At 63.2% G+C, this 55742-nt stretch carries 57 protein-coding genes (2 of these 57 only partly in view); 26 read left to right on the forward strand and 31 right to left on the reverse strand.

The features are described from left to right. The 4 genes in view from NKI72_RS02910 to NKI72_RS02925 are tightly spaced (each overlapping or abutting the next) and all read right to left on the reverse strand, a layout consistent with a single transcriptional unit that may run on beyond the window. Window positions 1-535 carry the 5' end (the start) of a glycosyltransferase family 4 protein gene (locus NKI72_RS02910; RefSeq protein ID WP_352502185.1) on the reverse strand. 566 nt of this gene lie to the left of the window's left edge, so only the first 535 of its 1101 coding nucleotides appear in the window; the start codon lies at window positions 533-535; its stop codon lies beyond the left edge, outside the window. After that, on the reverse strand, window positions 520-1812 hold the full coding sequence (locus tag NKI72_RS02915; RefSeq protein WP_352502186.1) for a TIGR04295 family B12-binding domain-containing radical SAM protein: 1293 nt from the start codon (window positions 1810-1812) through the stop codon (window positions 520-522). The genes NKI72_RS02910 and NKI72_RS02915 overlap by 16 nt, the downstream gene beginning before the upstream one ends. Next, window positions 1809-2888: an NAD-dependent epimerase/dehydratase family protein gene (locus NKI72_RS02920; protein ID WP_352502187.1), complete on the reverse strand. Its 1080-nt coding sequence runs from the start codon at window positions 2886-2888 to the stop codon at window positions 1809-1811. The genes NKI72_RS02915 and NKI72_RS02920 overlap by 4 nt, the downstream gene beginning before the upstream one ends. Then, window positions 2885-3991, reverse strand: a complete 1107-nt coding sequence (locus tag NKI72_RS02925) for an NAD-dependent epimerase/dehydratase family protein (protein ID WP_352502188.1) — start codon at window positions 3989-3991, stop codon at window positions 2885-2887. Before NKI72_RS02925 ends, NKI72_RS02920 begins: the two co-directional genes overlap by 4 nt. A 272-nt stretch (window positions 3992-4263) precedes the next feature. Here NKI72_RS02925 and NKI72_RS02930 point away from each other — a divergent pair, with 272 nt between their 5' ends. Then, window positions 4264-4533, forward strand: a complete 270-nt coding sequence (locus NKI72_RS02930; RefSeq protein ID WP_352472886.1) for a hypothetical protein — start codon at window positions 4264-4266, stop codon at window positions 4531-4533. 24 nt (window positions 4534-4557) lie between these two features. Here the strand turns inward: NKI72_RS02930 and NKI72_RS02935 are convergent, their stop codons facing one another. Both NKI72_RS02935 and NKI72_RS02940 read right to left on the reverse strand, forming a co-directional pair. After that, window positions 4558-5154, reverse strand: coding sequence for a response regulator (locus tag NKI72_RS02935; protein WP_352502189.1), 597 nt, complete (start codon window positions 5152-5154; stop codon window positions 4558-4560). Window position 5155: 1 nt separating this feature from the next. Continuing rightward, complete coding sequence (locus NKI72_RS02940) at window positions 5156-5353, reverse strand: hypothetical protein (protein ID WP_352502190.1); 198 nt, start codon at window positions 5351-5353, stop codon at window positions 5156-5158. 157 nt (window positions 5354-5510) lie between these two features. Between NKI72_RS02940 and NKI72_RS02945 the strand changes: the two genes are divergently transcribed. Beyond that, window positions 5511-8615 carry a CheR family methyltransferase gene (locus NKI72_RS02945; RefSeq protein ID WP_352502191.1) on the forward strand — a complete coding sequence of 1035 codons (3105 nt, stop codon included), beginning with the start codon at window positions 5511-5513 and terminating at the stop codon, window positions 8613-8615. An 8-nt stretch (window positions 8616-8623) separates the two neighbouring features. Continuing rightward, window positions 8624-8971, forward strand: coding sequence for a response regulator (locus NKI72_RS02950; protein ID WP_352502221.1), 348 nt, complete (start codon window positions 8624-8626; stop codon window positions 8969-8971). A 66-nt stretch (window positions 8972-9037) separates the two neighbouring features. Here NKI72_RS02950 and NKI72_RS02955 read toward each other — a convergent pair whose 3' ends face one another. Beyond that, window positions 9038-11338 carry an FdhF/YdeP family oxidoreductase gene (locus NKI72_RS02955; protein WP_352830880.1) on the reverse strand — a complete coding sequence of 767 codons (2301 nt, stop codon included), beginning with the start codon at window positions 11336-11338 and terminating at the stop codon, window positions 9038-9040. 42 nt (window positions 11339-11380) lie between these two features. Here NKI72_RS02955 and NKI72_RS02960 point away from each other — a divergent pair, with 42 nt between their 5' ends. The 5 genes from NKI72_RS02960 (at window position 11381) to NKI72_RS02980 (ending at window position 13002) form a co-directional block, all read left to right on the forward strand. Continuing rightward, on the forward strand, window positions 11381-11704 hold the full coding sequence (locus tag NKI72_RS02960) for a hypothetical protein (RefSeq protein WP_352830878.1): 324 nt from the start codon (window positions 11381-11383) through the stop codon (window positions 11702-11704). Window positions 11705-11730: 26 nt separating this feature from the next. After that, entirely contained in the window at window positions 11731-12168 is a 438-nt protein-coding gene (locus tag NKI72_RS02965) for a GFA family protein (protein ID WP_352472893.1), read from the forward strand. 148 nt (window positions 12169-12316) lie between these two features. Then, window positions 12317-12475 carry a hypothetical protein gene (locus NKI72_RS02970; protein ID WP_023716639.1) on the forward strand — a complete coding sequence of 53 codons (159 nt, stop codon included), beginning with the start codon at window positions 12317-12319 and terminating at the stop codon, window positions 12473-12475. 125 nt (window positions 12476-12600) lie between these two features. Continuing rightward, window positions 12601-12780: a hypothetical protein gene (locus NKI72_RS02975; RefSeq protein ID WP_352849891.1), complete on the forward strand. Its 180-nt coding sequence runs from the start codon at window positions 12601-12603 to the stop codon at window positions 12778-12780. Window positions 12781-12783: 3 nt separating this feature from the next. Beyond that, a complete protein-coding gene (locus tag NKI72_RS02980; protein ID WP_352502194.1) occupies window positions 12784-13002 on the forward strand; it encodes a hypothetical protein in 219 nt (72 codons plus the stop codon). Between the two features lie 43 nt (window positions 13003-13045). On the opposite strand, the gene NKI72_RS02985 is transcribed toward NKI72_RS02980, so the two are convergent. After that, entirely contained in the window at window positions 13046-13306 is a 261-nt protein-coding gene (locus tag NKI72_RS02985; protein ID WP_352502195.1) for a hypothetical protein, read from the reverse strand. A 448-nt stretch (window positions 13307-13754) separates the two neighbouring features. On the opposite strand from NKI72_RS02985, the gene NKI72_RS02990 reads away from it, so the two are divergent. The 9 genes from NKI72_RS02990 (at window position 13755) to NKI72_RS03030 (ending at window position 21583) form a co-directional block, all read left to right on the forward strand. Next, on the forward strand, window positions 13755-14471 hold the full coding sequence (locus NKI72_RS02990) for a GntR family transcriptional regulator (protein WP_352502196.1): 717 nt from the start codon (window positions 13755-13757) through the stop codon (window positions 14469-14471). Continuing rightward, window positions 14471-15565, forward strand: a complete 1095-nt coding sequence (locus tag NKI72_RS02995; RefSeq protein WP_352502222.1) for an LLM class flavin-dependent oxidoreductase — start codon at window positions 14471-14473, stop codon at window positions 15563-15565. Before NKI72_RS02990 ends, NKI72_RS02995 begins: the two co-directional genes overlap by 1 nt. After that, a complete protein-coding gene (locus tag NKI72_RS03000) occupies window positions 15565-16110 on the forward strand; it encodes a flavin reductase family protein (protein WP_352502197.1) in 546 nt (181 codons plus the stop codon). The genes NKI72_RS02995 and NKI72_RS03000 overlap by 1 nt, the downstream gene beginning before the upstream one ends. Before the next feature lie 80 nt (window positions 16111-16190). Then, a complete protein-coding gene (dctP, locus tag NKI72_RS03005; RefSeq protein ID WP_352472899.1) occupies window positions 16191-17168 on the forward strand; it encodes a TRAP transporter substrate-binding protein DctP in 978 nt (325 codons plus the stop codon). A 78-nt stretch (window positions 17169-17246) separates the two neighbouring features. Further along, window positions 17247-17759, forward strand: coding sequence for a TRAP transporter small permease (locus NKI72_RS03010; RefSeq protein ID WP_352502198.1), 513 nt, complete (start codon window positions 17247-17249; stop codon window positions 17757-17759). A 3-nt stretch (window positions 17760-17762) separates the two neighbouring features. Then, on the forward strand, window positions 17763-19073 hold the full coding sequence (locus tag NKI72_RS03015; protein ID WP_352502199.1) for a TRAP transporter large permease: 1311 nt from the start codon (window positions 17763-17765) through the stop codon (window positions 19071-19073). Window positions 19074-19099: 26 nt separating this feature from the next. Then, window positions 19100-19813: a hypothetical protein gene (locus NKI72_RS03020; RefSeq protein ID WP_352502200.1), complete on the forward strand. Its 714-nt coding sequence runs from the start codon at window positions 19100-19102 to the stop codon at window positions 19811-19813. Window positions 19814-19855: 42 nt separating this feature from the next. Continuing rightward, window positions 19856-20614 carry an HpcH/HpaI aldolase family protein gene (locus tag NKI72_RS03025; protein WP_352502201.1) on the forward strand — a complete coding sequence of 253 codons (759 nt, stop codon included), beginning with the start codon at window positions 19856-19858 and terminating at the stop codon, window positions 20612-20614. Between the two features lie 12 nt (window positions 20615-20626). Further along, a complete protein-coding gene (locus NKI72_RS03030) occupies window positions 20627-21583 on the forward strand; it encodes a C-terminal binding protein (protein ID WP_352502202.1) in 957 nt (318 codons plus the stop codon). 212 nt (window positions 21584-21795) lie between these two features. Here NKI72_RS03030 and NKI72_RS03035 read toward each other — a convergent pair whose 3' ends face one another. From NKI72_RS03035 to NKI72_RS03070, 8 genes are all read right to left on the reverse strand, one after another. After that, window positions 21796-22275, reverse strand: a complete 480-nt coding sequence (locus NKI72_RS03035) for a MaoC/PaaZ C-terminal domain-containing protein (protein WP_352502203.1) — start codon at window positions 22273-22275, stop codon at window positions 21796-21798. 1 nt (window position 22276) lies between these two features. Further along, on the reverse strand, window positions 22277-23353 hold the full coding sequence (locus NKI72_RS03040) for a Gfo/Idh/MocA family protein (protein ID WP_352830870.1): 1077 nt from the start codon (window positions 23351-23353) through the stop codon (window positions 22277-22279). After that, the gene (locus NKI72_RS03045) at window positions 23346-23675 is read right to left on the reverse strand and encodes an L-rhamnose mutarotase (protein WP_352502205.1); all 330 of its coding nucleotides are present in this window, start codon (window positions 23673-23675) and stop codon (window positions 23346-23348) included. The genes NKI72_RS03040 and NKI72_RS03045 overlap by 8 nt, the downstream gene beginning before the upstream one ends. Window positions 23676-23684: 9 nt before the next feature. Continuing rightward, on the reverse strand, window positions 23685-24797 hold the full coding sequence (locus NKI72_RS03050) for a mandelate racemase/muconate lactonizing enzyme family protein (RefSeq protein WP_352849892.1): 1113 nt from the start codon (window positions 24795-24797) through the stop codon (window positions 23685-23687). Between the two features lie 4 nt (window positions 24798-24801). Next, window positions 24802-25899 carry an ABC transporter ATP-binding protein gene (locus NKI72_RS03055; RefSeq protein ID WP_352502207.1) on the reverse strand — a complete coding sequence of 366 codons (1098 nt, stop codon included), beginning with the start codon at window positions 25897-25899 and terminating at the stop codon, window positions 24802-24804. Window position 25900: 1 nt separating this feature from the next. Continuing rightward, complete coding sequence (locus tag NKI72_RS03060; RefSeq protein ID WP_352502208.1) at window positions 25901-26767, reverse strand: carbohydrate ABC transporter permease; 867 nt, start codon at window positions 26765-26767, stop codon at window positions 25901-25903. Window positions 26768-26769: 2 nt separating this feature from the next. Continuing rightward, entirely contained in the window at window positions 26770-27666 is an 897-nt protein-coding gene (locus NKI72_RS03065; protein ID WP_352451568.1) for a carbohydrate ABC transporter permease, read from the reverse strand. Window positions 27667-27808: 142 nt separating this feature from the next. Then, the gene (locus tag NKI72_RS03070) at window positions 27809-29125 is read right to left on the reverse strand and encodes a type 2 periplasmic-binding domain-containing protein (protein ID WP_352502209.1); all 1317 of its coding nucleotides are present in this window, start codon (window positions 29123-29125) and stop codon (window positions 27809-27811) included. Between the two features lie 159 nt (window positions 29126-29284). Here NKI72_RS03070 and NKI72_RS03075 point away from each other — a divergent pair, with 159 nt between their 5' ends. Together NKI72_RS03075 and NKI72_RS03080 are read left to right on the forward strand one after the other, a co-directional pair. Next, entirely contained in the window at window positions 29285-30073 is a 789-nt protein-coding gene (locus tag NKI72_RS03075) for an IclR family transcriptional regulator (protein WP_352502210.1), read from the forward strand. A 67-nt stretch (window positions 30074-30140) separates the two neighbouring features. Continuing rightward, the gene (locus NKI72_RS03080) at window positions 30141-30977 is read left to right on the forward strand and encodes an amidohydrolase family protein (RefSeq protein ID WP_352502211.1); all 837 of its coding nucleotides are present in this window, start codon (window positions 30141-30143) and stop codon (window positions 30975-30977) included. Between the two features lie 62 nt (window positions 30978-31039). Here the strand turns inward: NKI72_RS03080 and NKI72_RS03085 are convergent, their stop codons facing one another. The 8 genes from NKI72_RS03085 to NKI72_RS03120 are packed head-to-tail and all read right to left on the reverse strand — an operon-like array spanning window position 31040 to window position 38574. Next, window positions 31040-32005 (reverse strand): ABC transporter permease, encoded by a 966-nt coding sequence (locus tag NKI72_RS03085; RefSeq protein WP_352830865.1) that lies wholly within the window; start codon window positions 32003-32005, stop codon window positions 31040-31042. 5 nt (window positions 32006-32010) lie between these two features. After that, the gene (locus tag NKI72_RS03090; RefSeq protein ID WP_352502961.1) at window positions 32011-32961 is read right to left on the reverse strand and encodes an ABC transporter permease; all 951 of its coding nucleotides are present in this window, start codon (window positions 32959-32961) and stop codon (window positions 32011-32013) included. After that, window positions 32958-33701, reverse strand: a complete 744-nt coding sequence (locus tag NKI72_RS03095; RefSeq protein ID WP_352502962.1) for an ATP-binding cassette domain-containing protein — start codon at window positions 33699-33701, stop codon at window positions 32958-32960. Before NKI72_RS03095 ends, NKI72_RS03090 begins: the two co-directional genes overlap by 4 nt. Beyond that, a complete protein-coding gene (locus NKI72_RS03100; RefSeq protein WP_352830862.1) occupies window positions 33694-34431 on the reverse strand; it encodes an ATP-binding cassette domain-containing protein in 738 nt (245 codons plus the stop codon). The genes NKI72_RS03095 and NKI72_RS03100 overlap by 8 nt, the downstream gene beginning before the upstream one ends. Before the next feature lie 55 nt (window positions 34432-34486). Continuing rightward, window positions 34487-35674, reverse strand: a complete 1188-nt coding sequence (locus tag NKI72_RS03105) for an ABC transporter substrate-binding protein (protein WP_352472919.1) — start codon at window positions 35672-35674, stop codon at window positions 34487-34489. Window positions 35675-35695: 21 nt separating this feature from the next. Further along, window positions 35696-36838: an ABC transporter substrate-binding protein gene (locus NKI72_RS03110; protein ID WP_352472930.1), complete on the reverse strand. Its 1143-nt coding sequence runs from the start codon at window positions 36836-36838 to the stop codon at window positions 35696-35698. A gap of 20 nt (window positions 36839-36858) precedes the next feature. Continuing rightward, entirely contained in the window at window positions 36859-38019 is a 1161-nt protein-coding gene (locus tag NKI72_RS03115) for a CaiB/BaiF CoA transferase family protein (RefSeq protein ID WP_352472920.1), read from the reverse strand. A 3-nt stretch (window positions 38020-38022) separates the two neighbouring features. Next, window positions 38023-38574 (reverse strand): MaoC family dehydratase, encoded by a 552-nt coding sequence (locus NKI72_RS03120; RefSeq protein ID WP_352472921.1) that lies wholly within the window; start codon window positions 38572-38574, stop codon window positions 38023-38025. Window positions 38575-38763: 189 nt separating this feature from the next. Here NKI72_RS03120 and NKI72_RS03125 point away from each other — a divergent pair, with 189 nt between their 5' ends. Then, window positions 38764-39861: a lactonase family protein gene (locus NKI72_RS03125; protein ID WP_352472922.1), complete on the forward strand. Its 1098-nt coding sequence runs from the start codon at window positions 38764-38766 to the stop codon at window positions 39859-39861. Between the two features lie 52 nt (window positions 39862-39913). On the opposite strand, the gene NKI72_RS03130 is transcribed toward NKI72_RS03125, so the two are convergent. The 5 genes from NKI72_RS03130 to NKI72_RS03150 form a co-directional block, all read right to left on the reverse strand. After that, the gene (locus NKI72_RS03130; protein ID WP_352502965.1) at window positions 39914-43162 is read right to left on the reverse strand and encodes an AfsR/SARP family transcriptional regulator; all 3249 of its coding nucleotides are present in this window, start codon (window positions 43160-43162) and stop codon (window positions 39914-39916) included. 437 nt (window positions 43163-43599) lie between these two features. After that, entirely contained in the window at window positions 43600-44322 is a 723-nt protein-coding gene (locus tag NKI72_RS03135) for a phosphoadenylyl-sulfate reductase (protein ID WP_352502966.1), read from the reverse strand. A 36-nt stretch (window positions 44323-44358) separates the two neighbouring features. Further along, complete coding sequence (locus tag NKI72_RS03140; protein WP_352472925.1) at window positions 44359-45789, reverse strand: putative sulfate exporter family transporter; 1431 nt, start codon at window positions 45787-45789, stop codon at window positions 44359-44361. Continuing rightward, a complete protein-coding gene (locus NKI72_RS03145; RefSeq protein ID WP_352849893.1) occupies window positions 45786-47873 on the reverse strand; it encodes a di-heme oxidoredictase family protein in 2088 nt (695 codons plus the stop codon). Before NKI72_RS03145 ends, NKI72_RS03140 begins: the two co-directional genes overlap by 4 nt. A gap of 339 nt (window positions 47874-48212) precedes the next feature. After that, window positions 48213-48926: a GntR family transcriptional regulator gene (locus NKI72_RS03150; RefSeq protein WP_023676076.1), complete on the reverse strand. Its 714-nt coding sequence runs from the start codon at window positions 48924-48926 to the stop codon at window positions 48213-48215. Window positions 48927-49184: 258 nt separating this feature from the next. On the opposite strand from NKI72_RS03150, the gene NKI72_RS03155 reads away from it, so the two are divergent. From NKI72_RS03155 to NKI72_RS03180, 6 genes are all read left to right on the forward strand, one after another. Further along, entirely contained in the window at window positions 49185-50273 is a 1089-nt protein-coding gene (locus tag NKI72_RS03155; protein ID WP_352472207.1) for an ABC transporter ATP-binding protein, read from the forward strand. Window positions 50274-50309: 36 nt separating this feature from the next. Beyond that, a complete protein-coding gene (locus tag NKI72_RS03160; RefSeq protein WP_352472208.1) occupies window positions 50310-51599 on the forward strand; it encodes an ABC transporter substrate-binding protein in 1290 nt (429 codons plus the stop codon). Between the two features lie 197 nt (window positions 51600-51796). Beyond that, window positions 51797-52708 carry an ABC transporter permease gene (locus tag NKI72_RS03165; RefSeq protein ID WP_352472210.1) on the forward strand — a complete coding sequence of 304 codons (912 nt, stop codon included), beginning with the start codon at window positions 51797-51799 and terminating at the stop codon, window positions 52706-52708. A 4-nt stretch (window positions 52709-52712) separates the two neighbouring features. Further along, window positions 52713-53531, forward strand: coding sequence for an ABC transporter permease (locus tag NKI72_RS03170; protein WP_352451583.1), 819 nt, complete (start codon window positions 52713-52715; stop codon window positions 53529-53531). 2 nt (window positions 53532-53533) lie between these two features. Beyond that, the gene (locus tag NKI72_RS03175; RefSeq protein WP_352472211.1) at window positions 53534-54274 is read left to right on the forward strand and encodes an aspartate/glutamate racemase family protein; all 741 of its coding nucleotides are present in this window, start codon (window positions 53534-53536) and stop codon (window positions 54272-54274) included. 5 nt (window positions 54275-54279) lie between these two features. Beyond that, window positions 54280-55116, forward strand: coding sequence for a GNAT family N-acetyltransferase (locus NKI72_RS03180; RefSeq protein ID WP_352502969.1), 837 nt, complete (start codon window positions 54280-54282; stop codon window positions 55114-55116). Between the two features lie 51 nt (window positions 55117-55167). On the opposite strand, the gene NKI72_RS03185 is transcribed toward NKI72_RS03180, so the two are convergent. Then, window positions 55168-55314 carry a hypothetical protein gene (locus NKI72_RS03185; RefSeq protein ID WP_352830858.1) on the reverse strand — a complete coding sequence of 49 codons (147 nt, stop codon included), beginning with the start codon at window positions 55312-55314 and terminating at the stop codon, window positions 55168-55170. A gap of 76 nt (window positions 55315-55390) precedes the next feature. Next, window positions 55391-55742, reverse strand: the 3' portion of a protein-coding gene (locus NKI72_RS03190) for an NAD(P)/FAD-dependent oxidoreductase (protein ID WP_352849894.1). The gene runs 941 nt beyond the window's last position; only the last 352 of its 1293 coding nucleotides appear in the window; its start codon lies beyond the right edge, outside the window — the gene reads right to left on this strand; it ends in the stop codon at window positions 55391-55393.

Consider the following 55742-nt stretch of genomic DNA (forward strand, 5'->3'; position numbering starts at 1 on the left):
CGCTCAGGTGGGCGATCGGCCCGTAGCAGGTTTCGAGCATGTCGGCATGGCTGCGGCTGGGTGCAACGATAATGCCTGCTTTGTCGAAACCGCGCCGGTTGCGGTCCTTCTGCCAAGCCCATTCGCCGTCCGCCGCCTTTCCCTTGACGGCGTGGAACCATGTCACCACGCAGGAATGCGACACCGTCACGACCGGGCAGGGCACATCGAGCCCCGCGGCCTGCGTCGGCGCGTTGAGATGGACGATTTCGACGGCGTAGTCACGTATGAGCGGGTGCAGCTCCTGCTGTAATGTGTCGAGGTCGTGCTCGTTGCGGGTCATCCAGTCGGGCGGCGTGTTGAGCCAGGTCAGCGCCGCGAATGACTGGGCCTCCTCCGCCTGCTGCCTGGACGGTTCCGGACCAAGCCCGGCAAGCACGACGCTGTCGCCGCCGGCGACCAGTTGCCTGGCCAGATCGAGCGCATAGCGCCAGACGCCACCGACGGCATCGACGGTCATCAGTATGCGACGCGGCGGGCTCAGCGTCCGCAACATGTGGCCTCCAATTCGGCCAGCGGACGCGGACGCTTCTCCTGGATGTCGCTGAACGTTCGGAAGGATGCGAGGTAATGTTCATGCGCGCGCTCCCAGGCGAGATCGTCCGGCTCGCCCCAAAGTTCGCGGTAGCTCGGCGAACTCGGATAAGGATAGAGCGGCACCGGTTCGTTGGCCCAAACGCCGTTGTCGATCAGGTGCTTCCGCCAATAATCGACGAGCGCGGGATCGTCCTCGACCACGCCGATCAGATTGGCCTGCACGAACGGCACGTGGCGCCTTGCGTCGACCAGCAACGCGGCCAGCTCCTCGGTGCCCAAACGGCAGCGTTTTGCCAGCATGGCGCGGCCTTCCACAGTCAGGCTTTCCAGGCCCGCCTCGATCGAGACGCAGCCGGCGGCACCGAGCAGCTTCAGCAATTCCGGCTTCCAGAGGTCAATACGGGTCTGCACGCCGAACTTCACATCGCGATCGACCAGCGCCTCCAGCAATGCCTTTTGCGGCAGGAAGATCTCGTCGATGAAGTAGATGTAGCCGACACCCTGTGCGATCAGCCGGTCGATCTCGGCGATCACTGCTTCGTGGTTCCGGCGGCGATAGGCATCGCGGAAATCGATCTTGGCGCAGAAGCTGCAATTATACGGGCAGCCGCGTGACGCCTCGACCTCCGCGCCAAAACCGACCTGGTTGTCGTCGAAGCGATGATGGTGGTGCGAATGGGCGGCAATCCAGTCCGATGGCCATTCGAGCGGCGGGTGATCGATGAACGAGCTCGCATGCACGCCGCCGTTCGAGACCAGTTCTCCATCCTCGAAATGGGCCGTGGACGGCACCGCAGTCCAGTCGTCGCGTCGGGCAAGTTCCGCGACCACTTCCTCGCATTCGCCGCGCACGACGATGTCGACGCCAAGCTTGCGCAAAGTCGGCGTCGGCGTCGCCGAGCCATGCGGCCCGACGGCGACGGTGCGACCGCCGCGCCCGGCAAGATGGTTGAGGAAATCGGCCGCCACGCGCAACTCGGGCGGTGCGCAGCGCCAGAACAGGTAGGTCGGCGCGGTGCTGACGACGGTCATGCCAGGCTCGAATGCGGCGACGCGATCGGCGAGCGCGGCGTTGTCGAGCTTCTGGATCTGCCCGTCCAGCATCAGCACCTCGTGGCCGGCGGCTTCGAGCAGCGCTTTCGAATAGCCGAGTTCGAGCGGCAGATGCGGTTGGCGGCAGCCGAAATAGATGCTGTCCTGGTACGTCCAGGACGGATTGACCAGGGCGACCTTCATGCCACGTACCTCGCCGGTTCGGGATGCGGGTCGAGGCGATGACGCTGCAGCCAGTCGGCGAGGTCGCGGATGCCGTTTTGCCACGGGACGTGCGCTTTCCATCCCAGCGCCGCCTCGATCGCGCGTGTGTCGGCGACGAAGAACGGTTGGTCGCCGGTGCGTTCGCGGTCGTAACGGATCGGAACGTCACGTTTCGTTATGTCGCGAATCTCCTTCAGCAGCATGCGCAGGCTGACGGCGTTTTGTGGTCCGCCGCCGAGATTGAATGCCTGGCCGCTGATTTCCTCGATCCGGTCGAGCACGGCGCGATAGGCCGCGACCGCATCGGCAACGTGGAGGATGTCGCGCACCTGCTTGCCGTCGCCATAGATGGTGATCGGCCGGTCGGAGAAGGCGCTAAGCAGGAAGTGGGCGACCCAGCCCTGATCCTCCGTCCCGAACTGGCGCGGTCCATAGATGCAGCTCATGCGCAGCACCGCCGTCGGCAGGTCGTATGACTTGGCGTAGTCGAGGACATACTGGTCCGCCGCGCCCTTGGAGCAGCCATAGGGCGTGCAGAAATCGAGGCCGCGCGTCTCGTCGATGCCGTGCGCATGGATGGCCGCGTCGCGAGGCGCGTATCTGCCGTCCTCTTCGCGCATGGCGAGGTCGGCGAGGCGGCCATAGACCTTGTTGGTGCTGGCGAAAACGACGGGGATGCGCTTGCCGCCGCGGCGAGCGGCTTCCAGGACGTTGAACGTTCCGCGCAGGTTAACGTCGAAATCCTCGTCCGGCCGAACCAGGCTCGTGGTGACGGCGGTCTGCGCGGCAAAGTGGAAAACCGCCTTCGAACGCGCCACCAGCGGCGCGAGCGCCTCTGCGTCGCGGATATCGGCGATTTCGATGGTCAGGCGGCTGCCGTGCTTTTGCGTCAGCCATTCCAGGTTCTGCTCGACGCCGGGACGGCTCAGGTTGTCGATGACCAGCACCAGTTCGCCATCCGACAACAGGCTGTCGGCGAGGTTGGAGCCGATGAAGCCGCTGCCGCCGATAATGGCGATGGGCATTTCGCGAAAATCGGGTGACTCCGGTCTCATGATACCAGCCCTCGCGCTTCGAGTTCCCGCTTCATCTCGGCGCTGCGATCGATGGCGACCGTGTTGCGCACCCAGGCGACGAAATCGCCGAGCGAATGCTCCAGCCGGTACTGCGGCTGGAAGCCGAGCAGTTCGCGCGCCTTGGAGATGTCGGCAAAGCAATTGCGGATATCGCCGGAGCGTGCCTTGCCGAGGATTTCCGGCTGGCGGCCAGGCACGCCCATCGCTTCGGCGAGCAGCCGGGCGACATCGCTGACCGCGTAGGCTCGCCCGCTGCCGATGTTGATGACGTGGCCGCGTGCCTGCGGCTGTTCCAGCGCCAGCCGGAAGGCGCGGGCGACGTCGCGTACATGCACGAAATCGCGCTGCTGTTCGCCGTCCTCGAAGATCAGCGGCCGCTGGCCGTTGGCGATGCGCGAGGCGAAGTTCGCGAGGACGCCGGTATACGGGTTCGAGAGCGCCTGTCCGGCGCCGAAGACATTGAACAGGCGCAGCGCCACCGCATCGACCCCATAGGCTTCGCCGAAGATCAGTACGGCGCGTTCCTGGGCGTATTTCGTCAGCGCGTAAATTGAGGCGAGATCGACCGGTTTCTGTTCGTCGGTCGGCAGCGGCGACAGGACTTCACCTTCCGGGGACAGGGGATTCCATTGGGCGCTGCGGATATCGTCCGGCTGCCGTCTTGCATTGTCGATGCGCCGGCCGTCCGGCGTCGCATAGAGACCCTCGCCATAGACGCTCATCGACGAAGCAACGACGATCCGTTCGATCGGGCGTTTGATCAGCGCTTCCAGCAACGTGGCGGTGCCGAGGTCGTTGGCGCCGACATAGCGGGCGATCTCGTACATGGACTGGCCGACGCCCACTTCAGCCGCCAGGTGAATGATCGCGTCGACATCGTCGACCGCCTCTGAGATGCCGTCGCGATCGCGAACGTCGCCTTTGATCAGCTTGGCGCCTGGCGGCAGGCTGATTGCCTCGCCACCATGCACCTGGTCCAGCAGCGCATCGAGAATTGAAACCCCATAGCCATGTTCAACGAGTTCCTGGGCGACGTGGCGGCCGATAAAACCGCAGCCTCCCGTGACCAGTATACGTTTCACGACAACTCCTCATACGAATGGCTTTGCCGCCCCAAACTTCCGGGCGAAAGGTTTGTTCCCTTGCTTCAACAAAGTTCCCGGAACGCTGCGCTCCGAAAGCGACCCCGCCTCGGGCTGGGCACGGGAACATCGAAGCGCGCTTGGTGTTAGGAGCCATAATCAACCAACCGCGCGCACATGCCGGGCAGCAATGCATCTGCTGGTTGTGTGAGGGCAGACCGGAGCAACGCGTGAGATCTCGCGGCCTGCGGTGGAATCGAAGGGAGATTGCGATGTCTGAATCCAGGACGACCACCGATCACGACGAAATCCGCCGTTGGGCCGAGGACCGCGACGGGCGACCGGCGGTGGTGCGCACCAAGGGCGAGGGAGGCATACTGCGCATCGACTTCGGCGAGCCTGAAGAGACGTTCGAGCCTGTCGAATGGGACGAGTTCTTCAGGATCTTCGATGAGAACGAACTGGCCTTCCTCTACCAGGATGAGACCAGCGGCGGAAAGACCAGCCGCTTCAACAAATTCGTCGAACGCAGCCGGAAGTAGGATCGCGGCAAACAGCGGCCACGGTCAGTGCAGCAGGTTTGGCCCGCGTGCCCTGACGATGTTTCGCATGATGCCGTTGAGCCAGTCCTCCGTGGAGGAGCCGGATCGTCTCTTGTCGATTTCGCCGATGGCCTGTTCGAGCGTTCGCTCGACCAGCCGGTCGGAGGCCTCCACATCTCCCAGCAGCAGGCGCGCCGCGAGCCTGAGCTTGGGCAGCAGCGAAAATACGTCGTCCGAGGGCTCCGACGCTCGGCCTCCTTTCGATGCCGACGTCTCGGCTGGGAAGAGAGCATCGAAGACAGCCTGGCCGTTCGAGGATTTTCGGAGGCTGCTGGCATAGCGAAGGCGCTCAGGAATAACGATGTCTTCATCGCCGCTGAAAAACACGAACGGCACGCCACGGCGCATCAACTCGTCGGCGATCGGGAATACCCGTCGTCCGTTGAGATTGACGTCCAGGATCGCGGCCTCCGCCTCGTCCGTATGTTTCGATGCCTGTTCGACCGTCGCCACCGGGCCAAGCACCACGGCGCCCATCTTGCTGAAGTAACGTGCAAGATCGCCCGCCAGCATCCATTCGTCCTCGACGATCAGGATATGCAAGCCTTGCAGGTCGCGCACCTCATTGTTCCTTCTTCCTGCGGAATTTACGGCTGTCGGCGCGGACTTCCGCAAAATGGCGGGCCAGGACCTCTTGCAACCGTTCCGCGAGCGCGAGCAGGCGAGGCGGGATGTTTTCAGATACCGGGAACTTGGTCAGATCCGGCGAGGGCAACAGGATTCGCTTGGCCGGCTTTATTTCAGGTGGTCGTCTTGCCATTGGAACCGCCTCCGAAGTCAAATGTTAATGCCCAGCCGCGGTGCTTTGTTCCGTTACTGGACTATTTACTGGCCTCAGGCTCGGCCCGGTCTTAGTCTGAGGCGTGATTAGGGTCGTTTGACGGCTTTGTGTTCGCGGCTGTTACCAGGGGCTTGGCGTGGCATCCCAGAATGGCAGATTTCCCATAGTCGGCGTCGGTGCATCGGCCGGCGGCATTCCGGCGATGGAGGGCTTGTTCAAGGGAATGACCGGCGGCACCGGCATGGCGTTCGTCGTCGTCACGCACCTCAGCCCGGAGCGGGAAAGCCTGCTGCACGAGGTCATCCGACGTTACACCGAAATGCCGGTCTTGGTGGCCGAGGAGGGGGCAGCGGTCCAACCCGACCAGGTCTATGTGATGCCGCAAAACGTCGTTCTCACCATCCGTAAGGGCGCGCTTTCGCTGCGCCGGCCGAACACGTTCAGCCGCGAGCGCAAGCCGATCGATATCTTCTTCAGCGCATTGGCCGAGGACCAGGGCGAGTATGCCGTCGGCATTATCTTGTCGGGTGGCGATTCGGACGGCACGCTCGGCGCCAGGGCAATCAAGGAGCATGGCGGGCTGACCATTGCCCAGGCCTCCAACGGTTCCGGCCCGCGCAATCCAGCCATGCCGCAGAGCGCGATTTCGAGCGGCCTGATCGACATAGCGGCGCCCGCCGAGCAGATCGGTGCAAAGCTTCAGGCGTTTGTCCGCGGTTTCGACGTGCTGAACGGCCTGACCGAAGCAGACGACGAACACAAGGCCGAGATGGATCGAGCCCGCGATGAAATCTACACCATTTTGCGCAGCCATTCCGGTCACGACTTTTCCGGCTACAAGGCCAAGACGTTCCTGCGTCGCGTAAAGCGGCGCATGCAGATAACGCAGCTGCAGTCGATCACCACCTACACAGAACGGCTGAAAAGGGATCCGGACGAGGTGGCGAAGCTGTTTCGCGACCTCCTCATCAACGTCACCAGCTTTTTTCGCGACGCCGAAGCGTTCAAATTGCTGGAGGACAAGATCATACCGCAGATTTTCGAAGGCAAGAACGCCTCCGATGCGGTGCGTGTGTGGGTGCCCGGCTGCGCCACCGGCGAGGAGGTGTTCTCGATCGGCATGCTGATGCGCGAGCGCATGGAGAAGCTTTCGGCGCCACCGCGCGTCCAGATATTCGCGACCGACATCGATGAGCCGGCGCTCGCGGTGGCGCGTGCGGCACGTTATCCAGAAGCGCTGCTGCACGGGCTTTCGCCCGAGCGCAGGCAACGCTTTTTCCACAGTGACGGCGAGAGCTATGTGCTCGGCAAGGAGGTGCGCGAACTGTGCATCTTTTCGCCGCACAGCATTATCCGCGACCCTCCCTTCTCGCGCATCGACATGATTTCGTGTCGCAACCTGCTGATCTATTTCGGCCCGCAGATCCAGAACCGGGTCATCCCGATCTTCCACTATGCGCTGCGCCCGGGCGGCTATCTGTTCCTCGGGACCTCGGAAACCATCGGTCAGCACGGTGACCTGTTCGCCACGGTCGACAAGAAGCAGCGGATATTCCAGGCGCGGGAACATGCCACGCCGCGGCCGCCGGTCCTGATCGGCAATGGCCGCACGGGTGCCCTTCCGGTCGGACGCGGCGGCTCGAAGAAGGATGCGGCCAGCCATTCACTGCGCCAGGCGATCGAGGCTCAGGTGCTGGAGCGGTTCGCCCCGCCTCACGTTCTGGTCAATGGCGATGGCGACATCGTCTACTATTCGGCGCGGACGGGCAAATATCTGGAAGCGCCGCAAGGCGCCCCGAGCCGGCAGTTGCTGACCCAGGCCCGCCACGGGCTGAGACTGGAACTGCGCGCCGCGTTGCGGGAAGCAGCCACGACGCGCCGCACGGTCGTGCGGGAGAACATAGCGGTCGAGGAAGACGACGGACAGCTTCAGGTCATTACATTGACGGTCGAGCCATACACGGAACGGGGTAATGGCGAGCCCCTCTACCTCGTCCTGTTCAATCCGGTGGGACAGTCCCAGATCCGCTCCGAGCCGGCACACGAAAGCCGCGGCACCGACGACGCGGCCGATCTCGAGCGGGAGTTGCGCGACACACGCGAGCGGCTGCAATCGACCATCGAGGAATACGAAACCGCGCTGGAGGAAGTAAAATCTTCGAACGAGGAACTCGTCTCCGTCAATGAAGAGGCGCAGTCGACCAATGAGGAGCTTGAGGCCTCGAAGGAGGAGATGCAGTCGCTCAATGAAGAGCTAAACACCATCAACGCGGAGCTGACCGGCAAGATAGAGGAACTCGATCGCGCCAACAGCGATCTCAGAAACTTGTTCGAAAGCACGGAAATCGCCACCATCTTCCTCGACCGCAACCTTGTGGTGCGGACCTTCACTCCCGCCGCGTCATCGTTCTTCAACTTGCGTCCGTCCGATGTCGGCCGCCCGCTGACCGATCTTTCGAGCCGACTCGATTACCCCGAGTTGAAGCGGCACATCCAGGCGGTGTTCGAGACGGGAGAGACCCTGAACCATCACCTTGCGCGCGATGACAACGGCCGGTTTCACCTGGTTCGCATCAACCCTTATCGGGACAAGAGCGGCGGCGTCCAAGGCGTGGTCGTGACCATGATCGACGTGACGACGCTGGCGCAGGCGGAAGAGCGTCAGCAGGTGCTCATCTCGGAGCTGAACCATCGCGTCAAGAACATGCTGGCGGTCGTCGCCAGCATCACCAACCGGACCCGTGAAAACTCGGCGTCGAAAGACGAGTTCGCCGACGCCTTGATCGGCCGCCTGCAGGCGATGTCACGAGCATACAGTCTGCTCTCGCGAGAAAGCTGGACCGAAGCTTCCGTCGAGGAACTGCTGCGCCAGGAACTCGATCCCTTCGGGGCCGAGCGGTTCGAACTCCATGGCAAACGGGTGAGCCTCAAGCCGGTACAAGGGCTTTCCTTCGGCATGGCAATCCATGAACTGGCGACGAATGCCGCGAAATATGGCGCACTTTCGAAACCTGCCGGGCGGATAGTCGTGAAATGGTCGGTGGCGGACGGAACCTTCAGGCTCACTTGGCGCGAGAAGGGCGGCCCCCGCATCAAGGAGCCAACCGACAGCGGCTTCGGCCTTACTCTTCTGCGCGGAGAAATCGGCTACCGGCTGGGCGGAAAGGTTGAAACAACTTTCCACTCAAATGGTTTGGAGGCGGAAATCGCATTCCCTCTGACCCGTGAGGGCTCGTCGTGACCGGAAAGATGCGTGTGCTGATCGTCGAGGACGAATGGCTGATCGCCGACGACGCGGCGGCTTACCTGCGCAAAGCCGGCCATCAGGTGGTTGGACCTGTTTCGTCGGTAACGGCGGCACTCCGGCTCGTTGGCGAAGGCGGGATTGACGCCGCGTTGCTGGATATCCAGCTGAACGACGAGACCAGCTATCCGATCGCGGAAGCGTTACGGACGCGCGGTGTTCCGTTCGCCTTCCTCTCAGGCTTTGGCGAACGCGAAATTCCAGCCGGGTTCCGCGCTTGCAGGATGGTGCAGAAGCCGGCGAGCCAGAGTGCGATCCTGAATGCCGTGGATGAACTCGCGCGAGCCGGCTGAGGTCGCGATTGAAAGTGGCGCCAGGTCACATCGGCGTGGTGCGTGCCTGCCGCGAACGACGAACGCCTATGGCAATATCCGCACCGGTACCGATTTGACCGCCGGAACATGAGCCCTCTCGGCTCTGTGCCACAAAGGAACCAGCGGGTTGAGCTCGGGGTAGTAACCGGCGCAATTTCCCTCCGGCACCGAGTAAGGCGTGATGCGCAGTCCGTGCACGCGGCGCTCCACACCGTCCCGCGCGTTGGCTTCGAGATCGACCTCCTGTCCCGCGCTCAAACCGAGGCGCTGGATATCCTTTTCATTCATCAACAGCACCATGCGTGTGCCGCTGATGCCGCGCAGCCGGTCGTTGTAGCCGTAGACGGTCGTGTTGAACTGGTCGTTGGAGCGCACCGTGATCAGTGTCAGCACATCATCGCCGGCGACATCGATGTCAGGATCGGTTTCAAGGCCACTTGGCAGCTTGAAATTGGCCTTCTTGTTCGGCGTCTCCCACACCCGCTTGCTCGCCTTGATGTCGCGATGGAAGCCGCCGGGCGTCAGGAAACGCTCGTTGAAGTCGCGGAAATGTTGGGGGTAGCAGCGCTCGATTTCGTCGCGGATGCGGGAATAATCCCCAACCCACTCATCCCATGGGATCGAACTCCTGCCCGGCACCGTGGCCTTGGCGAGTTCGGCGACGATCCTGGGCTCTGAAAGCAGATGCGGCGAAGCCGGAGGTTGCGATCCGAACGAGCCGTGGATACAGGCGGTGGAATCCTCTACCGACACCCTTTGGTCGCCGCTTGCCTGATGGTCTCTTTCCAGGCGTGACAGGCAAGGCAGCAAATAGGTTGTCCGGCCGGCGATCAGGTGACTGCGGTTGAGCTTGGTCGCGATCTCGACATGCAGGTCGAGCCCACGCCAGGCTTTCTCGACCAGGCCGGTTTCCGGCACGGCCCGCACGAAATTGCCGCCGAGCCCGACAAAGCCCTTGACCGATCCGTCGATGACGCCTTCGCAGGTCTCGACCGTATCGAGACCTTTCTCGCGCGGCGGTTCAAAGGCGTAGAACTCGGCGAACCTGTCGAGCGGGACGAGCTCGGGCTTTTCCGATATGCCGACGGTGCGCTGTCCCTGGACATTGGAATGGCCGCGCAGCGGCGAAATGCCGGCGCCGGGTTTTCCGATATTGCCGCGCAGCATCAAAAGGTTGCACAGCATCTGGACGTTCTCGGTGCCGTGCCGATGCTGGGTCAGGCCCATGCCGTAATTGCCGATCACCGCGTTGGCATGGCTGTAGACCTCGGCGACATGCTCCAGGTCGGTCAGCGCAATGCCGGATCGCGCAACGATATCGCTCCACTGGGTTTTGCGCAGGAAGGCTTCGAATTCGGCGAAGCCATGCGTGTGTTCGGCGATGAAAGCCGTGTCGAGGACACGCGTCCTGCCGCTTTCGCGGGCGTCGTCGTCGAGCGCCAGCAACGCCTTGGCGATACCCGTCATCGCGGCGATATCGCCGCCCGAACGAACCTGGAAGTAGTCGCTGGACATTTTGGTACCCGGTCCGGGCGACAGCATGTCGAGGGGGTTTTGCGGATTCTTGAAGCGCTTCAGTCCCCGCTCGGGCAAGGGATTGAAAGTGAAGACGGGCACGTTGCGTTGACGTGCCTCCTGCAGCGGATGCAGCAGGCGCGGCGCCGTCACCCCGGTGTTGTGCCCGAAGAAGAACATCATGTCGCATTTCGCAAAGTCTTCGAGCTGCACGGTCCCCACCGGCGAGCCGATCGATTCCGGCAAGCCGACGGAGGTCGATTCATGACACATGTTGGACGAATCGGGCAGGTTCGAAGACCCATAGATCCGCGCAAAAAGCTGGTACATGAACGAGGCCTCGAGCGAGGCCCGGCCGGACGTGTAGAACACCACCGATTTGGGATCGAGCCGCCGCAGTTCGGCAGCTATGTCGCGGAATGCATCGTCCCAGGAAACCGGCTCGTAACGGTCGGTGGCGGCATTGTAGCGCATGGGCTCGGTAAGCCTGCCCTGCTTCTCAAGATCGTGGTCCGGCCAATCGAGCAGTTCCGTCACCGAATGCTCGGCGAAGAAAGCCGGTTCGCAGCGCAGCTTGGTCTGGTCCCACATCGTCGCCTTGGCGCCGTTTTCACAGAATTCGAAAGGCCTCGGCTGGGCTGGCTTTGCCCATGAGCAAGACACGCACATATAGCCGTCGGCCTTGTTCTGCTTGAGCAGCGTGCTCCATATCCCGGACAACAGCAGGCCTTCGCCTCGCGCCTTGCGGACCAGTGATTTGAGCGATCCCCAGCCGCCTGTCGGGTGGTCGTATTTCTTGGTTTCGATGCGATCGGTTACGGCGGGTCTCATGCAAGCCACTCCCTGTAAGAAGAGCACTCATACGAACCCGCCGTGAGGCTGAATGTTCCCGGCCGGCTCCGTCCCGTCACGCCGTTCCGTCTCGCCGGAACCATTTCCGCCATCGTTTGTTCGGCTCGAAGAAAGGAGCCGCGCGAAATGGAGCGACGTAACGCGTTAATTGCGATGGTGATTTCGGCCATCATCATCGTCGGCTTTCTCATCGGCTTTTTGTACGGCGATATGGGCTGGCGAACTTCGCCGCTCAAAAGAGCCCCTGAACAGAACCAGGGTGGCAATGCTCCGGCCGATACCTCGCCTGCCGCGGGCATCAAGAAGAACCCCAAGGAAAATACCGAAATGCCAGGCCAGCAATGAGTGAGACTCAGCAATGAAGGCAGGCAATGCCACGAACTGAAACGGGGTCCTGTTTTTGCGGCGCCATAACGGCGGAGATGCGCGGCGAGCCGTTCTGGATTTGCTCCGATCACGATGACGACTGCCGCAAGGCGATAGGAAGCCCGCTAACGGTGTGGGTCGGCTATCGGCCTTCCGAATTCACATTGCTCACCGGCACGCCCAAGACCTTTTCGAAAACCCCCGGCGTGCTCCGGTCCTTCTGTGCGGATTGCGGAACATCGATCGGCTATGTCGACCAGGGCCTGCCCGACGAACTCTATCTGTCGATCGGCTTTCTCGACCACCCCGAACGGTTTCCGCCGCAGGCCCACGCATATTGGGACATGAGGCTTCCCTGGGTCGACTTTCCAGACGAGCTGCCGCGGGTGGGAAGGTATTCGAGGCGGCGCGATCCGGCGTTCGGAAATCCGGCGGACCGCTAGCCTGCTGCCCGCCTGCAGGTGGAAAACGTACCGTTCGCAGTTTCGTACGAATACGACAATTGGCGCGCGGCCGAAAACGCGCAATTATAGGCCAATGGGCCGCCGTTTGGATGACAAGCTCGATTGCAAGGCGTGTGGGACGATCCTGATGGAAATTCCCGACAACCCGAAGGATTCGACGCCGATCTATTGCAGCAATTGCGGCGCCTATCTTGGCGAATGGGGCGATCTGCAGGAGGATTTCTTCAGGCAGGCGTTCGGCGCCCAGGCCTTCGATCTGAACAACGGAAACATCATCAAGAAATAATCCTGGATCCCGCCGGCCAAGCCACGGCCTGCGGGCCCGGCTATTCGCGGCAATTGCCGTTCGGACCGGCCCATCGGGAACCTTTCTCCCGAGCCGCTTGTTTGGGTGGCGGAAGGAGACACGCCATGAGCACAAAACCTCCCCCTGTGCCGCCGAAGAACCTGAGCCCAAAGGGCGCCGGTGACAAAAAATCGGTAGCAGCCGAACAGGCACCGCCATCAGCCGTTCCGGATCCCGACAAGCAGGGCCAGCAAGGCAATACGAAGGTCAACACCACCCATCAAGGCAACGTCCAGGATCGCTAGGTCATGTCCACGTCGAAGAAGACTCCTGCCAGCATCCGCCAGGGCGGTCCCGGCGCCGCGCACGAAAACGCCAAGAAGCCGCTGAGCGTCGAAAAGCCGCCGGCCGACTCCGACCGTCGCAGCCACAGCAGGGTCTCCGGCGGCGGTGGCGAACGCGACAGCCACCATACCCACGACCCCGAAAAGAAAGGCGACACCCGGCCCGCGCATCAGGACACGTGACGTCGGCCGGCGACGCGACGATCGGTGAGGTTCGAGCGAAGTGTCAGCGGGGACGGCGCGCCGAGGCAATCGGCACGACGTTGTCGACCACCGGCAAGTCGAACAGCATCGGAAGCCCCCGCGTCGCGGCCATTTCCACGATCAGTTCTTCGATGGAGTGATCGGTCAGACGCGTCTCGACGCCCAGCCGGATCATCGCCGCCAGCTTGTGCACCGGCACTGGCACGGACTTCGCCCGGTCGTCGAGCAGCTTGCTGATTTCGATCACGACGTCGGCGTCGATATTCCTGGGCAAGTCTCGCATAAGCGCCTCCCCGCCAAACGAAACGAAAAGCCCGCCGCACCTTTCGATACGGCGGGCGATCCAGTAATGCGTACCGGCGAGGGGATCGGGGTGGGCGTGCCGGCGCGCGCAGATCGCAAGTAATTTTAGTTAAATCCGTCAACTTCGATGTGTCACGGAAAAACGTCTGTACGCTTTTTACCGAACCGCGCGGAATCGCTGGCTGTCCCCGCCGTCGCGCGGCGCGGCAGCACAGATGGCGTGACCCATTGCCCTCCGGACAGCGAACTCAAACAGTATACATTATAAACTTAAAACATCTTGCCAGGTGATCCAGCCTATGCTCCACTTGAGCCGGGAACATGGCTGATAGGTCGATTTCTGCCGACACGTGGCTGCATTTCAAACGGCACGACTGCGAGAACACAGCCTCAAACGATATACGAAATCTTCGCATGGGAAGGCGTGGATGACGGAAACGATAGAGCTCAAACGGGTTGGCGATGGCAATCTGCGTGCCCAGGTCTATCAACAAATCCGGCTGACGATACAGCATGGCGAATTGGCGCCTGGCCAGAAGCTCGTCGATGTCGATATTGCCGCCCAGCTCGGTATTTCCAGAATGCCTGTTCGCGACGCCTTGATGCAGTTGGTGCATGAGGGCTATCTCGTCGGCACCACACGCGGCTTCACCCTGCCCACGCTTACCGCGACGGATGTCGCCGACATCTTCGAGGTCCGCCGCCTGCTTGAGCCACGGGCCGCCGCGCACGCCGCACGGACACTTGACGCCGCTGGCCTCAAGACGCTGGCAGCCGCGCTTCGGGAGGCCGAGGCTGCGGCCGCCGCCGGCGATGCCGACCGCTTTTTCCAGGCCAATTCGGCATTCAGGAATTGTTGGCTCGGCGCCGTCGAGAACGAGCGCCTTTCCCAAACGATTGCAAGGTTCGCCGACCATGTGCTCGTCGTCCGCTTAAGGACGCTGTCGCACCAGCCGACGCAGGCCGTCATCGTTGCCGGCATGCGCGCAATCTATGAGGCATTCGTCAAGCGCGACGCCGTCGCCGCTTACGACCGCATGACCCACTTCATTCAGAACGCCGAGGAGCGTTTCACGAAGCTTAGCCCACCGTTTCAAAACTCCAACGGTGAAGGTGAGGGCATGTCGCGGCAGGGGAAAGCATGATCAGGAAGCAGCACCCGCTGAAAGGGCCGAACAGGTTCAAACTCGGCGTCTTTTCAATGAATGCCGATGGCGGCCTGGCAATGACCACCGTTCCCGAGCGCTGGCGTGCCCGCTGGGAAGACAACCTAAACTCCGCCTGCATCGCCGATCGCGCCGGCCTCGAGTTTCTGCTGCCGATCGCCCGCTGGCGCGGCTTCGGCGGTTTGACGCATGTGCGGGAATGGTCGTTCGAGACGTTCACCTGGGCGGCGGGCCTTGCTGTCGCCACGGAAAACATCGGCCTGTTCATGACGGTGCATGTACCGCTGGTTCATCCGCTGCAGGCTGCCAAAGCGCTGGCGACGGTCGACCACATCTCCAACGGGCGTGCCGGCTTGAACATCGTCTGCGGCTGGAACCCGGATGAGTTCGCCATGTTCGGGCAGACGGTCGGCGAGCGGACCTACGATCAGGCCGAGGAATGGATCAACATCATCGCGCGTGCCTATCAATCGAGGGAGCCGTTCGACTTCGGCGGCGAGTTCTATGATCTGAAGGGCGTCGTCAGCCGGCCGCCAAGCCTGCAGGCGCCGCGACCGGTGACCATGAACGCCGCCTTCGGCGCGCCGGGGCGCAACTACGCAGCGCGCCACTGCGATTATCTGTTTTCGACCTTTTCCGAAATTGCGGACGGCCGTGCGCATGTGGTCGACATCACCAACCGCGCGGCCGAAGTCGGGCGCGAAGTCGGCGTCTATACGGTTTGTCACGTCGTCTGCCGGGAGACCCAGCAGGAAGCCGAGGATTACTACCGGCACTACGCGTTGGAATGCGCGGACGAGGGTGCGGTCGACGAGCACATGCGCAAGAAGAAGGAATTCGCGAACTCGCACGATGCGAAGGCTTTCACCGAATATCGGCAAAGGTTCGCCGGTGGTGCCGGGACGTTCCCGCTCATCGGCACGCCGGAAAAGATCGTCGACGACCTCACCGAGATCATGGAACAGGGTTATTCCGGCGCCGCCCTCACATTCGTCAACTACACCTACGAATTGCCCTTCTTCTGCGACCGCGTGCTGCCGCTGATGCGCCAGGCCGGGCTTCGAGTAAATTGATGCCGGCGGCCGCCATTCCGACGCCGTGGGTGGATGGGCACGACGCCATCAATCCGCGCGCGTTCAAGCAGGCTATGCGGGCCGTGGCGGGCTCGGTCGCCATCCTCGCGTCGGAACATGACGAGATCGGTTTTTGCGGCATCACGGCGACGGCTCTCTGCTCGTTCAGCGCCGAGCCGCCGTCGCTGCTGGCTTGTGTCAACCGCGGCAGCACCTTTGCCTCGGTCATTCACGAAGGTTTGCCGTTTTCGGTCAATCTTCCCGCCGGCGACCAGGAGAACGTTGTACGTGCCTTTGGCGGCATGACCAAAGCCAAGGGCGCCGCGCGGTTCTCGTCCGGATCATGGGTGCGTGGCGAAACCGGCGCGCCCTTGCTTGTCGGCGCACGGGCAATATTCGAATGCCGGGTGGCCGAAATCATCGTGCGGGCATCGCACATGATCGTCATCGGCATCGTGTCGGGCGTTGCGCTGGACCGCGCTCATCGATCGCCGGTCTTCTACGCGCATGGGCGGTTCCTGACAGTAGGAGATGATGCCAACTAACCGCCGTTCACGCGGCGGCGCGGCGATTGCAATTTTAGATCGAACCCGATCATGGACGAACTATCAAAGGGAGTATGGCAATGCGCATTTGGAAATCCCTTGTTCTGGCTGCACTCATGTCGGGTGTGGCGGGTAGCGCCGCGGCCGAAGAGGTCGTCCTCAACGCCGTGCATTTTACGCCGACGCAGAACGGCTACGCGCAGAGCTTCCTGAAGTTCGTTCAGAAGGTGAACGAAAAGGGCAAGGGCGTGGTCCAGATCAACGTCCGTGGCGGGCCGGAGGTCATTCCGCCGATCCAGCAGGGCGCGGCGCTCAGGAGCGGCCTGATCGATGTGATCGACACACCGGCAGGGCAGTTCCTCGAACTCGTGCCCGAAGGCGAGGTTTTCTCCGCATCGACGAAGACGCCGTGGGAGGTCCGCGACAATGGCGGCTGGGATTTCATCAGCGGAATTTTCGAGAAGAAGGCCAATGCCCACCTGCTGGCGCATGTCGACGCGGGCTCGGGCTTCAACGTCTTCACCGTCGACGAACCCAAGCTCAACAGCGAAGGCAGCATCGACTGGGGCAGCCTGAAAATCCGCTCGTCGCCGCTCTACCGCGATTTCCTTGAATCCTTGGGCGCAACGGTGATCGTGCAGGCGCCGGGGGATGTCTATACCTCGCTCGAGCGCGGCGTCGTCAATGCCAACGCGTATACCGTGTTTGGCTATGCGTCGTTCGGCTGGGACAAATTCACCAAATACCGTGTCGACCCGCAGTTCTTCAAAACCGACGTGCTGATCTCGATCAACAAGGCCAAATGGGACACGCTGTCGCCCGAAGCGCAGAAGCTGCTTGCCGACACGGCCGTCGAATACGAGCGCGCGAGCTATGACGCCAACCTTGCCCAGTCCGAAAAACAGGCACAGGCGATGATTGACGGCGGGCAGAAGGTGATCAGCTTGACCGGCGCCGGCCGCGACAAATTCCTGGCGGCTGCCACGCAGGCGAGCTGGGCGAGAATGGCCAAACGCGATCCCACCAACATCGATCAGTTGAAGAAATTCTTCCAGTAGCCCGAGCCGAGGGTGCCTTGCGTGCCCTCCATCAAAGCTGGGCCAAGAGGACGAAGGTGGACATGGGGGTCGTCGGGCATGGACAGATTGTTTGCAGCGATTGGGAAGCTGAGCCTTGCGTTGGCGGCGGCGGCAAAAGTGGTGCTTGGCCTCATCATCGTCGCGGTGGTTGCTGATGTGTGCGTCCGCAATCTGGGCCTGAGGCCGCTTGCCTGGGCGGTGTCGGCGACGGAATACGGCCTGCTTTACGCGGCATTTCTGCCGATGCCATGGCTGGTCCACAGCAAGGGCCATGTCTTCGTCGAGTTCCTGCGCCAGGCGCTGCCGGTGCGGGCACGGGCGGTGCTTGAAAAGCTGGTCTATCTCGCCTGCATCGGCGTCAGCCTCTACCTCGGCAGCGTCGCTCTGTCTTCGCTGACAAGTGCCGTTGCGGGCGGCGAATATGAAACGCGCAGCTTCGATATGCCGAAATGGCTGGTCTTTCTGCCCATCATGCTCGCCTTCTATCTCTCGGCGCTGGAATGGCTCAGATATCTGCTCGGCCGTGACACGCTGTACACGCTCGATCCGCTGGAAATGGAAGGCCTCTGACCGGTGGCCTGGCTGTTTCCATTCGCCGTGCTCGTTGGCACCATCCTGGTGTTGATGGGGCTTGGGCTGCCGGTCGCCTTCGCGTTCTTCGTCACCAATGTGATCGGGCTGTATCTGTTCTTCGGCGGCTCGATCGGCGTGACGCAGATGGTCGCCAACTTCTCCGACGCTGTCTCGACCTACGCGCTTGCCCCGCTGCCGATGTTTCTCGTCATGGGCAGCCTGTTCTTCCGCTCCGGCCTCGGCGAGAAGGTCATCTACGCGCTCGACCTGTGCATCGGCAATCTGCGCGGACGCCTCGCCTATGTCGTCCTCGCCGCCGGCACGATCTTTTCCGCGCTGTCGGGCTCGAGCCTCGCCAATACCGGCATGATGGGCTCGCTGATGGTGCCCGAGATGCTGAAGCGGGGCTACAAGCCGCATATGGCCTACGGGCCGGTGCTTGGCGCCGGAAGCCTTGCCGTCATCATCCCGCCATCCTCGCTGGCCGTCTTGCTCGGCTCGCTGGCCCAGATCGACGTCGGCGCGCTGCTCATAGCGGGGGCTTTGCCCGGACTGCTGCTCGTTGTCATGTACGCGGCGCTGATCTTCGCGCAGACAGAGATCGATCCGGACGCCGCTCCGCACTATCCGGTACCCGCCGTTCCCGCGGCCGAGAAGGTGAGGGCGGTCGCCGTCAACATCATTCCGATGAGCGTCATCGTGTTCATGGTGGTCGGCACGATCATCCTTGGGATAGCGACGCCGACGGAATCGGCCGGACTCGGCTGTGCCGCCGTCTTCGCCTTGTTGTTTGTCTACCGACGGTTCAGCTGGTCGGTTGTCTGGAAGTCGCTGGACGATGCGATGAAGGTCACCGGCATGACCTTCCTGATCATCTCGGCTTCGACGACGTTCTCGCAGATATTCGCCTTCTCCGGCGCCTCCAACGGCTTTATCCAGTTCATCGTCGGCTACGATCTTGGACCGTATCCCATGCTGCTCATGATGGTGCTCGTCATCCTGCTGCTCGGCATGTTCATGGATCAGGTCTCGATGATGCTGATCACGCTGCCGATCTTCCTGCCGATCGCCCAGCAATTCGGCTACGAGCCGGTATGGTTCGGGCTGATCCTGCTGCTCGCCTACGAGGTCGGCTTCACCACGCCGCCGTTTGGTCTGCTGCTGTTCATCATGATCGGCGTTGCGCCGAAAGGCACATCGCTCAAGACCGTTGCCATGGCTGCGGCGCCTTACATCGCGCTGACGCTTCTGCTGATCCTGCTGATTGTCCTCTTTCCGCAGATCGCTCTCTTTCTTCCGAATTTGATCTAGTCGAACTCGATCCAGCAGGTGTCCACATGCGCTTTGCCTATCTTGCTTTCTTCCATGATGACCGCGAGGCAAATTTGGCCATCGCCGGCGAAGATGTTGACGCTGTGCGGCGTGTGATTGCATCGACGCCGGGCCTTGCGCTTGCCAACATCTATTTGCCCGAAGTGGCGACGGACATGTTCAACAACGATGGTCCACCGCCGGTCTTTGGCTTCCAGCTCTATTTCGACGAACTGGCGGACATGGAGGCGGCGCTGGCGCCGTCCGGCCATCTGCAGGCGCTTGCCGCACCTGGTATGCTGTCGAGCATCGCCGGTTCGAGGCCGACGCAACAGGCAATGTGCGTGCGTCCGTTTCCCGTCGACGACGCTGGCGTCAAGACGTCCGGGCTCCCCTGCAGCTATCTTGTCCACTATCCCGGGCCGGCCGAAGACATGAATGCCTGGCTCTACCACTATGTGACGCATCATCCGCAATTGATGCGGGGCTTCCCCGGCATTCGCCACATCGAGGTTCTGTCGCGACTGGATTGGTGCGGTTCGCTGCCCTGGCCGCGGATCGACCATATGCAGCGCAATCGCGTCATGTTCGACAGTCCCGCTGCATTGACGCACGCGCTGCAATCGCCGGCGCGGCTGGAGATGCGCGCCGACTACAAGACCTTCCCGCCGTTTTCAGGCGGCAGCGGGCATTTTCCGATGTCGACGGAAGCCGTGCATCCTTCGTCAAGGGCCACATAGGCAAACAGGTTTTTGCCGACGCCGAAAATTTCTGGAGATTTCATGTACGACTTTCGCAAGAAATGTATCTCTCTCGATCGCCTCATCGGCACCTTCTGCGCCATCCCGCACCCTGTGGCGGTCGAAGTGGCCGCCGCCAGCGGGGTCGATTTCCTGTGCATCGACTGGGAGCATTCGCAGATCGGCCGCGAACGGCTCGAGGATCTGATCCGCGCCGCCGATGTCCACAAGGTTCCCGCGATGGTGCGCGTTCCCGGCCACACGCCGGAGTGGATGGCCGCCGCGCTCGACGCCGGCGCCTCGGGTGTCCTGGTACCCCGCGTCTCCACGGCCGAGCAAGCGCGCGTGGCGGTCATGGCCTGCCGGTACCCGCCGGTCGGCGCCCGCGGTGTCGGCCCGGGCCGCGCCGCCGGTTATGGCTACAGCATTCCGGACTACCTCAACTCGGCCAACGATGTCCTGACGGTCGCCATCCAGGTCGAGACGGCCGAAGGGCTCGCCAACATCGACGACATCGTCGAGGTCGACGGCGTCGACGTGATCTTCATCGGTCCCGGCGACCTGTCGGTTTCGATCGACGCCATGGGGCCGGCCGGCCAGGACAAGCTCAATGCAGCGATTATGAGGATCGCGGCCGCGGCGCGCACGGCCCGCAAGGCCGTCGGCATCTTTCGCCCTTCGGCGGATGATGTCGGCAAATGGTCGCGGCACGGCATCAGCTTCTACATGCTGGCCAGCGACACGATGTTTCTCGGGGCCGGCCTTGCCGCCGGCGTCGCCTCGGCGCGCAGCGCCTCATAGCAAGAGTTTGCCATGAAGATCATCAAGACCGACGGTGTGCTGTCAGTCGAGGAGGAGCAGCTGCGCTACCTCGACGGCTTGAACGTCGAATTTGTCGAAAAGACGCTGCTCACGGAAGATGCCCTGATCGAACACTGCCGCGACGCCGACGCATTGATGGTATTGCGGGAGCCGATCACGGCTCGCGTTTTGGCGGAACTGAAGAGGCTCAAGGTCATCGGGCGGTTCGGCGTAGGGCTCGATTCGATCGACGTCGAGGCTGCCAGCCGTGCCGGTGTTCAGGTAACCTACGTGCCGGACGCCAATCTGGTTGAAGTCAGCACCCACGCCATGGCCCTGATCCTGGCCTTGACGCGCAGGCTGAAGCAGTTCGACAGCGCGGTGCGCGCCGGCCGCTGGGTTGCAATGACCGATGGCGCCGGCATCACACGGCCCGACAGGCAGATCCTCGGCCTGATCGGCTTCGGCCAGATCGGGCGGCTGACTGCCGAGCGGGCGCGGGTCTTCGGCTACCACATCATCGCCTACGATCCGCATATGCCGGCCGAGCGCATCGCGGCCGGTGATGCCGAACCGGTCGGCTTCGACGAGTTGCTGGCCAGGGCCGACATCGTCTCGCTGCACGTTCCAGCGACACCGGAGACCAGAAACATCATGTCGGCGCAAGCCCTGTCGCGGATGAAGAAAGGGGCGATACTCATCAACGTGGCCCGCGGCGGCCTGGTCGACGAGGTTGCATTGGCGGACGCGATCCGGCGCGGCCATCTGGCAGGCGCCGGCATCGACACGTTCGAGCGGGAGCCGCCTTCGCCCGACAATCCGCTGCTGGCGCTGGACACCGTCCTGGTCAGTCCACACGCGGCGCACTACTCGACCCAGTCTTACGCGGAGGTTCGCAACAAGGTGTTTGCCGATGTCGCATCAGTCCTGCGCGGCGGCAAGCCTGTATATCCGGTCAACCGGATATGACCAATTCCCGATGTCGGCACCACCTCTATCCGCCTGCTCCGCGGAACCCAAGTCCTGCAAGTCGGGGTTCGCAGGGCGATAAGGGGCAGCGCAACCTGTCGCGATTTATCCGGTTTGCCACATTTTGTTCTTGCTTTGTGCCGGCAGCTATGCTACTAATTTGCGTATGGTGACGATTCACCGAGGACCCGCCGCAAGGCGGTTTTTTGTCTTTAGGTTTCAGCGTCATCTGTCGAGGCTCTGCTCGGCTTGTCGCGACGCTCGACGATGTAGATGTGATCAGCGACCAGCACCACGTCGCCATGCTGGTTGATCACCTCGCAGCGCTCGACGACCCGGCCTGAATCGGGTCGCTTCGGGTCGTCTTCCCTAGCCGAGATGGTGGTGCGGGTCCTGATCGTATCGCCGATGAACACCGGCTTGATGAAGCGCAGCCGGTCGTAGCCATAGGAGAAGGCAACCGGGTTGACGACGCTGGCCGTCAGCCCGACGCCGACCGAAAACACCAGCGTGCCGTGGGCGATGCGCTGCCCGAACGGCGTCGTCTTCATGAACTCGGCGTCCATGTGGTGGGGAAAGAAATCACCGGTATGGCCGGCATGGACGACGAAGTCGGTCTCGGTGATGGTGCGCCCGCTGGTCATGCGCGACGAGCCGATCCGGTAGTCCTCGAAATAGACTGTCTGCTCCATGTCAGGGCCTCGCCGCTATCGGTGTTGCCGGCGCCGCGCTCGATCGGTAGGCGGCTTCGACCAGCGCCATGGTGTTCCAGCCGTCCTCGACGGAACTGACAAGCTCGGCGTCCTCGCCCGACGCGTAGCGCTGGACATTGGCCATGCGGCCGGCAAAGGCGTCCGGAAACCATGCGCCGACGAGTGGAACCGCAATCCATTCCGTGCCGCCTTTGGGGTAGATTTCGAGAATGTCCGGCTCGCCGCGCGGATAGTCGAGGTTGACGCCCAGTTTGAGGTAAGCGGCGCCTTCGGTGCCGCAGATGCGGAATTCGCAGGCCTGGTGTTTTCGACCGAATTTGTGATCGTGGTTGATCGACAGTGCACAGCGCACCGTGTCGCCATAGTCGAGGATCGCGCTGGTGCGCGTTTGCGCAACCTTGTGGCCGGGATGGCCGAGTGTCTTGGCGTGAACCCCCTTGGGGTCGCCGAGCAATTGCCGGATCAGGTCGAGATAATGGATCGAATGCATGGCGATCTCGACGCGCGGCGCCCGCAACAGGAATTCCCAGAGCTGCCAGGGTGTCGCCAGCGCAAGCCATGCGTCGAAATCGACCACTTCGCCCAGCCAGCCCTTGGCGATCGCATCCCTGAGCGCCAGCATCATCGGCGCGAAGCGCAGCTGGAAATTCACCGCCGCTTTCAGATCTTTGGCGCGGCAGATTTCGAGGATCTCGGTCGCCTCGGTGAGATTGCTGCCCATCGGCTTCTGGATCAGCGCCACCGCACCATCGGGCAACGCCCTGAGCACGCCGGCATGATGAGCCGGGGGCGTCGCCAGATCGAAGACGGCGTCCTTGATTGACGCAGCTTCCTCGACCGACCGGTAAGCGGCGACGCCCCATTTCTGCGCCAGTTTTTCCGCCTTGGCCAGGTCGGGGTCGAACAGCCCGGCAACCGGAAAACCGGCTTTCCCATAGGCCGGGAAATGCGCATCGCCGACGATCGAGCCGGCGCCGAAAATCACGATCGGCCTGGGCTTTGACGGCTGTGCCCAGGCCTGGGAAAGCGAGGCAGGATCGAAAATGTCATCAGTCATAATGGAAGACTTCGTCCATCGACGCCCACCACTCGCCGTCCTTGCGGGTCGGCAGCGGCTCCTGGCATGGCATGCAGAGCGCCCACCATTCCTGCGTCGTGGGATCGGCGGCCATCTTCGCCATGTCGGCGGCATAGTCGGTGCCGTGGTACTCGAAGGTGCTGAACAAAAGGTGCTCCGGCTCCCTCAGATAAATCGAATAATTCTTGATGTTGCAGGCGGAAATCATCTTGAGGACGTCCGGCCACACGGCAGCGTGAAGCCGCACATACTCGGCGACTTTCTCCGGCTTGAGGCCGAGCACCATTCCCATTCGCTGCATGTCCGCCTCCTACTTCACTATCGCCATGGTGAATTCCGCGATGCTCTTCGCCTTGATCGCATCCCAGTCCCAGTCGATGCCGATGCCGGGCTCGTCCGGCGCCAATGCGTGCCCGTCCTCGATACGCATTTTCTTGCCGGTCAGCTCGTCGAGCTGGGGAATATACTCGACATATCTGCCGTTCTGAACGGCGCATGTCAGGCTGACATGCAGTTCCATCAGGAAATGCGGGCAGACCGGTATGTCGAACGCCTCGGCTGCATGCGCCACCTTCAGCCACGGCGTGATGCCGCCGATGCGGCCGACATCGACCTGCACGATCGAGCACGCGCCCTTCTGCATATATTCGCGGAAATGCCGGATCGAGTAGAGCGACTCGCCGACGGCGATCGGCGTCGACGTCGCATTCGACAGGCGGATATGGCCGTCTATGTCGTCGGCCGGCAACGGTTCCTCGATCCAGGCGAGATCGAGTTCACGCAAGCGCTCGGCCCGGCGGATCGCCTCGTCGACCGAAAAGCCCTGGTTGCAGTCGGTCATGATCTCGTAGGAGTCTCCAACCGCCCGGCGCACCGCCGTCAGCCGGGCAAGATCCTCGGAGCCGTGCGGCTTGCCGATCTTGACCTTCGAGCCGCGAAACCCCTTGGCCTTGGCGGCCAGCGCATCCGCGACCAGCGCCTCGGTTTCGATATGCAGCCAACCGCCTTCGGTCGTGTAGAGCGGGCAGCGGTCCTTGGCGCCGCCGGCCAGCTGCCACAGCGGCAGCCTCTGTTTCCTGGCCCGCAGGTCCCAAAGGGCAGTGTCGATGGCCGCGAGCGCGATTGCCGTGATCGCGCCGATCGTCGTGGCATGGGTGGCGAACTCCAGCTCGTGCCAGATCGCCTCGATCCTGTCGGCGTCGCGGCCGATCAGCCGCGGCGCAAGGTGGTCGGCCAGCAGCCGCATCACCGAGGAGCCGCCGGTGCCGATCGTATAGCTGTAGCCGGTGCCGACCGCGCCGTCCGCGTCGGTGATGGTGACGATCGGTGTTTCCTGGCTGACAAAACTCTGGATGGCATCGGTGCGCTTGACCTTCGGCATCAGGTCGACCATCCGCAGTTCGATTTTCTCGATCTTTGCCATGGTTTTAACCTCGCAATGTCCTGCCCGTTTCGGCGGAAAACAGATGGGCCTGCGACAGGTCCAGGCTCATCTTGACCCGGTCGCCGGCTTTCAGCGGCTTTGGATTGAGCATCCGCGATACCCAGTCGCTGCCGTTGAATTCGGCAAACACCAGCGTCTCGTTGCCGAGCGGCTCGGTGACGGTCACCGGCAACTCCACCTGGTGGACGTCGACGTCTTCGCCGGAGCTGATGCCATGCCCGGTCGGATAGATGTCGTCGGGCCTGAGGCCGAACACGACTTTGTCGCCGGCCTCGATATTGGCCTTGAACTGGCTGGGCAAAGGCAGCCTCTCGCCGCTGGCGAACAGCAACTGTCCGTCGTCGACAACCGCCTCATGCAGATTCATCGGCGGCGAGCCGATGAAGCCCGCGACGAAGCGTGTCTGCGGCCGGCGGAAGACCTCGTCGGGTGTGCCGACCTGCTCGATGAAACCGTCACGCATGATGACGATACGGTCCGCCAATGTCATCGCTTCGACCTGGTCGTGGGTGACGTAGATCACTGTCGACTTGACCTTGGCGTGCAGCTTCTTGATCTCGGTGCGCATCTGCGTCCGAAGCTTGGCGTCGAGATTGGAAAGCGGCTCGTCGAACAGGAAGACGTCGGGATCGCGCACGATGGCGCGGCCCATGGCGACGCGCTGGCGCTGTCCGCCGGACAGCTGCGACGGCCGGCGCTCGAGCAATTGGTCGAGGCCGAGAATGCCGGACGCTTCGGCGACGCGACGGTCCATTTCTTCTTTCGCGGCGCCGGCTATCTTGAGCGAGAAGCCGAGGTTTTCGCGCACGGTCATATGCGGGTAGAGCGCATAGGACTGGAACACCATCGAGATGTTGCGCGAGCGCGGCGGCAGGTCGTTGACCATGCGGCCGCCGATCTCGATGATCCCGTCGCTGATCGCCTCGAGGCCGGCGATCATGCGCAGGGTTGTCGACTTGCCGCAACCGGACGGCCCGACCAGCGCGATGAATTCGCGGTCGGCGACCTCGAGATCGATGCCGTGCACCACCGCCACCGGACCGTAGCTCTTGGTGAGTTTCTTGAGCGATACTGTTGCCATGTCAGCCTTTCACCGCGCCGGAAGTGAGGCCGCCGACGAGGTGTTTCTGGACGATGAAGGTAAGCGTGAGCGCCGGTATGACCATGACCACGGCGAGCGCGCACATGCCGCGCCAGTCGATGGTGAATTCGGCCGTATAGTCGAGCAGGCCGACCGGCAGGGTCTTGGAGTTGATCGAGCGCGTCAGCTGCGAGGCGAGCGCGAACTCGTTCCAGGAGGTGAGGAAGGCAAAGATGCCGGCCGAGGCGATGCCGGGCCCGGCGAGTGGAAACTCGACCTGCCAGAAGGCCTGCCAGCGCGTGCAGCCGTCGATTTGCGCGGCTTCGGCGAGGTCTTTCGGCACCTGGCGGAAAAAGCCGTCGATCAGCCAGACGGTGAACGGCACGTTGAGCGCGACATAGACCAGGATCAGTCCGAAATGCGTGTCGATGATGCCGAGCCGCGCAAAGACGAAGAACAGCGGCAGCGACAGCGCGATGCCGGGCACCGTGCGCGTCAGCATCAGGCCGAGGAACATCGCCGACTTGGCGCGAAAGCGGTAGCGCGCAAAGGCATAGCCGCCGGCCATGCCGATGACGATGGCGATCACCGTCGAGGTCACCGAGATGATCAGCGAATTGCGGAAGTAGTCGAGCACCGGAATGCCGCCCTGGCCGACGCCGCTGAACATGGCGATGTAGGCGTCGAGCGAGAGTTGCTGCGGGATCCACACCGGCGGCTTAGCCATGATTTCGACGGTCGGCCGCAGCGACGACAGCACGATCCAGATGCCGGGCAGGCAGATGACCAGCATGGCCAGGAACAGTCCCATGCCGTGAACGATGCCGAGCGCTTTGTTGCCGACTCGATGCAGGCTGTTCTGGTCCATCCTCACCACTCCGCCGCGATCTGCGTCCGCGCCGCGGCGAGCTTGCGGTAGAAATAGACTGTGAACAGGATCGACAGCAGGATCGAGAAATAGGCCATGGCATTGGCCATTCCCATCCTGGCATCGCCATAGGCGGTGCGGGCGACCAGCGTCCAGACCAGTTCAGTGCGGCCGGCGGGGCCGCCGTCGGTCATGATCTTGACGATGTCATAGGCGCGCGCGACGTCGAGTGAGCGGATGGTCATGGCGATAAAGGCAAACGGCATGATGAACGGCCAGGTGACATAGCGGAATGTCTGCCACGGCGTGCAGCCGTCGACGCGGGCCGCCTCGACCGGTTCGCGCGGCATCGCCAGCAGCCCGGCCAGGATCAGGATCGCGAACACCGAGGTCGACGACCAGATCTCGGCGATCAGGATGGCGATGAAGGCGAGATTTCCGTCGATCAGCCACGGGATGGCGCGATCTGTCAGGCCGAGCCCCTGCAGGGCGTTGTTCACCAGGCCGATATTGTCGTTGAACATGAATTTGAACTGGAAGCCGACGAGGATCGGCGAAAACATCATCGGAAACATCATGATGGTGCGCAGGATCCGCTGGCCGCGCGACGCTTTCTCCACCAGCAGGGCCAGCCCGAGCCCGATCAGCATTTCCAGGTTGAGCGCCACCGTCAGCAGCACCACGGTGCGGGCAAAGGCGACCCAGAAAGCGCGGCTGGTCAGGATGGCGACGTAGTTGCGCGCGCCGATGAAGACCCAGAACGTCTCCGGCCTGGTCAGCCGGAACGGCGTGAAGCTGGAATAGAGCGAAAGCAGCAGCGGCACCACCACCACCGCCGCCAGAACGATCACCGCCGGCAGCAGGAGCAGCAATGGCGGCGAAGGTCTCCAGCCTTTCATGGCGATCCGGTTCTGTTTGGTGCCCGGACGCCGAAGGCCGCCATCGGCGAGCTGGGATCAAGACAAAGCGTGTTGCGCATGGTTCGTAAAAAGTTCGGGGACGCCGCTCTTCGATGAGCGCGGCGCCCCCTTGGGAGAATGGTCAAAGCTTGCCGGCGTCCTCGAGGATTTGCGTGGCCTTGGCGGCAGCGTCGTCCAGCGCCTGCTTGGAGGTCTTGTCGCCAAGGATGGCGGCCTGCAATTCGGGATAGACGGCGTTGGAGATTTCGATCCATTCAGGTGTCTGCGGCACGGCAAAAGCGTGCTTTGCCTCTTCCTGGAAAGCCGCCAACACTTCCTTCTTGTAAGGATCATTGGCCGCCTGCTGGATGTCCCAGTCCCACACTGCCGTGCGGGTCGGCAGTGGGCCGCTTGCCGCCTCGAGCTTCTGGCTGTCCTCATTGGTCAGGAACCAGACCAGCGATGCCGCGGCTTCCTTGCTGGCGCAGTTTTCGGTGACCGAAAATCCGTGGTGCCCCGACCAGCCGGTGCGAATGCCGGCCGATCCCTTCGGCGCCACCTTCACGCCGACATTGCCGGCGACCTTCGACGACTTCGGATCGTTGAAGAAGCCTGCCCAGCCCGGCCAGTCGAGGTTGATGGCGACGGTGCCCGAGGCAAAGCCCTGGCCGAGATCGTCCCACAGATAGTTGGTGGTGCCGGCCGGCACCGCCTTGGCCTTGTAGAGATTGACGAACCAGTCGAGCGCGTGCACGCCGGCTTCCGAGTTGAAGGCCGGCTTGCCATCCTTGTCGAGGTATTCGCCGCCGTCGGCGATGAGCATCTCGTAAAAGCGGCCGTTGATCGCCTCTTCCTTGCCGGCGAACTGGGTACCGTAGAAATCGGGCGGGCTGGCGAAGAATTCCGCCTGCTGAGCGACCTCGTCCCAGGTGTCGGGCGGTGTCAGTTCCTTGCCGTACTTGGCCTTGTAGGCGGCCTTCTTGGCTTCGTCCTGGTAGAGGCTCTTCTGGTAGTAGAGCGCCGAGACGTCGAACTGCGCGCGCGGCAGCATCACCAGCTTGTCGTCGAGCGTCGAGGCCTTGATCGTCGACGGCACGAAGGCGTCGATCTCCTCCTTCGGCAGCAGCTTGTTGAGATCGGTGTAGATATCAGGATATTGCGGCGCGAAGGACGAGTGGTTCGACCCAACGCACCAGTTGATGCTGCCGGAGGCGATGTCCGACTTGATTTCCTTGTCGAGCTCGAAGTGGTTTTTCTTCGAGATCACGTTGACCTTGGCGCCGGTCAGTTTTTCCCATTCGCCGATGCGCGCGTACAGCCCTTCATATTGCTGGCCGCCGATCAGCTTGGCGTCGATGGTGACGCCGTCGAATTTGCCGGGCAGGTCGGCAGCAAGGGCACTCGCACCCAGTGCGAGCAGCGTTACGCCGGCCGACAGGCCGCAAAACAGTTTCGTCATCGGTATCCTCCCAAGAGTCCGCGTCGATCCATAGTGAGGGCGGATCGGCAGCTTCATTCATATACAAACAAAACATTTACAGGATCGTCAAGCCGAAAGTTCTTTCGGAAACAATACCGTTATGCGTATATGAAAAGTGCAATTCACTGGAGAAGCGGAATGGCAGAGGACGAGGAAGACGACCGCTATCGAGCCCCGGCGCTGGACAAGGGGCTCGACATCCTCGAGTTGCTGGCCGGTGTCGATGGCGGCCTGACGCAGGCGGAAATCGCCAAGAAGCTCGACCGCAGTCCGAACGAGTTCTACCGCATGCTGGACCGGCTGGTGCGGCGCGGCTACGTCACGCGGCCGGATGGCGACCGTTATTCGCTGACGCTCAAGCTGTTTGGCCTGGCGCAGCTGCACGCGCCGGTGCGCCGGCTGGTTTCCTATGCGACGCCGCTGATGCGCGAACTGGCCGAAACCACACAGCAGGCAAATCAGCTCGTCGTCTTCGACCGCGGTTCCGCGGTGGTGATCGCACAGCAGGAGGCGCCGGATTACTGGGGCATCTCCATCCGCGTCGGCTCGCATATCAGCCTGTTCGATACCGGCTCCGGCCATGTGTTGCTGGCGTTCCGCCCGCCGGAAGAGCGGCAGATGATGATCTCAGAACATCTGCGCAGCACCGACAAGCCACCGCAATCGCCGGAATTCTTCGCCCGCCTCGACCAGATCCGGGAACGCGGCTACGAGATGATGGCGTCGATGCAGACGGCAGGCGTGTTCAACCTATCGACACCCGTTCTCGGCTCGGACGGCAAGGCGATCGCCGCACTGTCGATCCCCTACATAACCCTGGTCAACGCACCCAAGGCGCCCGACATTACGAGGACGATTGAGCTGCTGCTGGCAGCGACCGAAAAGCTGTCGCAACTGGCGGGATCGACCGTCAAGCAATCGCGATGAATTCTTATTTGAATGAAGATTTTCTCCGTGAGATGATCTCGAAGTCGCCAAGGAGGAGCGCGCCACCATGATCTTCGACACCCATCTGCACCTGATCGACCAGTCCGCGCTGCGCTATCCCTGGCTGGCCGGCGTGCCGGCACTCAACCGCGATTTCTCCTACGACGAATATGCAGTCCAGGCCCGCCGCGCCGGCATCGAGGGCGCATTGCATATGGAGGTCGATGTCGATCCTGCCGACATCGAGGCCGAAACCGGCCGTGTCAAAGCGCTGTCGCGGGAAAAGGCCAGCTTGCTGCGGGGGGCAATTGCCTCCTGCCGTCCGGAAGAGCCGGGCTTTGCCGCCTATCTCGAGCGCCAGCGCGCCGATCCTTTCGTCAAGGGCTTTCGCCGCGTGCTGCACGTCGTGCCGGATGAACTTTCGGAAGGCGCGCTGTTTCGCGAAAACATCAAGCGGCTAGCCGGCAGCGGCCTGACCTTCGACCTCGTCGTTCTGCCGCACCAGATCCCCAAGGCGATCGCACTCGCCGACCTCGCGCCAGATGTGCAGTTCGTGCTCGACCATTGTGGCGTGCCCGACATCAAGGGTGGTGCCGAGCACCCCTGGCGCGAGCACATGGCGGAGATCGCGCGGCGTCCGAACGTCGTCGGCAAAATTTCCGGTGTGGTCGCCTATGCGGATGCCGGATCCTGGACTGTCGAAACGCTGCGTTCCTATGTCGAGCACACCATCAAATGCTTCGGCTGGGATCGCGTCGTCTGGGGCAGCGACTGGCCGGTCTGCACACTCGGCGGCGGGCTTGCGACCTGGATTGCGGCAACGCATGCGCTGCTTGCCGGCACCAGCACCGATGAACGGCAGCAACTGCTGTCCGGCAACGCCAAGCGGCTGTGGAGTTTGTAGAGCATTTTGCAGCCAAGTGGAATCGGGCGTCGCACAAATGCGGCTAAAACGAATAGGTGGCCTCAGATCGTCGCCGACACGTGCCGCTCGCGACCGTAGAGCGAAACCAGGAGCACGATGACCAGGCCAAGTGCCGCCTGCACCGTCGAGGGCCGGAAGCCGAGGCCGATCAGCAGCGTGTTGATCTCCGTCAGCACCAGCACGCCGGCAATGGTGCCGAAATAGCTGCCACGGCCGCCGACAAGGGCGGCGCCGCCGACCACCACGGCCGCGATCGTCTGGAACAGATAGGGCTGGCCGACATCGCCATAGGCAGAGCCGGTGAAGCCGAGCAGTAGCACGCCGGCTGCGGCGGCGAAGAAGGCACTTGCCGCATAGGTCACGGTCCACATGCGGACCGGATCGATCAGCGCCAGCGGGGCAGCACCTGGATTGCTGCCAAGGGCGTAGAGACGGCGGCCGTATGGCGTGCGCGCCAGCACCAGCGCCACCAGCAAGGTCAGCACCAGTACGCATGGCACCAGCCCCGGCACCGGCAGCGGTCCGACCGAACCGCCGATCGAAACGAAGGCGGAAACCGCTTGCGGCGCCGATCCGGATGGAAAACCACCGGTCCACAACAGGACGGCGCCTTGCACAATCATGCCGATGCCGAGCGTGACGATCAGCGGGTGGATGTCGAGCCCGCGCGAGATCAGGCCGTGCAGCGCCCCGATCAGTAAGGCGAGCGCGCTGACGACCGCGCAGACAAGAGCAAAATTCCAGCCGACGCCGTAGAGCTGTGCGGCAACGACATTGGCAAAGCCGATGATGAAGGGGATCGACAGATCGATACCGCCCAAGATTACGACGAGGGTCTGGCCGATCGATGCCACCGCCAGCAGCGAGGCGATCACCAGCAGCGCCCGGATGGCGAACGGCTGGGAGTAGCCCGGGATGAGCAAGGTGCCAAGGAGATGCAAGGCGACAGCGACGGCAAAGGCACCGGCGACGCGGGCATTGGTGGACTGGAACCAGTTCCGGCTCATGCTTCTCAGCCTTTCCGTCCCGAGAGCCGCTCCTGCAGCGCCGTCATGATGACGGCCACAACCAGGATCGCGCCATAGGCGATCTGCAGCACATAGGTGGAGACGTTGAAGGCGGTCAGCACGCTCTGCAGCAGGAAGATGTCGACAGCGCCGATGGCGGCGCCGGCGAGCCCGCCGCGCCCGCCGGCAAGGCTGACGCCGCCGAGCGCCACCGCGGCAATCGCGATCAGCGTGTAGGTTGGCCCGATATTAGGGTCGGCCGAACCGATCAGGGCGGTCAGCATGAGGCCGGCACAGGCGGCAAGTATGCCGGTCATGACATAGGCGATGAAACGTACTTTCGTCACCGGAATGCCGGCCGTGTAGGCGGCGCGGTCGTCGCTGCCCACCGCCATCAGCTGGTCGTAATAAGGCGTCTGCCGCACCAGCCACCAGAACAGGAAGATCAGCGCCAGCGGCAGCGCCGACCAGGGTCCGGCCATTGCCTTCAGCCAGCCCGGCGCCGGGCCAATCGGCGCCGGCAGGATGGTCAGCGTCATGCCGGTGAGGATCAGATAGGTGCCGAGCGTTGCGACGATCGGCTGGATGCGGACGATGGTCGCCAGAAAGCCGTTGGCGGCGCCGACGATCGCGCCGATCAACAGCGCTGCCGGCACGATGACCAGCGGCGATGACATGCCAAGCCTGAGAAACAGCAGCTGGATCACCATCGCATTGACGAAGCCCATCAATGGTCCGACGGAAATGTCGATGCCGCCGCGCCCGGCGAGGATCACCGGAGCCGAGGCGAGCGCTGCGCCGATCAGCGGCGCGGCGAGCCCGATCAGCGCGCCCCAGGCGGCAGGATGGAAGCGCGCCGGATTGAGCAGCAGGTTGACCGCGATCAGGATGGCCAGCAGCACTGCCGCAAAGCCAGCGCCGCGCCATCGCGCCGCCATGCGCCGCAACCCGCTCATGCTGCGCGCCCGAACATGGCGGCGATCACAGTATCGCTTTTCATCGCGTCTCCGGTGATTTCAGCCGCCACCTGCTGTTCGCGGAACACCAGCACGCGATGGCAAAGCAGCAGGATCTCCTCGATCTCGCTCGACAGGATGACCAGAGCCATGCCGTCCGCCGCAAGCCTGCGGAACACATCGTAGAGGATATGGCGCGTCGCCACGTCGACACCGCGCGTCGGATCGTTGAGGAGCAGGATTGCCGGTTCCAGCGCCAATGCGCGGGCCAGCAGCACCTTCTGCTGATTGCCGCCGGAAAGCGTGGTGATCGGGGCGTCCGGCCGTGGCGCGATGATCGACAGTCTGTCCCGATAGCGTTCATAGCGCTGCCGCCGCGCGGCGAAGCTGAGCAGGCCGTACCGCGTGTCGCGCGACAGCGTCGAGACGGCAAAATTGTCGAGCACCGATTGGGTCGGAAAAATGCCGGTGGTGCGCCGGTCGCGCGGCAAATAGGCGATGCCGCCGGCGACCGCCTTGCGGAAATTGGTGATCGCGCGTGCTCCGGTTGGCGCCTCGACGGTCACCTCGCCGCCGGCCGGGCGTTCCAGGCCGGCCAGCACTTTCAGGAACCGCTCCTGTCCGTGGCCGTCAAGGCCGGCAAGGCCGACGATCTCGCCAGGCGCGATGGTTTGCGTCATGGGGCTTGCGCCCGGCGCGATCACCAGGCCACGCACCGAAAGGCTGGCGCGATCAGCCATGCGCCAGCTCCGCCGCCGTGCGTGGCGCCATCGCTCTGAGAAGTTCGGATGCGGAGGACGTGCCGCGTTCCTCAGTCGTCACCACGCTGCCGCCGCGCAGCACGGAAGTCCGGTCCGAAAGCGACATCACCTCGTCCATGCGATGGGTGATGAACAGGATCAGGCAGCCTTCGGAGGCAAGCTTGCGCATCATGGCGAAGACCGCCTCGCGATCGGCAAAGTCGAGCGCCGCCGTAACCTCGTCAAGGATGAGAATGCGCGGGCTGCGCACCACGGCGCGGGCGAGCACTACCAATTGCTGAACCGCAAGCGGCAATTGCCCGGCCAACTGGTCGAGCGGGATCTCGGTCACCGCGAAGCGCTTCAGCACCGCTTGCGCGCGTTGCCGCCGCTCGGCACGCGGCACGGTGCGCGTCAGCAAGCCGTCGAGGCCGAGCAGGATGTTGTCCGTCACCGAACGGTCAGGCGCGATCAGCACTTCCTGGAACACGGTGGCGAACCCGGCGCCCTGGAACGCCGCCGGCGAGAGGCCGGTAAAGGGCGCTCCGTCGAGCAGGATCGCGCCGCTGTCCGGCTGGACGATCCCCGACAGCAGCTTGACCAGCGTGCTCTTGCCCGAACCATTCTCGCCCAGGATGGTGTGGATCGTGCCGGCGCGGAATGCGATTGAGGCATTGGCCAGCGCAATCGTTTCGCCGTAGCGTTTCGAGATGGCCTGGACTTCCAGCATGAGCAATCCTGATGGAGAAAGCCGGCACCGCCCGTGCGGAGCCGGCCTTCGTATCCTACTTGGCGCAGGCGTCCGGCACCTTCGAATAATCCCAGCCCTTGGTGGGTGCCGGATTGGCGAAGTAGGCATCGAGCCATTCCTCCGGCATCGGATCCTTCGGCGGGACCGGGAAGATCGAGACGGCGTCCGGCGTCATGCAGTCCTTGTACCAGGCGCCGAGGTCGGCATTGTGCACCGGCGGAATCGGGATCAGCAGCGTGTTGAGCTTCGCCTTCTGTCCGTCGAGCATGCGCACGCCGACACGAAACAGCGTTTCGGCCGTCCAGTGCGGCAGAACCGCATGGCCTTCGAAGCGGTATTTGTCGGGATTGGCCTTCCAGTAGCCGAGCGCATCGCCGGTGATCGAGCCGGTGATCAGCGGGGCAGGGCGGCCGGCCTCGGCAAAGGCCTCGGCGACGACGCGGCTTTCGCTGCCCGTCGTCCACACCGCATCGATCGGCGCCGGGTTGGTGGCGATCGCCTGCAGCACCGCCGTCTTGGTGACGTTTGCAGTCCAGTTGCCGTTGACGCTGCGCGAGACCTTGAGCTTTGAATTTTCGGCCAGCGCCTTGTCGGCGCCCTGGCGCTCCTGCACGACGATCGGGTGACCGGCAATGCCTTCGACCAGAAGCACGCTGCCGCCGTCCGGCATTGCTTTGCCGATCGCGGTCATCATGTCGTAGCCCCAGCGCGCATAGTTGGAATCGACATTGATCGCATTCGGGCTGGTCACCGACCCAGCTGCCGTGATGAAGGGGATGCCGGCTTTGGCTGCGGCATCGATGGCATCGTCCAGCGCCGTCGCCGAGCCGGGGATCGAGGTGATGATCGAGCATTTCTTGTCGATGAAGGCGCGGATCTGGTTGATCTGCTGACTGGCGTCGTTGTTGGAATCCGACACCTCGAAGCTCGCCACGGTGCCGTCGGCGATCAGGCCGTCGACCAGCCGCTTCAACTCCTTGGTCACGGTGACGCGCCACGGATTGCCCTGGTAGGACTCGGAGTGGCACCATTTCCACGGCTTTGACGGCGGCGTGAAATTATCCCAGGCCGACGGCAGCACCTTTTGCGGCGCGCCGTCATATTGTGCCTTCAGTTCGGTCGGCAATCCAGCAATCACGCCCGAAACGTCTTGAGCGCAAGCTATGGTCGTGACCGATGCAAGTGCGGTTGCGGCCATAAGGCCGCGGATCAGGCTGTTCATGTTCTCCTCCGTTCGGTTGTTTCAGGCTCCTCCGCCGGCAACGCCGGACACCTGCGTCGAAAGGCTCTCCCGAAACAGGCGATTGAGATCGGCAACGACGCGAGCGGCATTGTGCCTTTCGCTCAGGCCGAGATTGATGCGATCGGACGCCGCCTGCTGGAACGCCATGTAGCCGTCGTGCCGCGGCCTCACCCAGGCACCTTCGAGCGTAGTCCGCGTGTCCTTGTAGAAATTGCCGGCGGCGGCGTTGACGGCGGCATCCGCCCAGGCTGCCGCATGGCCGGGCTGGCCGCCGGCCGAGGCGTAAGGGCCGCGCTGCACGTCACCGCTGGCGATCCAGTAGGCGAAGTCGATTGCTGCCTGTCCGGCCCTCGAGAAGGCCGACACGGCGATGCCGGTCCCGCCGAGCGCCGAGCCTTTGGGGCCGGCATTGCCAGCGGCCGGGATATCCGCGAAAGCCAGGCGGGTGGGTCGAAACCCGGCGATGGCATAGGAGACATAGCCATAGATCAGCGGCGCGCAGGCGATCCGCGAGCCGGATCCGGCCATTTGCTCCAGAACCGCGATCGGATCCATGCCAAGACAGGCCGGGTCGACGAGGGCTGCGATCTCGCGCATCATCTCGAAGACCTGCTTGCCCGCTGCCGGATCCACGTGGTCGCCAGGGCCTTCACCGGCGGGCCGGCCGAGATTGCCGGCAAGCGTGTAGAACACCATCAGCGAATGCGGCGGCCTCAGCGGCAACATCACGTGGCCTTGCCGGGCCAGATCGAGGGCATCGGCCCAGCTCGCCGGCGCAGCCGAAAGCATGTCGGGCCGCCATGCCTGCACCTGGCTGGCCGCGTCGATCGGAAACGCCCACTGCCGGCCTTGCCAGTTGTAGCTCGGAAAGGACCGGCCGACACTGCCCGCCGCAAGTGCCGCGCGTTCGGCTTCCCGGCCGGCGACATCGAGCGGCGCCAGGCAATTCTCGGCGGTGATCTGGCCGACATGCGGATGGTCGACGACGATCAGGTCGTAGGCACGGGCCAGTTCCTCGACCGGGAAGGATTCGAAATCCTGCAGCGAGCGCTTGTCCCATTCAACGGCGATGCCAGTTTGTTGCTTCCACAGTCTCGAACAGGCGACCATCGGGTCATAGCCGCGCGGATGGCTCCAGGTCATGCCTTTGAGCGTGGCGTCGCTCACAGCCCGAACTCCGCGCGGATTTTTGCGCTGTGCTCGCCGATGCGCGGCGCGGCCCGCTCGACCTTGGCGCGGATGCCGTCGACCCTGAGCGGCGAGCGCGTGGTGAGGATCGAAACGTCATCCTCGCGCGTCACCGTCTGCAGCATGTCGAGGACCTGGAAGCCTTCGCTGGCCATCATTTCCGGCCAGGTCAAAACCTTGGCGCACCAGATGTCGGCAGGCTCGAGGATGGCAAGCCATTCGTCGACCGTCTTCGTTGCGATCTTTTGCGCGATGATCGCCTTGATCTCGTCGCGGGCAGTGAACCAGGTCGACGGCTGATCGCGGTAGGGCGCAAGTTCCTCGAGCCCGAGGAGATCGGCGAGTTTCGAGATCGGCGTCATGGCGATCGCCAGATAGCCGTCCTTGGCCGGATAGACGCCGTAGGGCGCCGAGAGATAGGCGTGCGCGCTGCGGAAGCTCGACCGCCGCGGCAGCCGGCGCCCGTCATTGAGGTGCGTGGTCAGCACCTCGAATTGGAAGTCGACCAGCGCTTCGAGCAGGCTGGTCTCGACATGGCTGCCCTTGCCGGTCACGCCGCGCCGCACCAGTGCGGCGAGGATGCCTTGCGCGGCGGCGGAACCCGCCAGCATGTCGGCGATCGCCAGGCCGAAGGGCACCGGCCCTTGGTCCTCGTCGCCGTTCAGCCACATCACGCCGGAGCGCGCCTGCGCCAGCAGATCCTGCCCCGGCCGCTTGACCCACGGGCCTTCCTCGCCATAGCCACTGATCGAGGCATAGACCAGGCGCGGATTGATCTTGCGCACCGCCTCGTAATCGAAGCCCAGGCGTTCGATGACGCCGGGCCTGAAATTCTGGATCAGCACGTCGGCCTTGGCCAGCAGGCCGCGCAGCGCCGCAAGGTCGGCCTCGTCCTTCAAGTCGATGGCAAGGCTTTCCTTGGCGCGGTTGATCGCATGGAAAATGGTGGAATCGCCGCCGATCTCGGTGTCGCTGAGATAGAGCCGGCGCGACAGGTCGCCGCCGTCAGGCCGTTCGATCTTGATGACCCGAGCGCCGAGGTCGAGCAGCCGCAGCGAGCAGTAAGGCCCGGACAAGAACTGGCTCATATCGACAACGATGAGCCCGGTCAGCGGCAGTTCGGCAATGGCAGCCATTGCCTATTTCTCCGTCTTACCGGCGAAATCGGCCGGATTGCGGTACTTCACCGTCTGCAGGTGCTCGCAATAAAGCACGAGCTCGCCTTCACCCTTGAAGACTTCATAGCTGGCGCGGATCAGCCCCATTTCCTTGTATTTTGGCTTCTTGTCGAGGTTGGAGCGGATTGAATAGATCGTGTCGCCTATGAACACCGGCTTGATGAAGCGCAATTTGTCGTAGCCATACGAAAAGGCGTTGACGCAATTGGTGGCGACGAGACCGAGCCCGGCCGAGAACACGAAGGCCCCTGCCACCAGCCGCTTGCCGAAAATGCCTTGCGTCTCGGCGAACATCTGGTCCTGCACGTATGGATGGATGTCGAGCACCAGCGTGTTGAACAGATGGCTGTCGCCCTCGGCAATGGTCCGGCGCAGCGAGCGGATCTTCTGGCCGACCGGCCAGTCTTCGTAGAACCAGTTCTCCGCGTTCCAGACGGGAAGGTCGGCGTGATCCCTAGGCATGTTGGCGGGGTGTGTCGATGCCACGCCCACGGTTGGCGCGAAACTGCTCATGACAACTTCCTCTGGGAGCGGGAATCGTCCATCAGGGCGCGCCGCAGACCAGCGAAATGCATGATCGATCCTCCCGTCAATCTTCTTTTGTGAATAGTATTTTCACATATGGGGTTGCGTTGCAAGCGAGTCTCGGCGAAATTTTGCCTGCTCCGTTGGGCCAATGCCGGCGGAACAAGGGAGGAAGTGATGCAGAATGCCTGTCTGATTTTCGTCGGCAGCCTCAATCGCGACGCCCCGTATTTTCAGGGCGCGCGCGGCATCGGGCTGGGTGTCTACAGTTTCGACGAAGGGACGCTGCAGACGAAGAAACTGGCCGAGACGGGAGACATCGACAATCCCACCTTCCTGTCGGTGACGCCGGACGGCTCCCACGTCTATGCCAACTCAGAAGTGTTCACCTGGCGCGAAGGGGTGGTCTCGGCCTACCGTTTCGACAGGCAGACCGCCACGCTGTCCTACATCAACAAGCAGCCGACGCTGGGCAGCATCACGGCGCACAACACCATCACGCGCGACCGGACCAAGCTGCTGGTCGCCAATTACGGCATGGGCGAGGGCGGCCCCGATCGCTCGGTCGTGGTCTATGGGTTGGGTGAGAATGGCGGCCTGACAGCGCCGTTGTCGAGCGTTGCCCATAGCGGGACCGGACCAGATCCTGCCCGCCAGGAGCGGCCGCATGCCCATAGCGTAACCGAGACGGTTGCCGGCGGCATGGCGATCGTCGCTGACCTCGGCATCGACCGGCTGGTGTCCTATCGCATCGGGCGCGACGGCAGCCTGACGAAACTCGCCGAGTCGGCGCTTGCGCCAGGCGCGGGTCCGCGCCATCTCGCACTGCATCCGGGCGGTCGCTTCGTGTTCGTCATGAACGAGCTGGATTCGACGGTTGTCTCGCTGGCGCTGGACGAAGCATCAGGCAAGCTTACGGTGATCGACAGCAAGCCGGCCGTGCCGCCCGAGGCGCGCGACGGCAATCACTGTGCCGACGTCCAGATCTCGCCTGACGGCCGCTTTCTCTACGGCTCCAACCGCGGTCATGACAGCATCGTCGTGTTTTCGGTCGACCAGCAAACCGGCAGGATTGCTCTTGTCGACTATACGCCTTGCGGCGGTGCCACGCCGCGCAATCTGGCACTGACGCCCTCGGGCGGCCATCTGTTCTCGGCCAACCAGAATGCCGACCGCATCTCGATTTTCGCCCGTGATGCCGCAACCGGCCGGCTGACCGACACCGGCCGATCCATCGATATTGGCACGCCGATGTGCGTGAGGATCGTGCGTTGAGCGCTGGCGGGTGAAAATTCCGCCAGTACCATGGCCATAAGAACGTGTCGTTTCAATACGAGGATCGGGACGCCCGTCGCGCGAGATAGGGAGCCACCAGCGCGCGTATGTCTGCGGCCGCTACGTCACCGGCAGCACGCAATGCGCGCTCGCAGCGCCCATATTCGTCAACTGCGCCTTCGAAATCATTGCGGCACAGTTGCTCCTTTATCAGCGCTTTGCAGATCGGTCCGGCATCTGGATAGAAGTCCAATACCGCTAGATATATCGCCCGTGCTTTGTCGGCTTGGTCGGCCGCCTCCAGCCGCTGGCCGAGCCGCAGCCCAAGATCGATCAGTTCGCGACGCACGCGCTCGCAAGCCGGGAGCGACCAGGAAGCGGTTCGCTCGTGCAACAACAACGGACCCGGGAATGCATGGAAGAGCGCCTCCGCGTCTGGCCGCAATCCCTCCGCATTGACCTTTGCGACAGTCTTGAGCCGTGCTTCCCAGTCGGCGAGGTCGACCCAGACCTTGTCCGATGCAAGGCGAAGCTTGCCTTCGCGCTGGACGATGAGGTCGGTCCGTCCCAACAGCTTGCGCAGCCGATGAAGCGCCTGGTCGCACGCCGCCCGCGCCTGGTCGCCGTCGAGGTTGGGCCACAGCCAGTCCTGAATGGTCTCCTGCGAGCAGGTATTTTCCTTTGAGATCGCCAGCACTCGCAGGATGTCGAGGGCCTTCGTCGGCGGCTTCGCGCCGAGCGCGAGAGGGTTTGCATCGAGTTCGAGCCGAAAGCCTCCGAGGACGTGGACCCTGAGCGGCCAGGGCCAGGCGGCGGGCCGCCGGGGCGGCGGCTCGAGCCGGCGTTCGCGGATCAACGACCGGCAGAACTCGGGCTCGATGCCGCGCTCAAGCGCATCGCCAAGCAGTTCGGCGAGCAATTCCGGGACATTGAGCAGCACCATTGGCCAGCTGATGTCGCGCAGCGCTTCCAGGAAGGCCTGCAGCCGGTCGCCATAGTGCGGATCGTCGCTCCACAGGTTCTCCAATGCGGCCGCTGCCAGAATGCATATCTCGGTTCGCTTGTGGGCGCCGCCGTCCAGCCGCGGCAGCAGATCGCTGAGAAGCACGGCGGCTTCGCGCGGCTTCCTGTCCGCCAGCAGCACCTGGAACTGCGTGATGTAGTGCGGCCAGCGCTCGATCATCGGCTCGTTGGCCGCCTCGATGGCAGTCATGAAGCGCTCGCAATCCTGGTAAGCGGCCGTGAAATCGCCTTGCCTGGCATGGAGCGCGGCGTGGCAATCGGCGACGACGGCGACCTGCGTGGTGAAACGGCTGTCGGCGATCTCGGCCAAACGCTCGACCACTTGGTGGAACTCGGCAAAATCGTTGCGGACCTTCATCTGCATTTGCAAATGATAGAGCCCCCCGAACTCCACGCCCCTCAGCGATTCGCGCTCGCCAATTGCGATCGCCGCCCGCAACGCCGCTTCGGCCGACGGATAGGGAAAATCCCTTCTCTTATAGGGAAAATAACGTCCACTTTCCGCACCAAAGGCGACCAGCCACATGCCGAGAATCCAAGGCAGCACGCTCTTGTCACTCAAATCGTCAACGACGCTGTCGACGGCCTTGGCGAACAGATCGGCGCGCATGGTCGATACCGAAAGATCGATCAGCGTTTCGCTGGCAAGCAGCCGCAATCCGCTCGGATCGTGCTCGGGATTCCGGGTCAACCGCTCCAGGAGTTCGGTTTCGAGTGCTTGTCCGGCGGGGCTGCTGCGATAGCAGTCGTCGCCGAAGTTCAGCGCCCGCATCATGCCAATGCGTACCAGCATCGCTTCCTCGGAAGGTAGTTCCGGAAGCCCGCGTTCGATCAGCTCGAACGCCCGTCGCGTCCACATGGACAGACCTTCGTACGTGCGCCAGCTGGCAGTCTTGACCAACACCGCCCGCGACACAGTGAGGCACAGGCCGCGCAGATCGTCGGCCTCGCCAAAGGCTTGCCACGCCTTGGACAGCCAACGCTCCGCCGCAGCGTCGTCGGGCATGTGGGCCACGCCCAGCCAATAGAAATGCCAGCCATTCATGATGGTTTCCGGCAATCGGCCGCACCACTCGATGAAGGTCGCGCGGCTCCCTTGCGCCAGCAAGTCCTCTGCGCGGCTCAGCAGCAGGTCGCTCGCTTGGTCCCAGTCGTCGGCCTGTAAGGCGAGGCGTATGGCTTCGTCATGACGGCCCGCCCCCGCAAGGACCTTCGCCGCCTTTCGCCGGAGCGATTGCTGCTCTTCCCTGGCAATTTGCTGTGCGAAACGACGCTCGAGGAAGTCGCGCAAGAGGTCATGAAGGTGAAAGATATCGCGGTTGTTTTCCGAGCGCGTGACCAGAAACTGTCGCCTGTAAAGCCTGTCGAGCAGCTTTCCTGCTTCGCCCGACCCGATCATCTCGTCAGCCAACCCGGCGCTGATTTCGGGCAGCAGATTGAGTTTCAGCAGCATGTCCTGGTCGACGGAGGGAAGGGAAAGGAAGAAATGACGACCGAGAACGTCGGGCAGCACGTTCTGCCCGCCGGGGACCGTCTCCGTTGTGCCGTCCAGTCCGGCTTTGGTGCCTTGGTCCGCGAGCAGGACGAGCCCGACCGCCCAACCGCGCGCCGCCTCGACATCGACCCGAGCGGCGTCCCTCGAACGCAGGTGGACGAGATCGCGCGCTTCCGCGGTCGAGAATTCGAGCGCGTGGCGGTCGATGACAGCCATTTTGCCCTTGAGAATGAGGTCGCCCAATTCCTCCTGGGGCAGCGTGCGTGAGACACAGATGCAGCGGACGGTGTCAGGAAGTTCACGGAACATCTCGGAAAGCACCGCCCGAAATTCTGCGGTATCGGCGTCGTGCAAATCATCGAGCACCAGAATTGTGCCGGGCTTTAGCCGAGCGAAATAGGCTCTGGAAAAGCGCCTGGCGAACTCCTTCGGCTGCTCGGCATACTCGACGCCGAAGACCGGCATGTCTCCAGCCGAGACTGAGTCCAGCGACTGCGCCAGATATTGAAAGAACCGCGCTATATCCTGGTCGCCCTCATCGACACGGTACCATATGTGCGGCGCCTCGACGCTTTCGAGATAATCGATGACCGCGGTCGTCTTGCCGTAGCCGGCCGGTGCCGCCACCCAGCATACGCTCGACCGCGACACCCGATCGATCGCTTCGAGAACGCGGTTCCGCCTCAATATCCTGGCGCTGCGCGGGGCCGCCAGCTTGGCGATCCGGCCTGTGCCCGAGAGCGGTTGCGTCGCATCGGCTTCAAAGGCATCTAAGGCGGCCATGGGGGCTCCCGCTCGACCAATCATCGAGCGACGGTCGTGCTGCCATGACCGTCCCGCCGATCCGATTGACGTTAGCCTGGCGCAGTCATGCGACAATTCGTGGGGGCTTCGTAGATGAAGCGGCACTGGCTGATCCCGGGAGGGCGGATCTCGATGGTTGCGCAACCTGAAACTGGGCAATGGACGGCGGGCGAACCTCGCACTCGGTCTTCGACCGTCGGCTCCAAATCCGGTAGAAGACCTGATCATGGCTATTCCCTCCGATTGGCAAGCTCATGGGCTGCCTGGCAGTCCTTTCCAAACGCACGAGCTCATCCTGTGCGCAGTGGCATCCGCGCACATCGGTACGGTCACCTAGTTTCCCGGCGATTGATCTCCCAGTTTTCGCAAGCGTGCCTAGTTTTCAAGGCTTGTTGGGCGCCCGGGTCTTCGGTGCCTTACGCAACCGGAAATCGGGAAGCGGACGGGACCGGATTGTGCGAGGGGATGGGCGACCGGTGGATCCCGCACTCTGTTTTCGACAATCCGCTCCAGCGGCCCGCGCGCGGATTGTCCGCACTGCCGCACGCGACGGTGCAGGGCGCACAACCGATCGAGAAATAGCCTTTTTCGATGAGCGGATGCCGGGGGAGGCGATGATGGTCGAGATAGACCTCGATCTGCTGCCGGGTGAAGCGGGCGAGTGGCTCGATCTTCAGGCGTCCGTCAGTTTCTTCCAGCGTCGCAACATCCGTGCGAACTCCGCCATGATAGCGCTTGCGGCCGGAAATCCAGGCCTTGAAACCGCTCAGGGCCTTCTCGAGCGGCAGCACCTTGCGGATGTGGCAGCACCGGTCCGGATCGCTGCGGTGCAGCGATCCAGAGCCGTCGAGCACCCGCAGGACGTTTGCCCGGGGCGTGACGATGCGCACGTCGGTGAGGCCGAGCAAGGCCGTCAATTGCGTACGATAGGCGACCGTTTCCGCAAACAGCTTTCCGGTATCGAGCGTGGCGATGGGGAGCGACCTGTCGATCGATGCGGCCATGTGCAGCAACACCGCAGATTCCGCGCCAAATGAGGAGACGAGCGCTACCTTTCCGCGGAACAAGTCGGTGACGAGTGGCGCCAGCAGCTCGGGTCCGTCGAGATGGTTCAGCTCCGCGATGATGCCTTCATGCATGGCGATTCGGTCCGGTTTTGGCGTGACGCGGCCGGTTCATAGTCTGCTCACGAAATCGAGGACCGCCTGGCGGTCGGCCTCGTCCAGGCCGAAGAAGCGGTCGCGGACGATCTGCGCCGTGCCGCCATGCGCGAACACTGCATCGCGCAGTGTGGTCGCGCGGCCGTCATGCAGGAAGCGCTGGCGCAGGCGGATGCCGACCAGCGGCGTTGTCCGCCATTCGGCGCCGATGGCGTTGCCCTGGATGATCTTGTCGTCGAGCGCCGATCCCATGTCGTGCAGTAAAAGGTCCGAGTAGAGCCTGACTTCGCCTTTTGTGCCCGCCAGCGCCGGCACATGGCATTTGGCGCAGCCGACCGAAGCGAAGAGCCTTCCGCCATCGCTGGCCAGCATTGCGCTTTCGCTCGAGACCGACGGCGAGGCCAGGAAGCCGGCCGAGAACGGGATCAGTGCGCCAGAGGCCAGGGTTGCCGACAAAAGCACTCCGCTGGAGCCGAGGCCGATCAGGCGCCACGCACCGCCGGCTTCGCCGAGACGGCCGATGCGTGTGGTGATCCCGAGCGCGACCATCACCATCAGGAACAGGAACTGGTCGACGTCGAGAATGCCGCGGCGCAATTGCGGATCGAGCGTGATTTGCGAATTGAGCATCACCACGCCGATGAAGGCGACGATGAACCACGGGAACGGGATCGGCGTTGCTCCGGGCGCGCTCTTGCGGCCGCGAAAGAACGTGCCGATGGCCAGCAGAAGCGGGATGAGCATCAGCACCTTGCTGAGCTTGACGAGGGTAGCGGTGTTCAGCGCCCCGTCCGAGACTGCGAAGGAGGCGCCGTAGACCTGCGCCAGTTCGAAGATGCTCGCGCCGACGAACACGCCGTAGAGCCGGTCGTCGAGATGCGGCAGCCAGCCGCCCAGGAACATCACGGGATAGACGAGCAGCGCCGCGGTGCCGCTGAGCGTGATCAGGGCGATCGCAACCCCCGCGCTCTGGTCGCGTGCGCGCATCAGCGCAGCCACTGAGAGAATGGCGGCTGCGCCGCAGACGGCGCTTCCGACCGCGACCAGCAACGCGATCTCGGCCTCCAGCCTGAACAGCCTACGTGCGATGGCGTAGAGCAAAGCCGCGACCAGGATCAGTTCGATGGCCGCCACCGCGAGCGGCATCAGCCCGAGATCGAGGAACAGTCGCGTCGTGATGCGGAAGCCGACAAGGACGACCGCCAGGCGCAACAGGTAGCGCTTGGTGAAGTCGAGCCCCGGGCGCAGGACGTCGGGGCAGGCAAAGCTGTTGCCGATCAGCAGCCCGAAGAGCATGGCGACGAGGACCGGATTGCGCGACAGCGGCTCGCCCAATCCGCCGGCAATCCAGCCGCCCGCAAGGGCGAGCGCGGCCGCCACGGCTATACCGGGCAAGATCGAGTGCGCTTGTTCCGGCGCATGCGAAAACGTCAGGGCGATGCTCATCGCCTGGCCTCCTCGGCCGGGGTGAGCGTTCGCAGATAGGCAGCCACCGCCTCGATCTCTCCGGACCCTTGTTCGACGGGTTGCGTGTCCGTCCCGCTGTGGCCGGAGACGACGCTGGTGATGCCGAGCTCCCTGGTGAAAGCGTCGGCGACCATCTCTTCGAGGACCGCAATGTCGGCCTTCCAGCCATAGCGGCCGACGCGCGTCGCGCCGTTGGCATCGAGGACATAGTGCGGGCGGCCCTTGATCCCGTCGCCTTTGCTGACTGCCTGCGCCTCGATGACGCTGTCGGGTATGTCGTCTATGCCAGCGACGCCGTAGAGGCTGGGCGGCATGCGCAGCGAGATGACATTGGCCTGCTGCGGCAGTGCAGCCGGTTCAGCCGCGATGCCGGCACCATCGCGCAGCATGTAGCGCCGGGCGACCGGGCTGTTGGGATGATCGATCGGGACCGTGCGCCCGGATCCCGGATCCATATGGGCTATCCTGCGCGCGAAACGGTTCTCATCCGCGCTCGCACCGCCGGGGCCGGGATGACAGGACAGGCAGGACGTCGCATTGAACAATGGTCCAAGACCGGTCCGCGGCGTGAAATCGGTGTGAAACAGCTCCCTTCCGCGAGCGGCGAGATCGGGGTTGGCGGCAGCATTTTGCGTCTGCTGGGCCGTCGCCGACACGCCGTGCTCGTCAAAAGCAGGAACCTCGAGCAGCGCTCCGTCGCGGCCGGGAAATCCGGGAAGCTCGCCGCCTATCGTTATCCAGATCCGCTGCGCGTCCGCCGACATTGCGATGGCTCGCAGGCGATCGCCGCCGAGAGGCCCAAGGCCAGGGATGTCGATCGTCGCTCGGGCGAGAAGCCGGCCGTCCTGGCTTATGCGCAGCAGCGAGCCGTCGCCGCTATTGGCGACGAACAGGTCCGACCCCCCGGCAAGCGTCGTATGGCTCGAAAAGTGCGGATTGGCGATCTCGGGGACAGCGGCGGCAATGTCGACTGGACGATCGAATTCCGGCAGCGAGACCATGCCAGCCCCGGCGACCGTGAAATGCCGCCGGTCGTCTTGCAGTTTCAGCAGCACCAGCCGGTCGCGGCCGGGGTCGGCGATGTAGAGAACACGGTCCGGGTTCCACTTGAAGGCAATGCCGATGACGCCGGGATCGTCGCCGCTGTTGCGGCCCATGCTCACCGTGCCAGGGCCGGCTAGGCCGTCGACACCGTCCTGGACATGGATCTGGACCACGCTGCCGTCCGCAGTGACCGCGCCGAACACGGCAAATCCGCTGCCGTCCGGTGACGGGCCGAGAAACGCCGTTCCGAGCGCACCGGTCTGCAGCCCGCCGGGCGTCAGTTGGCCGCTTGCCCGGTAGTTCAGCCGCTTCGCCAGCCATCCGTTGGCCAGCCAGCCGCTCGCCAGCCATCCAGTGGGTTGAGCGATCTGCGCTTGTTCGCGATCGGTAGACCGGCCGGCGAACACGCCGCCGGCCTCGCGGCTTGGCGCATTGTCGAGCGGGGCTCCGTCGGGGTCGACGACGGTGACGCTGCCTTCGCCGGCCAATCCGTTCGGCGCGTTGGCGATCCAGGGCCTTCCAAAGGCGTTGTTGATCGAGATGTAGCGCGGTCCGGATGCCGCCGCCAGCCGCGCCGTTCGAGCCTGGCCATTGTAGCGCCGGTTGAGGAATGGCTCGCTCTGCGCCGTGTAGAGCTGGACTGGGCTCGCTCCGCCATAGTCGGCTAGATCTTGGTCGGTGAGATCCTGCGGAACCAGGATCGTGCCCGATTTGTCGCCGCGCGGATCGATTGACAGGATCGCGCCAGGTTTGAATACGAGATCGCGTGGGGGCGCGCCGAAATTGCTGCCTACCGCGACCAGAACCCTAAGCGGATCGAGCACACGTCCTTCGCGCGTGGTCAGCAGGAATTCCGGATTTCCCGGTATCGGTCCGCCATTATGAAAACGCCCCACCTCGCGCACGCCGGCCACGCCCGGCAGCCCGACGGCGACGATACGGGCGCCCAGGCGCCAGGCGGAGATGTGATCGCTGGTGAAGCCCACCGTCGGCAGCAAGATGAAAGACACCGCTGTCATTCCGGAGATAATCCGGCCAAACGAAAGGTCCAGCGAGGCGCAGCTTCGCCGCGACCGACGAGCTCTGACGAAATCCATAAGCACCGCGGCAAGGCCCTTGCGCATTGCGACATCCCCGGCTCGATACCTCGATGCGTCTACATGCGGCCCCGAGCATGTGACGCTTATCTCGACGCAATCATTGAGCGGGTGCACTTACGTATCGTGTACGGCACCTCAACCGCCGGCCGTATCTTGCGCTTTGGGGGAAGGCGTGCGGCCGCGCGCGCTTCGCAAGGCAAGCGCTTGTCGGGCAAAGGTGATTATGGGCATGGCGAGGTTGCCGCGAACGGCAAATTTTCAGAACTCGAGCGCCTGCCTGAGTGCCGGGCCGCTCCTGACGCGCAAATCGAGGTCGGCCTCGATATGGTCGATGTGGTGCAGCATCAGCGCGCTGGCGCGTTCGGCATTGCCATTTTCCAGCGCCTCGAGGATCTGCGTGTGTTCGTTGTGGCCGCAGCTCGAGATGCCCGAGCGGCCATAGAGTGCGATCACCAGCGATGAACGAGCGACCAATTCCTCCATGAAGCGCTGCAGGATGACGTTTCCCGCGACCGACGCCAGAAGCAGGTGAAAATCCCCCGACGCCTTGATCTCCGATCGCCTTGCGTTCGGTCCGCGTTCGGCGATGAAACGGCCTTCTTCGTCGAGCTGGGCCTTGAACGCGGCGACATGCGCCGGCGTCATCCGTCCGGCGGCGGCGATCGCGATGCCTGGTTCGATGAGCCGGCGCGAAGCAAAAACCTGCCGCGCTTCCTCCGGCGACGGATTGGCGACGAAGGCGCCGCGATTGCGCTCGGTGCGCACCAATCCCTCGAAGGAAAGCATCTGCAGTGCGGCACGCGCCACGGTGCGGCTGACATCGAACAGCGTGCCGACTTCGCCTTCGGAAAGCTTTGTTCCCGGCGCCAGCCGGCGATCGACGATCGCGTCGCGCAACTGGTCGCGGATCGCCTGCGCGCGATCCTCGTTGGCGGCCTCGATAGCAGGGAAGGTCTGGTCGGCAATGTTCATGGCAGTGGTCCTGCCTTCTTCTACCCTGAATCGCATCGCTTGGACGAGAGACAAAGTGAATACAGAGATGAAAAAGATTGCATACGATCTTTGCGGAGATCGGCGGCAATCGCCTATAATTTGTGCATTGCACAAGGCCGACGTATCGGCAGCTACATAGAGGCGGCCCTGATTTCTTCGAGGATTCAGTCAGTTGGTGCGGCGGTGCGCAACTGGCACGCATGATGCTTTGGCTAATCCGACCAAAGGGGAAGCTGGATGTCCAAAGCCGCCGAAATCGACATTGTGTCCGTTTCGAAAGTCTATGGCGCGACGACTGCCGTCGAAGGCATCAGCCTGAAAATCCCTGCCGGAACCTATTGCTGCCTGCTCGGTCCGTCCGGCTGTGGCAAGACCTCGACGCTGCGCATGATCGCCGGGCACGAGAGCATATCGAGTGGGGACGTGCGTCTCGGCAACACAGTGGTCACCGACCTGCCGCCGGCCAGGCGCGGCACTGCCATGATGTTCCAGTCCTACGCACTGTTTCCGCATCTCGACCTGATCGACAACGTCGCCTTCAGCCTGAAGATGAAAGGCGTCGGCAAGGAGGAGCGCCGCGCCAAGGCGCTCGACATGCTGAAGCTGATGCAGATGGAGGCCTATGCCAGCCGCCGCCCGGCGCAGCTTTCCGGCGGGCAGCAGCAGCGCGTTGCCCTTGCGCGCGCCTTGATCACCGATCCCGAGGCGCTGTTGCTCGACGAACCGCTTTCGGCGCTCGATCCTTTCCTGAAGATCCGCATGCGAGCCGAACTGAAGAAGCTGCAGACGTCGCTCGGCATCACTTTCGTCCACGTCACCCACAGCCAGGAAGAGGCGATGGCGCTGGCCGACCTGATCGTGGTGATGAACGACGGCCGTATCGAGCAGGCGGCGCACCCTCGCACGGTGTTCGAGCGGCCGGCCACGGCCTTCGTCGCTCGTTTCATGGGCGACCACAATGTCATCTCCGGGCGCGTCGCCGGCAGTCGCGACGGCATGGTCGTTTTCGATGTGCCCGGCGGCGTCACGCTCGCCGCCAGCGGGCAGGGCAGGGAGACCGGGGAACCCATCGACATCGCCATTCGCACCGACCACGTGCGCATCGGCGAGCCGCCGGCAGCCGGGCTCGGCTTCACCGGCATTATTGCAAACGTCGAGTACCGCGGTTCGACCGTGAAGCTCTCAGTCAATGGCGCCGGCATCGAGGATTTCACGGTGATCGTCGACGACACCAGCTTCTTCGCCAGGCCGGTTGCCGTCGGCGACGCAGTGCCGATCGCCTGGGACGCCGAGGACGCGATCGTCCTTGGCCGTCTCGATTCCTGAAATCCAGCATAACCAACCAAAACAGGGGAACTGAACATGACCAACACCACCGACAAGAAGACTGGAATATCGCGACGTTCGCTGCTCAAGACAGGTGCCGCCGCCGTCGGTTTCGCCGCCGGTTCCGGCGCCATATCAGGCTTTCCGACCATCTGGGCGCAATCGAACATCACGCTGCGCCAGTTCGGCACCGGCGTATCCAACCTCAATGCCATCGCCGACAAGTGCAAGGCCGACCTCGGCATCACGCTGGAGATGACAGCAACCGATTCCGACGCCGCCGCGCAGCGCGCTGTGACGCAGCCCGACAGCTACGACATCGCCGACATCGAATACTGGATCTGCAAGAAGGTGTTCCCGACAGGCGTCCTGCAGCCGATGGATGTCAGCAAGCTGAAATATTACGACGAGCTGGTGCCGCTGTTCAAAACCGGCAAGCTGACGCCGGACAGCGTCATTGCCCAGGGCACCGCGCCGCATACCGTCGGTTACGTCGAGGCGCAGGACAGCAAGGTCTTCGCCAAGGCGCCGACCAACTGGTTCACCATGGTGCCGACGATCTACAATGCCGATACGCTCGGCATCCGCCCCGACCTCGTCGGCCGCGATATCACCACCTGGGCCGACATCATGGATCCGGCCTTCAAGGGCAAGACCGCCATCCTCAACATCCCGTCGATCGGCATCATGGATGCGGCGATGATCATGGAGGCAACGGGCAACATCAAATACGCCGACAAGGGCAACATGACCAAGGAGGAGATCGACAAGACGATCGACTTCCTGATCAAGGCCAAGCAAGCCGGCCAGTTCCGCGCCTTCTGGAAATCCTTCGACGAGAGCGTCAACCTGATGGCTTCAGGCGAAGTCGTAATCCAGTCGATGTGGTCGCCGGCCGTGGCCGCGGTCCGCTCCAAGGGCATCGCGTGCCGGTTCCAGCCGCTCAAGGAAGGCTACCGGTCCTGGGGTGGCGGGCTTGGCCTGGCAGCCCATCTCTCCGGCGCCGAACTCGATGCCGCCTATGAATACATCAACTGGTACACGTCCGGCTGGGTTGGCGGCTATCTCAACCGTCAGGGCTATTACTCGGCCAACATGGTGTCGGCCAAGAAGTTCATGTCCGAGGACGAGTGGGGCTACTGGATCGAAGGCAAGCCGGCAAAGGGCGATATCCTGTCGCCGGACGGCAAGGTCATGGAAAAGGCTGGCGCCGTGCGTGACGGCGGCTCGTTCGAAGAGCGCATGGGCAAGGTCGCCTGCTGGAACTCGGTCATGGACGAGGACCGCTACATGGTGAAGCGCTGGAACGAGTTCATCGCTGCTTGATGCCCTCTGCCTTCTCCCCTTGTGGGAGAAGGCAGATTGGCGCGCAGCGCCAAGACGGTTGAGGGGTGCTGGACGGAGCACTGTTGGTGCCAAGCTGGAACACCCCTCATCCGATCGAGCTTCGCTCGGCCACCTTCTCCCACAGGGGGAGAAGGGCACACCCCTCAGTCGCATCGCCGACTTCGACCGAGATATAGATGGCAGTAGCGCTCGAACAATCCACGCACGTTACGTCTGCAAGGCCTGCCAGACGTAGGCGCTCCTTTGCCGGAGTCGCACCCTATCTCCAGGCGGCACCGCTGGCGCTGATCCTCGGCGCGTTCCTCCTGCTGCCAATTCTGATGATCGCCGTGGTCTCATTCTGGGATTACGATTTCGCGGCGATGTATCCGGATTTCCTGACCACCAATTATTCCGACACGCTCGGCTCCTGGGTCACCTGGAAAACCTACCTGAATACGCTGAAATACGCCGCCATCGTCTGGGCGCTGACGCTGTTCATCGGTTTCTGGGTCGCCTATTTCCTTGCCTTCCATATCAGGACCACGGCCATGCAGATGGTGCTGTTCCTTGTCTGCACGGTGCCGTTCCTGACCTCTAACATCATCCGCATGATCTCGTGGATTCCGGTGCTTGGCCGCAATGGCCTGGTCAACTCGACGCTGGTGCAAATGGGGCTGATCCCGAAGCCGATCGAATGGCTGCTCTATTCCGAATTCGCCGTGGTGCTGGCCATGGTGCATCTCTATACGCTGTTCATGGTGACGCCGATCTTCAACACGCTGATGCGCATCGACAAGTCGTTGATAGAAGCCGCGCGCGACGCCGGTGCTTCCGGCTGGCAGGTTCTGTGGAACGTCGTCATTCCGCTCGCCAAGCCCGGCATGGCGATCGGCACCATTTTCGTCGTCACCCTGGTGATGGCCGACTTCTCGACGGTGCAGGTGATGTCCGGCGGGCAGAGCGCCTCCGTCGCGCTGATGATGAAGAACCAGATGTCGCTGCTGCAATATCCGGCAGCTGCCGCCAACGCCGTCGTGCTCTTGGTGCTGGTGCTGCTGATGGTCGCGGGCATCCTGCGCATCGTCGACATCCGCAAGGAGCTGTGAGGCGATGAGCCAGGACAAGCGCACCCTCGAATTCTATGTGTTGGCGGCGTTCTTCGGTCTTTTCGTGTTGTTCCTCTACGGCCCGCTTTCGGCGATCCTGATCCTCTCTTTCCAGGGCGAGAACGGCGGTCTGACATTTCCGCTGAACGGCGTGTCGCTGCACTGGTTCGCCAATTTGTTCGAGCGCCAGGCGGTCGGCGACTTCGGCGGCAGCTTCAAACGCTCGCTCGTCCTTGGCCTGATGGTGATGGTCGTCACTGTCGCCGTGTCGCTGCTCGCCGGCCTGGCCTTCCGGCAGAAATTTCGCGGCGCAACCGCACTGTTCTATCTGGCCGTCGCCAGCCTGGTCGTGCCGTCGATCATCATCAGTCTCGGCATCGGCGTCGTCTTCCAGCAGATCGGCTTCCGCCCCGCCTGGTACACCTCCGCTTTCGGCGCCCATCTGACCTGGACCTTGCCTTTCGGCGTGCTGATTATGTTTGCTGTCTTCAACCGGTTCTCGCCAGCCTATGAGGAAGCCGCGCGCGATCTCGGAGCATCGTCGTGGCAGACCTTTGCCCATGTCGTGCTGCCGATGATCGCGCCCAGCCTGATCGGCGTCGGCCTGTTCGGCTTCACTCTGTCATATGACGAGTTCGCCCGCACGCTGATGACCTCGGGCACGTTCAACACCTTGCCGCTCGAAATCTACGGCATGACGACGAATGTCACGACGCCGGTGCTCTATGCGCTGGGCACCGTGACGACCGTGTTTTCCTTCCTGGTGATCCTGCTGACGCTCGGCGCAATCGTCTATGTCGGCCGCCGCCGCGAGCGTGCCTGACAGTGCAGATCCTCGTCGTCAATCCAAACACCACCGCCAGCATGACCGACACTATCGCGGCGGCAGCCCGATCGGTCGCTGCTCAATCGACGAAGATCGTTGCCGTCACCTCGTCGATGGGACCTGTATCGATCGAAGGCTATTACGATGAAGCACTTGCCGTGCCCGGCCTGCTGGTCGAGATCGCCGCCGGCGAACGCTCCGGCGCGCAAGCCGCGATCATTGCCTGTTTCGACGACACCGGCCTCGATGCCGCGCGCGCCATGGCCAACATTCCGGTCATCGGCATTTGCGAGGCATCGCTCAGCACGGCCTCGTTCATCGCCCAGCGCTTCACCGTCGTCACCACCACCGGACGTTCGCGCGTGCCGGTCGAAGGCCTGGTGCAACGCTATGGCATGGCGGGGCGGGCACGCGTGCGCGCCGCCGACATCCCGGTTCTTGCCCTCGAAGATCCGGCGTCCGACGCACTGCTCAGGCTGCGCAGCGAGATTGCGCGCGCCATCGACGAGGATCGCGCCGAGGCGATCGTGCTCGGCTGTGCCGGCATGGCCGATCTGGCGGCGGCGCTGCAGCGGGAATTCGGGCTTCCGGTCATCGACGGCGTGGGCGCTGCCGTGAAACAGGCCGAGGCATTGATCGCCCTTGGCCTGACGACATCCAAGCGCGGCGCCTATGCAAGCCCGTTGGCAAAGTCTTATCATGGCGCGTTGAAATCCTTCGCGCCTGGCGCCGCCGAGTGATCGCAATGCCCCGAACGATCCGAACGCTCGCACGTGAAGAAGTGCAAACCCTTGTCGATTGGGCGGCGGCGGAAGGCTGGAATCCCGGCCTTAACGATGCCGCGCTGTTTCAGGCAGCCGACCCGCAGGGCTTCATCGGCGCCTTTATCGATGGCGAGATGGCGGCCGGCATTTCGGCCGTCGCCTATGGCGATGGTTTCGGCTTCATCGGCCTCTACATCTGCCGGCCGGACAGGCGTGCCCAAGGTCATGGCAAGGCGGTCTGGGATGCCGGCATAGCGCGGCTCGGCAAGCGTACGATCGGCCTCGACGGCGTTGTCGAACAGCAGGCCAACTACCGCAGCATGGGTTTTGCACCGGCCTACCGGACGATCCGGTTCATGGGGTCACCGAATGTCCCGGCAGCCGTCGGCAACGACGTTCGCGCCATAGGGCCGGAACTCGTGCCGGACATACTGGACTATGACCGCCGCTTCTTTCCCGGTCCGAGGCGATCCTTCCTGGAACACTGGCTGCGCCCGCCGCACATGGCGCTTGCGATCCTCAAGCACGGCGCCATTGCGGGATATGGCGTCGCGCGCCAATGCCGGGACGGCTGCAAGATCGGCCCGCTCTTTGCCGACAGCCTGGACGCGGCAAGCCATCTCTTCGCCGGGCTCGCGCACATGTCCGGTCCCGGAAACGTCCATCTCGACGTTCCCGAAACCAGCCGGCAATTTGCAGACTTGCTGTCGTCCGCAGGCCTTCAACCGGGCTTCGAGACGGCTCGGATGTACAAGGGAAAGGCGCCGCAGCTCGTGCAGTCCGGAGTTTTTGCGATAACGACGTTGGAGTTGGGGTGAGGCGGTACAAGCCGGCTTCCAGTGCAAAGTCGGGCAACAGGACTACGCGGTCTATTTTTCCTGAACTGAAATGCCGGAATGGTCGATGCGAAGTTCCACGCCTTTCGGCCTAGTCTCCTCGCCATAAACGTAAATCCCCAACGCAATAACGGCGACGGCCAAAGCGCCGATGATGAGATAAAGATAGTTCTGCTTCATCCGCTGTCGTTAACAACATGGTGTGGGCGAGTCTAGCAGTTCGGGTATCAGGACGGCGGCCAGAGACGCACGTCGATCAGCCATCCAGCCGGTCGCGCAGCATGCTCCAGGGGAGCACCATGTTTGGTGCATGCCGCATCAGGCTATGGAACGGGATCGGCGACGGCGGCGCAAACGGCAGCGGCAAATCCTGAGGCTTTGTTCCATCAGCCCAATCCGCAAGCACCTTGCCCATCGCAGTGGTCATGGCGATGCCGCGTCCGTTGCACGCGAAGCCGGCGATCAGCCCGGGGCCGAGATCGACGAGGTGCGGCAGGAAGTCGGGCTCGACGGCAGCCATCCCCGACCAGCTGTATTCAAGCGGCGGGATGTCCGGGAGATCGAGATATCTGGCAAGCCGCCGCCAGATCGCCCGCGGCACCCGCGTG

It is taken from the genome of Mesorhizobium sp. M0437 (genome assembly GCF_040321335.1).
Classification (GTDB): Bacteria; Pseudomonadota; Alphaproteobacteria; order Rhizobiales; family Rhizobiaceae; genus Mesorhizobium.

Excerpts from the sequence above, each read along its gene's own strand:
- NKI72_RS03185 (WP_352830858.1), bottom strand. The coding sequence starts at position 55,314 with ATGAAGCAGAACTATCTTTATCTCATCATCGGCGCTTTGGCCGTCGCC.
- NKI72_RS03105 (WP_352472919.1), bottom strand. The coding sequence starts at position 35,674 with ATGAACAGCCTGATCCGCGGCCTTATGGCCGCAACCGCACTTGCATCG.
- NKI72_RS03060 (WP_352502208.1), bottom strand. The coding sequence starts at position 26,767 with ATGGACCAGAACAGCCTGCATCGAGTCGGCAACAAAGCGCTCGGCATC.
- NKI72_RS03025 (WP_352502201.1), top strand. The coding sequence starts at position 19,856 with ATGTACGACTTTCGCAAGAAATGTATCTCTCTCGATCGCCTCATCGGC.
- NKI72_RS02970 (WP_023716639.1), top strand. The coding sequence starts at position 12,317 with ATGGAAATTCCCGACAACCCGAAGGATTCGACGCCGATCTATTGCAGC.
- NKI72_RS02990 (WP_352502196.1), top strand. The coding sequence starts at position 13,755 with ATGACGGAAACGATAGAGCTCAAACGGGTTGGCGATGGCAATCTGCGT.
- NKI72_RS03140 (WP_352472925.1), bottom strand. The coding sequence starts at position 45,789 with ATGAGCATCGCCCTGACGTTTTCGCATGCGCCGGAACAAGCGCACTCG.
- NKI72_RS02980 (WP_352502194.1), top strand. The coding sequence starts at position 12,784 with ATGTCCACGTCGAAGAAGACTCCTGCCAGCATCCGCCAGGGCGGTCCC.
- NKI72_RS03150 (WP_023676076.1), bottom strand. The coding sequence starts at position 48,926 with ATGAACATTGCCGACCAGACCTTCCCTGCTATCGAGGCCGCCAACGAG.
- NKI72_RS03035 (WP_352502203.1), bottom strand. The coding sequence starts at position 22,275 with ATGGAGCAGACAGTCTATTTCGAGGACTACCGGATCGGCTCGTCGCGC.
- NKI72_RS03095 (WP_352502962.1), bottom strand. The coding sequence starts at position 33,701 with ATGGCTGATCGCGCCAGCCTTTCGGTGCGTGGCCTGGTGATCGCGCCG.
- NKI72_RS03135 (WP_352502966.1), bottom strand. The coding sequence starts at position 44,322 with ATGCATGAAGGCATCATCGCGGAGCTGAACCATCTCGACGGACCCGAG.
- NKI72_RS02950 (WP_352502221.1), top strand. The coding sequence starts at position 8,624 with ATGCGTGTGCTGATCGTCGAGGACGAATGGCTGATCGCCGACGACGCG.
- NKI72_RS03125 (WP_352472922.1), top strand. The coding sequence starts at position 38,764 with ATGCAGAATGCCTGTCTGATTTTCGTCGGCAGCCTCAATCGCGACGCC.
- NKI72_RS02920 (WP_352502187.1), bottom strand. The coding sequence starts at position 2,888 with ATGAGACCGGAGTCACCCGATTTTCGCGAAATGCCCATCGCCATTATC.
- NKI72_RS03100 (WP_352830862.1), bottom strand. The coding sequence starts at position 34,431 with ATGCTGGAAGTCCAGGCCATCTCGAAACGCTACGGCGAAACGATTGCG.
- NKI72_RS03145 (WP_352849893.1), bottom strand. The coding sequence starts at position 47,873 with ATGACAGCGGTGTCTTTCATCTTGCTGCCGACGGTGGGCTTCACCAGC.
- NKI72_RS03170 (WP_352451583.1), top strand. The coding sequence starts at position 52,713 with ATGAGCCAGGACAAGCGCACCCTCGAATTCTATGTGTTGGCGGCGTTC.
- NKI72_RS02930 (WP_352472886.1), top strand. The coding sequence starts at position 4,264 with ATGTCTGAATCCAGGACGACCACCGATCACGACGAAATCCGCCGTTGG.
- NKI72_RS03010 (WP_352502198.1), top strand. The coding sequence starts at position 17,247 with ATGGACAGATTGTTTGCAGCGATTGGGAAGCTGAGCCTTGCGTTGGCG.
- NKI72_RS03030 (WP_352502202.1), top strand. The coding sequence starts at position 20,627 with ATGAAGATCATCAAGACCGACGGTGTGCTGTCAGTCGAGGAGGAGCAG.
- NKI72_RS03075 (WP_352502210.1), top strand. The coding sequence starts at position 29,285 with ATGGCAGAGGACGAGGAAGACGACCGCTATCGAGCCCCGGCGCTGGAC.
- NKI72_RS03180 (WP_352502969.1), top strand. The coding sequence starts at position 54,280 with ATGCCCCGAACGATCCGAACGCTCGCACGTGAAGAAGTGCAAACCCTT.
- NKI72_RS03000 (WP_352502197.1), top strand. The coding sequence starts at position 15,565 with ATGCCGGCGGCCGCCATTCCGACGCCGTGGGTGGATGGGCACGACGCC.
- NKI72_RS03130 (WP_352502965.1), bottom strand. The coding sequence starts at position 43,162 with ATGGCCGCCTTAGATGCCTTTGAAGCCGATGCGACGCAACCGCTCTCG.
- NKI72_RS03090 (WP_352502961.1), bottom strand. The coding sequence starts at position 32,961 with ATGAGCGGGTTGCGGCGCATGGCGGCGCGATGGCGCGGCGCTGGCTTT.
- NKI72_RS03040 (WP_352830870.1), bottom strand. The coding sequence starts at position 23,353 with ATGACTGATGACATTTTCGATCCTGCCTCGCTTTCCCAGGCCTGGGCA.
- NKI72_RS02965 (WP_352472893.1), top strand. The coding sequence starts at position 11,731 with ATGCCACGAACTGAAACGGGGTCCTGTTTTTGCGGCGCCATAACGGCG.
- NKI72_RS03155 (WP_352472207.1), top strand. The coding sequence starts at position 49,185 with ATGTCCAAAGCCGCCGAAATCGACATTGTGTCCGTTTCGAAAGTCTAT.
- NKI72_RS03160 (WP_352472208.1), top strand. The coding sequence starts at position 50,310 with ATGACCAACACCACCGACAAGAAGACTGGAATATCGCGACGTTCGCTG.
- NKI72_RS02975 (WP_352849891.1), top strand. The coding sequence starts at position 12,601 with ATGAGCACAAAACCTCCCCCTGTGCCGCCGAAGAACCTGAGCCCAAAG.
- NKI72_RS03020 (WP_352502200.1), top strand. The coding sequence starts at position 19,100 with ATGCGCTTTGCCTATCTTGCTTTCTTCCATGATGACCGCGAGGCAAAT.
- dctP (WP_352472899.1), top strand. The coding sequence starts at position 16,191 with ATGCGCATTTGGAAATCCCTTGTTCTGGCTGCACTCATGTCGGGTGTG.
- NKI72_RS03050 (WP_352849892.1), bottom strand. The coding sequence starts at position 24,797 with ATGGCAAAGATCGAGAAAATCGAACTGCGGATGGTCGACCTGATGCCG.
- NKI72_RS03055 (WP_352502207.1), bottom strand. The coding sequence starts at position 25,899 with ATGGCAACAGTATCGCTCAAGAAACTCACCAAGAGCTACGGTCCGGTG.
- NKI72_RS03045 (WP_352502205.1), bottom strand. The coding sequence starts at position 23,675 with ATGCAGCGAATGGGAATGGTGCTCGGCCTCAAGCCGGAGAAAGTCGCC.
- NKI72_RS03120 (WP_352472921.1), bottom strand. The coding sequence starts at position 38,574 with ATGAGCAGTTTCGCGCCAACCGTGGGCGTGGCATCGACACACCCCGCC.
- NKI72_RS03070 (WP_352502209.1), bottom strand. The coding sequence starts at position 29,125 with ATGACGAAACTGTTTTGCGGCCTGTCGGCCGGCGTAACGCTGCTCGCA.
- NKI72_RS02940 (WP_352502190.1), bottom strand. The coding sequence starts at position 5,353 with ATGGCAAGACGACCACCTGAAATAAAGCCGGCCAAGCGAATCCTGTTG.
- NKI72_RS03065 (WP_352451568.1), bottom strand. The coding sequence starts at position 27,666 with ATGAAAGGCTGGAGACCTTCGCCGCCATTGCTGCTCCTGCTGCCGGCG.
- NKI72_RS03115 (WP_352472920.1), bottom strand. The coding sequence starts at position 38,019 with ATGGCTGCCATTGCCGAACTGCCGCTGACCGGGCTCATCGTTGTCGAT.
- NKI72_RS02915 (WP_352502186.1), bottom strand. The coding sequence starts at position 1,812 with ATGAAGGTCGCCCTGGTCAATCCGTCCTGGACGTACCAGGACAGCATC.
- NKI72_RS03085 (WP_352830865.1), bottom strand. The coding sequence starts at position 32,005 with ATGAGCCGGAACTGGTTCCAGTCCACCAATGCCCGCGTCGCCGGTGCC.
- NKI72_RS02985 (WP_352502195.1), bottom strand. The coding sequence starts at position 13,306 with ATGCGAGACTTGCCCAGGAATATCGACGCCGACGTCGTGATCGAAATC.
- NKI72_RS03110 (WP_352472930.1), bottom strand. The coding sequence starts at position 36,838 with ATGACCTGGAGCCATCCGCGCGGCTATGACCCGATGGTCGCCTGTTCG.
- NKI72_RS03165 (WP_352472210.1), top strand. The coding sequence starts at position 51,797 with ATGGCAGTAGCGCTCGAACAATCCACGCACGTTACGTCTGCAAGGCCT.
- NKI72_RS02955 (WP_352830880.1), bottom strand. The coding sequence starts at position 11,338 with ATGAGACCCGCCGTAACCGATCGCATCGAAACCAAGAAATACGACCAC.
- NKI72_RS03080 (WP_352502211.1), top strand. The coding sequence starts at position 30,141 with ATGATCTTCGACACCCATCTGCACCTGATCGACCAGTCCGCGCTGCGC.